Genomic DNA, 57,671 nt, shown 5'->3' with positions numbered 1-57,671 from the left:
TTCGTTCATCTCCATTATAGGACTTGCCTCATCATATTTTGTAGTGTCATTTATAGTATCAAACAGATTCTCTAAATTATAAAATGCTACAGTGTGAATTTTAAATTTCTTTTTCTCTTGGGCATTTAAACTAATAGCTGCGAGAACAAATATTATTAAAAATCCTAATTTTATACTTTTCATTTTAGTCATGTTATTTTAACATTAATTCCATTACAAATCTTAGGCCAAAAGTATATATTTATTATAAATAATGTAAGTTTGCAAGCCCTAAATAACTATTATTTAATCTACAAAGATTATTAACTTTAAATTTAAGTATGAAAAAAAGTTTATTTATTCTATTATTTGGAATTTTTTCTTCCTTCACAATGATGGCTCAGAATACCATTATTAAGGGTAGTGTAAAAGACGCGGTTTCATTAGAGCCCATTCCAGATGTTACAATAACTATTGAAGAAACTCAGCAATCTACTTTAACTGATGGTTTAGGAGAATTTATATTCTCTAGCAATGTACCATTAGGAGAGCAGGTTTTAAGAATTTCTAAATTGGGCTATGAAACAAAACGTTACCCAATTGTTGTAAATGAAGGCGGTACTGTAAACATTACAGATATGACTTTAGATATTGATGTAACCACTGATGCAGATTTGTTTACTATTACTTTATCTGATGATGAACTTAATGACGACACTAGTGGTGCAGATAATATTTCTGGATTACTATCTTCATCTTTAGACATATTTCAAAGAACAGCTGCTTTTGAGTTTAGCTCCTCGTTCTTTAAAGTAAGAGGTTTAGACTCTGAAAACGGTTCTGTTTTAATTAACGGAATTGAAATGAACAAGCTCTACAACGGAAGACCACAATGGAATAATTGGGGCGGACTAAACGATATGATGCGTAACCAAGAATTAACAAGTGGATTAACACCATCTGCTTATAATTTTGGTGGAATTTTAGGAACCTCTAATATTAATACTAGAGCATCTAGTTACAGAAAAGGCGGCCGTGTTACCTTTTCATCATCTAACAGAAGTTACACAAATAGAGCCATGGCTAGTTATGCTTCTGGTTTAACTGAAGATGGATGGTCTTTTGCTTTTATGATTGGTAGACGTTGGGGAGACGAAGGTTTTCAAGATGCTACTTTATACGATTCTAATTCGTTCTTTGCCTCTATAGAAAAGAAAATTAACGATAAGCACAGCATAAACTTTACATCTATTTACGCACCTAATAGAAGAGGAAAATCATCTCCAAACACACAAGAGGTCTACGATTTAAAAGGGATTAAATACAATGAATATTGGGGAAATCTAGATGGAGAACAACGAAACTCTCGTATAAAAGAGGTTGAAGAACCAATCTTTATGTTAAACCACTATTGGGATATTTCTAGCAAAACTAGAATAAATACTAATGTAGGCTATCAATTTGGTAAACAAGGAAACAGTAGATTAGATAACTCTGGCGGTGCAAACCCTAGTCCTGCATATTACCAAAAACTACCAAGCTACTTTTTATCAGATACTGATGGACCAGACTATTCAGGAGCTTACCAAGCTGAACAAGAATTCATTAATGATGGACAAATTGATTGGGAACGTATTATAGATGCTAATGTTACTAACAACATTAACGATATTAATGCAGCATACGCGTTGTATGAAGATAGAGTAGATGACACACAATTAACTGTAAATTCTATACTAACTACCGAAATCAATGAAAACATTATTATAAATGGATCTGTAAATTATAAAAACCTGAAATCTGAAAATTTTGGAGAGGTTATAGATATACTTGGATCCTCAGTAGGATTATTAAATGTAGATGCATTTGATGGTTTTCAATACGATAATCAAAACCCAGACAGATTAGTTAGTGAAGGTGACAAATACAGATACAATTATAATCTTTACGCAGATGTAATTTCTGGCTATGCTCAAGGACAATTTAAATATAATAAAGTAGATTTTTATCTTTCTGCTAATATTACAAATACAACATACCAAAGAGAAGGTTTATGGGAACATAGTAGATTTGATGGAACTCAAGGGCCAGAATCTTACGGTAAAGGTGAAGAGCTTTCATTTACTGGTGTAGGAACAAAAGCAGGGTTTACATATAAAATTTCTGGTAAGCATTTAATAGACGTTAATGGAGGTTACGTTACAAGAGCTCCGAACATTAGAAACACCTACTCTAATTCTAGAGAAAACCATAATATTGTAAGAAACATTACTGAAGAAAAAGCGACTTCTTTTGACGCTAGCTACATATTTAGATCACCAATTGTAAAAGGAAAAATCACAGGTTTTTACACTAAAATTGAAGATGCAAACGAAGTAGGTTTTTACTTTGCTGATGGTTTAAGTGGTGGTGATGATATTGAAGACAATGAAACCTCTGCCTTTGTACAAGAAGTTTTACAAGGTATAGACAAAAAACATATTGGTGTTGAATTAGGGATTGAAGCACAGGTTACACCAACAATTAAATTGAAAGGTGCAGCATCTATAGGACAGTACACTTATGACAACAACCCTAATTTATATTTAACATCAGCTAGTTTTGAATCTGAAGATGGTTCTATAGATTTTGGACAAGCTAATTTAAAAGATTACAAACTAGCAGGAGGACCTCAACGCGCTGCTTCAGTTGGTTTTGAATATAGAGACCCTGATTATTGGTGGTTTGGCGCAACTGCAAACTTCTTTTCTAATGCTTATATTGATGTAAATGCTTTAACTAGAACTGAAAACTTCTATTTAGATTCAGATGGTTTACCCATTAATGACTATGATGAAGAATTAGCTACTGAGTTATTAAAGCAAGAAAAAATTAGCGATTATATGGTTGTAAATTTAGTTGGTGGTAAATCTTGGAAAGTAGGTGATTACTACATTAGTTTATTTGCAAGCGTAGGTAACCTTTTAGATGAAGTCTATAAAACTGGCGGTTTTGAGCAAGGCAGAAATGCTAATTACAGAGAACTAAGAGATGACAATGCAAACGGAACACCTAAATTTGGACCTAAATATTGGTACGGTAGAGGAACAAATTATTTTGTAAACTTGAACTTAAGATTCTAGAAAAAGAAAAATTAAAATAAAAACATTACAATTATGAGATGTGAAACATTCATAAATTCAATAATTATAAAAAAAAATGTTATGAATAAAACAAGTAAATTCTTAAACTTAATAATGGTTTTAATAGCTTCTATAGCTATTACATCTTGTGTGCAAGATGATGACTACACAATACCTAGTAGCTTAGGTGATGAAGAGAATAGTGGATTAGAAGAAATTCTAACAGATTTAAGCTCTGGTGATTTAATAGAAATTTCTATTTCTGATTTAAAAGCACTTTACGAAGCATATGAATCTGGACAATCTGGTTTTGATTACGACCATTTTATTGAAATTAGCGATAATCTAGTTGTAAAAGGCTATGTTACTTCTTCGGACGCAACAGGAAATTTTTATAAAGAATTCTACATGCAAGATGCACCAGAAAATCCAACTGCAGCTTTAGGTGTTGTTTTAAACCAAGTTGATTCATATAACCAATTCAATTTTGGTCGTGAAGTTTACATTAAACTTTCTGGTATGTATGTTGGTTATAACGCTAACGAAATAATTACAGTTGGCGGAAAAACTGATGATGATGAAGTTGGTCAGTTTACAGCAAACCAAATTCCTACTCAGATTTTTAGATCTTCAACAACTGAAACTATTGTTCCTTTAGAAGTTAACTTGTCTTCTATAAGCGAATCTCATGTTGGTATGTTTGTAACATCTAACAATGTTCAATTTCCAGAAGATTTAGAGGGAAGTACATTTGGTGACCCAACAGAAGATTTTGATACACAAAGAACGCTTCAATCTTGTGAAGGTTTTGGTTATTCTTCTTTTCTATTAGAAACTAGTTCTTTTGCTAACTTTTACAACACACCTTTACCTACAGGAGGTGGCAGTATATCTGCAGTAGTATTAAAAACTTATGGTGGTGATAATCTTGTTTACTTATTAAATGATTTAAATGACATACAGCTTAATGACACCCGTTGTACTCCAGATAATATTGATGATTTCAATGTTGTTTTTAGCGAAGATTTCTCTGCTGGCCAAGGCGATTGGGAAGTTACAAATACTGTAGGAACAAGAGATTGGTATTCTGCTAGTTTTGATGGCGAAAACTACATGAGAGCTACCGCTTATTCATCTGGTGGAAATGACGATATGATTAGTTGGTTAATTTCTCCTACTATAGATTTTGATGCTCAAGATGACGAACAATTATTACTTCAAATTGCAGATGCATACAGTAATGGTCAACCATTAAAAGCATATTATTCTAATGATTACACAACAGGTGGGAATCCAAGCACTGCAACTTGGACAGAAATAGGAGCAACAGAAATTGAAGCTTTAGGAGAGAACACTGGATTCTACGATAACAACTATGAATCTACAGGTTTAATAGATTTATCAATGGTGACAGGAGATGCCGTTATAGCATTTGTTTATGATAGTGAAGGAGGTGATATTTCTACTACTATTGATTTAAGTGATGTTAAAATTTTAGCACAATAAATAAAATTTAGAAGAAATTAAAAAAGGCTATCTATTAAAATAGATAGCCTTTTTTTAGCTATTTAAATACAGATTAGTTGATATTACAAATATGAAATTATATTACTTTAAAATTAATTTATAATGCTAGACACATTCTACATCACCATATTTAATCTCTATAAGAAGCGCTTAGGCAAAAAAAGTATTAAAGTAGCATTGCTATATATTAACTTTCTATCACTATCTATAGTCTTTGCATTAGCGACCTTCTTATTAGCTTTTGCTAAACAAATGAAAATATTAATAATGTCTAACACTAAGTTTTATGTGTTAATGTTATTAGTTTCTCTATTTATAATATTTATGAATTGGATGCGCTATAACGGTAAAAAAAGAACTATTCTAAATGCGAAATCTAACCGAATCAATCTTTCTATTTATTTGTTGTGGTTATTGCCTTTAGGGTGTTTAGCAATTGCTGTAATATTATTTCAAGTTTAAAATATGTCGTTGATATAAAAGAAAAAAGCTACCCTTTTAGGTAGCTTTTTTTCTGATTTTCTTTACAAACTTTCTTTTTTACCTTAAGTTTAATATGATAATATTACTCTGTATCAAAGCTTTCTACTGCATGCATATCTTTCACTTTGTATGCATCTCCTACTTTACCAACGGCTTCTTCTAAAGATTTCGGCGTTACTTTAGCTTCATCATATTCTACCATTGCTAAACGTTTTTCAAAATCTACTTTTGCAGATTTTACACCTTCCATTTTAGCCATTTTCTTCTCAATGGTTTTTGCACAACCCATTGCACAAGTCATACCTTCAATACCAAATTCCACTTTAGCATAGGTAGCATTTGGATCTAAAGTTGTAGCAACGTCTTTAGACGTCACCTCAACATCTACAGTTTTAACTTCTGGCTGAGATTCGTTTTTACAAGATGTAAAAACTAAAGCCATTATTGCTATTAAACTTATTGATTTTAATGTATTCATTGATTTTAACTATTAATATTTTGGCTAAATCTAGTAAATATTGACGAATCTTGCAGAATAATTAACGAATTTTGTGATTAATAGAACGTTGACAACCATGCAGAACCCAAACATTAAGTGGATATATTTAATTGTGCTTTCTATTATTTGGGGAAGTTCATTTATACTCATTAAAAAGTCACTTCTAGGTTTAACGCCATATCAACTAGGAGCACTTAGAACCCTTATAACAGGGATTTTATTACTAACTTTTGGTTTCAACAAATTAAAAGCTATCCCAAAATCGAGATGGAAATGGTTATTACTATCTGCTCTTTTGGGTTCCTTTATACCTGCTTTTTTCTTTGCCATAGCAGAAACAGAAATAGATAGTGCTGTAACTTCTGTACTAAATTCTCTTGTACCTTTAAATACTATATTAATTGGTTTTGCGGTATTTAAAATAGCTTCTAATAGTAGACAGGTAATAGGTGTAATTATTGGTTTCATTGGTACTGTTATACTAATATTAAAAGGAGCCGAACTTAACCCAACCCAGAATTACTTTTATGCAGGCTACATAATAGCATCCACTTTTATGTACGCAGCTAATGTGAATATTATTAAACGTTACTTACAAGACGTGAAACCTTTAGCTATTGCCACAGGTAATTATATTTTTATTGTAATACCTACGCTAATTGTACTTTTATTTAGTGGTTTTTTTACGGTTGAGACTTTTGAAAATCCTGCGCTACCAGAAGCTATGATATACATTACTATTCTTGCTGTTTTTGGTACAGCATTGGCTAAAATATTATTCTTTAGATTAGTGCAAATATCAACACCAGTATTTGCTTCTTCTGTTACTTATATAATGCCTATTGTTGCTTTAATATGGGGCATTTTAGATGGAGAGTCTTTTAACATTATACAATTATTTGCCTCCTTACTTATACTTTTTGGTGTGTATTTAGCCAATAGAAAAAAAGCATAAAAAAACCGAAGCTTTCACTTCGGTTTTAATTCTAATATTATAGAGATAAATTAATTGAAATCTGCATCAGATACACCTTCATTAATTTTAGCTTCTAATAATTTAAAAACTACAAGTTGTCCCATTTGAGAACCTTCTCTTACACCAGGAAACTTAACACCACCAAACTCTTTATAATCTTTTAAGAATGTTTCTTGAGTTTGTGTTTGCCCTTGCATTGAAGTCGTTTGAACTTCTTTTACTTTTAAACCAGTTTCTACATCATAGAAATAAGTTAAAGATACAGCCTCACCAGGAAATTGAACCTTATACGCGTCTTTATCATCTACTTTTTCTATACCAGTAATTTTTGCTGTTTCAGAATTTAATAAATTCAATTCTGTAAATAATCCTCCTAATGGCTTCATATCGTTTGCCATATTTGGTGGTAATGGATTCTTATTCATTGTAACGGTTTCTTGTGTCGTTAAAACAGTCATCATTGGGTTTCCGTTCATTGAGATAGTTTGTACCAATTTACCTTTCATTCTTTTCTCTTCACTAATAACAGCATTACCTTGTACACTCGCTTCATATTGTAATAAAATTGAAGTTAAAGCTTCTATCTTATCTTTTCCACCTACAGCATCAAGATATTTATTGAGTACAGAATTTACGTTTATACCTTCTGGTAACTTTACTTCAAATTTAGGTTTTTCAGCTTTATTAGCGTATTTATCAAAATACATAATAGGAATCCCTGTTTTCTCTAAATTCTCTAATACTTCAGCGCCATTACCTACTACAATAATTCTTAAATTATCTGCTTTAAAATATTTGTTTGCAACACGCTTAATATCTTCTACTGTAACATCTTTTATTTTTTGCAAATACGTAGAATAGAAATCTTCTGGTAAATTGTTTAACTCAATGTTTAAAGCATAATTAGCGATAGTTTGCGGACGCTCTAAAGCCATAACAAAATTACCTATATACTTCTGCTTAGCGTCTTCTAATAACTGGGCATCTACAGGTTCTGTTCTAATTCTTTTAATTTCTTTTAATGTTTCTACAATAGCACTATCGGTTACTTCATTTCTAACCTTTGCTGTTGCATTAAATCTAGAAGCTCCATATCTATCTGTACCTAATCTAGAATAGGCTCCATAGGTGTAGGCTTTATCTTCTCTTAAGTTTTTAAATAAGTAACCTTCACCACCACCACCTAAGATGTTATTTGTTATTAAAGCAGCGTGATAATCTGGATCATTCATCTTTAAATTAACATTGTTGGTAACAGAAAGGTTAGATTGAGTTGCGTCTGGCACATCAATAAAATTAATCTGTGTGTATTGCACATTTGGGTTTGGTTGAGGTACAGATGAATTTATATCTACAGACTTGGTCCAATCATTAAAGTATTTTTTAACTTGCTTTTTTACATCTTTAAACTCAACATCACCAATTACTACTAAATACGCATTATTAGGATTAAAATATTTTTCATAAAAAGCAACTGCATCTCCAAAAGAAACATTGTTTATTGTTTCTTCGGTTACAAATTCTCCATAAGGGTGTTTTGTTCCATAAGATAAAGCTGAGCCAACTCTACTAGCAATTGCATCTGCACTTTTTGCATCTGCTTTTAAGCCTTCTAACAATTTTTCTTTTTCTTTTTTAAATTCTTCTTCAACTAATAAAGGGTTTATAGCTGCATCAGATAACAATTCTAAAATTCTATCAGAATACTTTGTTAATGAACTTGCAAAACCTCCAGTAAATCCAAAGTTTAAGTTGGCACCTAAAAAATCTACTTCTTCATTAAATTTATCTTTAGAAATTGAAGTTGTTCCGTTTCCTAGCATACTTCCTAATAAGCTTTCTACACCAGCCTTATCACCAGTTGCTATTGGTTTATTGTCTATTCTTAGAGAATAAGAAACCCTTGGTAATTTATGGTTTTCTACAACTAAAACTTTTAAACCATTTTTTAATTCGAATTCCTGAGGTTTTTCAATTGAAATCTCTGGTTCAGGACCAGCCTTTGGTGGTTGAGACCTGTCTATTTGTGCAGTTGCACTTATAGTTATAACAAATAATGCGAAAAACGCTACTATTTTATTTTTCATGTTAAATACTGTTTTTATGTGTTTGTATCTATTATCTTATATGAACACATGCTGTACACTATTATACCTACAGTTAGGTAATAATGCTTTAAACATGCTCGTTTCATATTATTGATCTTCTGTTTTTGGTAAGTATTGAATTTCTACTCTTTGATTAGGGCTTAAATACTTTTTAGCCACTGATTGTATTTCTTCTCTTGTTATTGATCTATAAATATCTAACTGATTATTTATAATGTTTACATCACCATACAATAAATAATATGTTGCTAAAGAACCTGCTATACCAGCTACACTAGAATTAGAATTAACAAAATCATTTTCAAATTGATTTAATAGCTTTTCGTAATCACGCTCGCTTATTAAATTATTTTGCATTTTAAGGATTTCTTCATCCATATCTGCCAACAAGGTTTCTAAGCTAACATCTCCTAATGGTAAGGCAAATAATGCAAATATGTTATAATCTACTTGGCCTAAGTTTACAGCCTGTACTGTTAATGCTTCCTTTTTCTCGTCAATTAATTTTTTATACAACACAGAACTTTTTCCTCCGCTTAAATAACTTGAAATCATATCTAATACGTATGCTTCTCTAGTAGATTGACCTGGTAATCTGTACGCAGCAATAATGGCCGGAATTTGTATATTTTTATCGTAAGCAATTGCTTTTTTAGTTTCTGTTATTGGTGTTTCTGAAGGGAAATCACGCACAACCTCAGGACCTTTTTTTACAGCACTAAAATAATCAGTAACCATAGTCTTAGTCTTAGAATAATCAATATCACCTGCTACAACTAAAACCGCGTTATTTGGTACATAATACTTATCAAAAAAGGCATTAAACTCTTCTAAGGTTGCAGCATCTAAATGCTCCATTAAACCAATATTTTCGTCTTTATATGGATGTACATCAAACAGGTTTTCGCCAATAGTCTTTAAAAGTCCTCCGTAAGGTCTATTATCATAAGACTGACGTTTTTCCTCTTTTACAACTTCATTTTGCGTATCTACACCTACTTGATCAATCACTGGGTGTAACATACGTTCTGACTCTAACCACAACCCTAATTCTAATTTGTTAGATGGAAAAATTTCGTAATAATATGTTCTATCTTGAGAGGTATTAGCATTAAATGTACCTCCATTAGCAGGAATAATTTTCATAAATTCACCACGAGCAATGTTTTCAGACCCTTCAAATAAAAGGTGTTCAAAAAAGTGAGCAAAACCTGTACGCTCTCTACTACCATCTTTTCCTCCTACATCATACATAACAGATGTTATTACAACTGGAGCTGTATTATCTTTGTGCATAATAACATGCAAGCCATTGTCTAAATCAAATTCTTCAAATTCAACTTTTTGTGCTATTGCCTGATGGCTAATAAACAACAAAGAAGCCAAAGCCATAAAATAGTTTTTCATTGTAGTTTTGTTTAAATTATATTGTTTTAAGTGTTTGTCTTTGCTAGAAGATATTTGTTACACCTAGCCCTACAAAAATAAACAATGATTATCTGTTTTAAGAGATTTTGAAAGGAAAACACTCTAAATTAAGATTGTAGTGCTACTTAATATTTTAAAAGATTACATAATTTGAAGTAAAAAGTACTGTAAAACCCTTAAAACGTTTGTATATTAAGAATATAGGAGTATATTTGCATCCGCTTTCTGAGAAGAAAGTATTTTTTGATATAAACAAATTAATAAAAACGTTACGCTATGTACGCAATTGTAGAGATAGCAGGGCAGCAATTTAAAGTTGCAAAAGACCAAAAAGTTTTTGTTCACCGTTTAGCAACAGAAGAAGGTAAGAAAGTAGATTTCGATAACGTTCTTTTAATTGGCGATGGTAACAATGTAACTGTTGGCGCCCCAGCTATAGACGGAGCACAAGTAAGTGCTAAAGTCTTAAAGCACCTTAAAGGTGATAAAGTAATAGTCTTTAAAAAGAAAAGACGTAAAGGTTACCGTGTAAAAAACGGACACAGACAATCTTTAACTGAAATCGTAATTGAAAGTATTACTACTTCTGGAGCTAAAAAAGCGGCTCCTAAAAAAGAAACTAAGAAAGCTGAACCTAAAGTAGAAGCGAAAGCTGCTGCTCCAAAAGCTAAAAAAGCAACAGGTAAAGCAGATGATTTAAAGAAAGTTGAAGGTATTGGACCTAAAATTGCATCTACGTTAGTAGAAGCTGGCATCACTACTTTTGCTGATTTAGCTAAAGCTACACCAGAAGCAATTTCTGAAATCATTGCAGGAGTTCGTGGTAATCACGTAACAGATACATGGCCAGCACAAGCTCAATTAGCTGCTGATGGTAAGTGGGACGAGCTTAAAAAATGGCAAGACGAATTAGATGGTGGTAAAGCATAATTGCTAAATCGCTTAAGTATAACAATATAAAACCTTAAGATCATGGCTCATAAAAAAGGAGTTGGTAGTTCTAAAAATGGTAGAGAATCAGAATCGAAACGTTTAGGCGTTAAGATATTTGGTGGACAAGCTGCTATTGCTGGAAACATTATCATAAGACAACGTGGTAACACACACCATCCTGGTGAAAACGTTTACCAAGGAAAAGATCACACTTTACATGCTAAAGTTGACGGTCTAGTAAAATTTACTAAGAAAAAAGACAACAAGTCTTACGTTTCTATAGAGCCTTTTGAGGCTTAAGAAATATAATTTCTTAACAAATATAAAAGCACCTATTTTTTAGGTGCTTTTTTGTGTTTAATAACAATATGATTATAAAAAAAGTATATTAGATTAACATACGCTCGCTTAATTTGTTAATTCACCCAATTAAGCACCACATTTGTTAAGAATAAAATCCTTTCTATTTGTTTTCTTCACTTTTATAGCACTGAGTTATGCCCAAGATTCTCTTCCTATAAATGATAAACTTTATCAATTAAAGAGTCAATTAGAAATAGCTAAAAAATCTAAAGACTCCACTAAAATTGCAATCACTTATATTAAGCTTGGTAATTTTTTTCAACAATTAGGCTTATATAGCGAAGCCATTAAAAACTATCAATCCTTCCAGAAATCTTATATTAAAAAAGATACATGCATTATTTATGTTAAAAATGCATTAGCAAATATTCATTTAGATTTAAAAAAGTATGAAGAAGCTAAAAGACATACTTTAGAAAGTCTAGAAATTTCAAATGAGCTTAACTATAGCAAAGGTAAAGCAAATGTTTATGCACTTTTAGGGAGTATAGCCGAAAAACAGAAGGATTATAAATTAGCCCTAATGCATCAAAACAAGAGTTTATCTATTTTTAAAGCTTTAAAAGATAGTACAGGCCTTGCCATTTCTAATGAAAACATTGGCAGCATTTATGAAGATTTAGAACATTACGAAAAAGCGAAATCTTATTTTAAAAAAGCACAACATTTTTCTCATTATTGTAGTTCTGATATTCGTATTAATATCATCAACAATTTAGGAGACGTCCACAGAAAAACAGGGAATTTTGAAAAGGCGATTAGTTATACAAATAAAGCATTAAAACTTTCAAAAACCACCAAAAATGAATCACAACTAGAAAGTGCTCTTAAAGATTTGTCTAGAACTTATGCAGAATTAAAAGATTATAAACGTGCCTATGAATATCTCAACAATCAAAGCATTGTTAATGAACAAGAACTAAAAAGAAAAAATATTGAAGTAGTAAGTACAATGGAAGTACTTTATGAAGTTAATAAGAAAGAAGCTCAACTACAATTATTACATAAACAAAATCAAATAAATAAGGTACGGCAATACATCTTCTTAGTTTGTACACTATTTATAATTTTAGCGTTAACGCTAGCCTTTATGTATTGGAAAAAGAGAAGAAAACACGAAAACCGAATTTTACAATATAAACAACAACTGCTTCAGGTTGATTTAGATAAAAAGACTGCTGAGGAAAGTGCCTTAAAAAAAGAAATAGAAACTAAAGTTTCATCACTAACCAATTACAGTTTAAATATTGCCCATAAAAACAAATTATTATCTGATGTTTCTAAAACCCTTTATAAACTTAAAGATAGAAATGTGGCCCTCATTAAATCAAAATTAAAGGAAATCATTAAAGAGATTGATAATGATTTAGAAAACCATAATGAATGGACTGAACTTATGGGTTATTTTGATCAAATTCATCCAGAATTCTTTTACAACATCAAGCAAATTACCTCAGCAAAGTTGTCATCATCAGAAATACGATTAGCAATGCTACTTCGGCTAAATTTATCTTCAAAAGAAATCGCAAACATACTACATATTACACCAGACAGCGTGAGAATAGCTAGATATCGACTCAGAAAAAAATTACCTATTGATTCTAAAGAGGATCTACAGGCCTTTCTTCAAAATTTATAATACATATTTCCTATTTGTGTTTTACATGTTATGAAAACGTAAATGTTGCTCTCTTATATAGCCATTTTAAAGGGTTTTATTACTTTTTGTTAACATATTCTTTAGCTACAAAAAGTGGTATAAACCTAGTTTTGTAACAAACAAAAACCAACTAATAATGAAACATTACTTTACCCTTTTATTATTAATAACAGTAACTTTTTTTAGTTATTCCCAAACCGGAAACGTACAAGGTGTTATTACGGACAATAATGGACTTACCGTTCCTGGAGCCACACTTGTCGTTAATTCTACTAATAAAGGTGTCGTATCTGACTTTAACGGAAAATATACCATTGTAGATATACCAGAAGGTGTGCAAACCATAACCGTAAAATATCTAGGTTATGCAGATATCACTAATGAAGTTACGGTTGTAGCTAATACAACAACTATTTTAAATTTTACCTTAAACTCTGAAGACACGGAATTAGATGAAGTACTAATTTCTGGATTTGGATTAAGTGGACAAGTAAAAGCCCTAAATACTCAAAAAAACAAGCTAAATATTACTAATATAGTTTCAACAGATCAAATAGGAAAATTCCCAGATGCTAATATTGGTGATGCAGTTAAGCGTATTCCTGGAATTACTATGAAGGTAGATCAAGGTGAAGCTAGAAATATTATTGTACGTGGTTTAGCACCACAGTTAAATTCTGTAACTTTAAACGGAAGTAGAATTCCATCTGCCGAAGGCGATAACAGAGAGATTCAAATGGATTTAATTCCATCGGACATGATTCAAACCATAGAAGTTAATAAAGCGGTAACGCCAGATATGGATGCCGATGCCCTTGGTGGTTCTGTAAATTTAATTACGCGTACCTCACCACAAGGCTTCCGTTTGTCTGCAACAGCGGGTTCTGGTGTAAATTCTATTACAGGAAAACGTATTTTAAACGGTCAGTTTTTACTGGGTGATAGAAGCGAAAACGGAAAATTTGGTTGGATGGTGTCTGCATCTATCAACGATAACGATTTTGGTAGTGATAACTTTGAAGCCGAATGGACTGACGAGTTCGAGTACAATAATGGCGACGAAGATAATTTAGAAGAAGTTGATGTTAATCCATACACTAACGTTTTCGAAATTAGACAATATTTAGTACAACGTATTCGTAGAAGTTTCTCGGCAAATGTAGATTATAAATTTAACGAAAATAACAGTGTTTATTTTAAGTCCATTTACAACTGGAGAGACGATCGCGAAAATCGTTTTGTGTTAGAGCACGAAATTCTTGATGGTGAAGATATTGAAGCTGGAGATTTTACAGTAGATGGCAACGGAAACTTAACTATGTTTCCTGTTGAAGCTAAACGCGAAACAAAAGCAGGTATCGATAACAACCGTAACAAAAACACACGTTTAGAAGACCAACGTATGTCTAACTTTAGCATAGGCGGAAATCATTTAGCTAATACTTTACAAATAGATTGGATGGCATCTTATGCAAAAGCTTCAGAAGAGCGTTTAAACGAACGTTATTTAGTACACGAAAGCGAATATGCTATTAACTACAATAACGATTCTGAATTTCCACTTTACACGCCAGTTGATGCTAGCGATGCTGCTTACAACAATTTTGAGTTTGGTGAGTTAACCGAAGAAAACCAATACACCGAAGAAACAGATATGAACGTATTTGTAAACTTTAAATTACCTGTAAACTTGTTTAATAGTGAAGACGGATTTTTAAAGTTTGGTGTTCGTGGGCGTTTTAAAAATAAAAACAGAGATAACGATTTCACCGAATACTCTCCAGAAGATTCTGCTTTCGATTTATTAGGAACTTTACCAACTAGAGATTATACAGATTCAGACTTTTTGGCTGGAAGCGAATACCAAATTGGTAGCTTTGCAACTCCAGAATTTGTTGGAGGTTTAAATTTAGCAGATGCTTCACAATTTGAAGGTGAAGATTTAGTTGATGAATACCAAAGCGGAAACTTTGATGTAAACGAAAATGTTTTTGCCGGTTACATCATGACAAATCAGCAATTAACAAACAAGTTAAGCATTTTAGCTGGTGTTAGAATTGAAAATACAAATTTAGATTCTGAAGGTTACAGATTAACATTTATTGAAGAAGATGAAGATGCTGGTATCGACGAAGAAATTATTGTTGAAGCAGTAAGCGAAACAAACTCTTATGTTAATATTTTACCGGGTTTACATTTAAAATACGATTTAAACGACAACACTGTTTTCCGTTTCGCATGGACAAACACTTTGGCGCGTCCTAATTATGCCGATTTAATTCCAAGAGCAGAAATTATTAACGAAGATAGCGAAGTAGTATTAGGTAACCCAGATTTAGACCCAACAACATCAATGAACTTCGATGTTATGGCAGAACATTATTTTAAATCTGTTGGTATTTTATCTGGTGGTGTTTTCTATAAAAAAATAAACGATTTTATTTATACATACCAAACCGAAACTACCGACGATACTTATGGCGACGACACTACAGGTTACGAAGTGTACCAACCATTAAACGGTGATGATGCTTCGGTTTTAGGTTTCGAATTTGCTTTCCAAAGAAAACTAGATTTCTTACCTGGTTTTGCTAAAGATTTAAGCCTATATTTAAACTACACACATTTAACTTCTAATGCAAACGGAATTAGAAACGAAGATGGTGACGAGCGCGACGATTTAGGTTTGCCAAACACAGCGCCAAATATGTTTAATGCTTCTTTAGGTTATGCAAATAAAAAGTTAAGCGTACGTTTATCAAGTAACTTCTCAGATTCTTACATCGATGAAATTGGAGGAAATGCATTTGAAGATCGTTACTACGACAAACAATTTTTCTTAGATTTTAACGCAACATACGCATTTGGTAACGGCTTAAGCGCATACACAAGCTTAAATAATATTACCAACCAACCATTACGTTTTTACCAAGGTGTTAGTAGCCGTACTATGCAACGCGAGTATTACGGACAACGTTTTACAATTGGTTTAAAATACGATTTATTTAAAAAGTAAAACGATGAAAAAAGTTATATTATTTGGTGTTTTTGCAATTACATTAGTGTCTTGCGCAAACAAACTACCTGAAATTGCACCAACACTTATAACAGAAAAATTACCACACGATAGTGACGATCCTGCAATATGGATTAACAGCAAAAACATAGAGGAAAGTATTGTTTTTGGTACTGATAAAGATGTTGTTAACGGCGGTGTGTATGCCTTAGATTTAGACGGAAAAATCATAAAAGAGAAAAGCTTAACAGGTCTTAGCTATCCTAATAATGTGGATGTAGAATACGGTTTTAAACTCAACGACTCTACAAAAACCGACATTATAGTATTTTCTGAACGTGAGAAAAACCAAATAAGAGTTTACTCAGTTCCAGATATGAAACCATTGGATAATGGTGGTTTTAAAGTGTTTGAAGATGAAACTGCTGTAGAAATGAAACGACCAATGGGAGCTTCTATTTATAAGAATCCATCAACTGAAGACGTTTCTGTATTTGTGAGCAGAAAAGCTGGTCCAACGGAAGGTTATTTATACCAATACGCATTAGTTAGTGATTCTTTAGGAGTACATACAAATCTTTTAAGAAAAGTAGGAAATTTTAGTGGCACCAAAGAAATTGAGGCTATTGCTGTAGATGATGAGTTAGGTTTTCTTTATTATTCAGATGAAGGCGTCGGTGTTAGAAAATATTACGCAGACCCTGAAATGGGAAATGAAGAAATAACATTATTTGGTGGCGAATACTTTAAAGAAGATATTGAAGGTATTGCGATTGCAACCTACCCAAATGGAGAAGGTTTCCTTATCGTATCTAACCAACAAAACCACAGTTTTAACATCTTTAAAAGAAGCGATAATAGCTTTGTAAAGGAAATAAACTTAGGAACAATTGAAACTGACGGTTGTGATATTGTCACAACGAGTTTAGGAAAAAAATTCCCTAATGGTTTATTTGTATCTATGAACGATGAAAAAGACTTCTTCTTTCATGCCGTAGATTCTTTAAAGTTGAAATAATTTTTTTCAAGTTAATTTTTATCATTGGTTAAAAACCCTTTCCGTTTTTGGAAAGGGTTTTTTATTGTCATTCTAAAACACTAATAGATTTTTATTTTCGTTATTATATTGAAAACCAACCAATCTTTATGAAACGCTTAGTACTCTTTTTAAGTCTCCTTTTTCTTCTACAAAGTTGCAAATCTTCATACAGTAGAACTGAATTACTCAAAGAAAACAAAGCCTTAAAAGAACGTATTAAAAAACTTGAAACTGCTGATACTGTAAATAAAGAAGCTGCTCTTGAACTTAAAAAGATGAATGTAGTTTTCAGAGGTGTTTCTAATCCTATTTATATATCAAAACCTAATGCTGTCTCTTTTGAAGCTACTGCTTTTGGCTTGAGAAAATTAGATAGTTTGGGAAATTATATTCTGAGTCCTGGAACTGGTAAAACAGTAGACATTACAATTAAATCTAAGCTTAAAAATGGGGATTCTTTAATCGAAACAAAAACATTGAGAATTAAAGATATTTCTGCACCTATTGGCACTATAAATGGCATAGGTTGTGGAAGTAAATGTGAATTAAAATTAAAAAAAGAAGATTTAACTAATTCTGTAATAAACGCTGAAATGAAAAACTTTTTACACGATTTAGGCATGAAAGTGATTTCTTTCAAGGTTAAAATGCCTCATTTTAAAACTCTTGAAATAAATGGTAATAAAATGAATGTTAGAGCTAATGATTTATTCACTTTACTTCAGCCCAATGATTCCGTAATAATATTCGATATAAAAATTAGGCTTTCAGGTAGTTCTAGGTACCGATTAAAAGGTGTTGCACCTATAGTAATTAAAATAATAGAATAATTCTAAACAATCTCCATCTTTTTCAACAGAAAACTCGCATTCATATTTTGGCAAACCCCTTGCTTTAATTTGTAATCAAAGAACAATTCATCACTTATAATTTCGGCATCAAAATAATAGTTATTTACAGCATCTAATTCAGTTTCAATTTCTGTGAGACTTAAATCGTGTGTAGCAATAATACCTGTGGCATTTTGTTTTACTAGCTTTTCAACAAATTTTCTTGAGCCTATGGCTTTATCTGTACTATTGGTTCCTTTTAAAATTTCATCTAAAATAACAAAGTAGTTTTTATCATTTGCAATAGTATCTACCACAAATTTTAATCGCGTAAGTTCACTAAAGAAGTACGAACTATCATCGGTTAACGAATCTGTTGTTCGCATACTAGTAATAAGTTTTATAGGCTTGTATTTGCTTTGTTTGGCACAAATAGGTAAGCCAACATTAGCCATTACAATATGAAGCGCTACAGTTCTTAAAAATGTACTTTTCCCAGCCATGTTTGCTCCTGTAACTATAAAGAATTGTTCTTCTTCAAGTTTTAAGTCGCTATCTACTCGTTTTTCAGAATTTAATAGTGGATGACCCAAACCTTCTGCTAAAATAGTCACTGGTTCTTCAGTTAAAACCGGAAAGGTAAACTCTTGATGATTAAACGCATAGTTTCCAAAACTATTAAAAGCATCAAAAAAGGTAACGACTTCAAACCAATCTTCTACCTTATCGCCATATTGTTGAATCCAGTTTTCAACATGATAGCTGTTTCTAATATCTACTAAAAAATAACCATTACCAAAAATTGCTGATATTAGGTTATTTCTATTATCTAAAGCATCGAGTTTTTTTGAAAATTTTGAAAATATTTCGGAAGCTTTTAAACCTTCAGATTGTATACGTTTTTGTTTTGCTTGTAATAATTCAGATTTAAATTCAGTAGTTTCAATAGCATTAAGCAGTAATGCGTATTGTCTAAATGTGTCTTTTGCTCTTCCTGTGTATTGTGCTAATATGTTTATTTTTTTTAAATATACACCTGTAATTCCCAAACCTAATAGCAACCAATAACCAGCAATTGAAACAGGTATTATTTCAGCAATTCCCAAACCAATAAGAAGCAAAGAAGCAAAACTAAAACCTATAGTTAACCAATACTGTAGTTTTCCTAAAAAGGGTTTATAATCCTTTAACCAAGTGATAATAGAATTAGCAGAATGCTCTATGTCTACACCTTTAGCAACAGCTGTATAATTCTGCCGCCATAGAGGTAATGAGGCCAATTCTTTTATGGCTTGTTGTCTGGCTTCAATATTTGAAATATCATTAGAAAGTAAATGATCTGTTAACTTTTTAGTCCCTTCTTGTATAGCAGTTCTGTTTATAAATTGAAAGAAAGATCCTTTCCCAAATAAATCGATATCTAGGCTAAAAAAATGTTTTGGGTCTTGAAATTCTTCACCGTCTGGTCTATCATAAAAATCGCCATTTGCAATTTTTAGTTCATCTTCGTTAATTGTAATAAGGCGTTTATGAAGGTTTCTTTTAGCTTTTAAATCTGTATATCTCGATAGTAAAAACAGAAAACTTACCATACCTACAACACCAATTGCCAAGGCTAATTGCCAATTCTTAAACGTATAATAAATACCAATTGCTGTAAGAACAAAAATTGAAAGGCGTAAAATACTATACAAACTGAGTTGCTTAAAAATACGTTTAGATTCCGTTTGATTGGTTTCTAATTGTTCTTTATAAAATGTATTTGGGTTTTGCATAATACTAATTTATAGGGGAAATATAGTAAAAGTAAAAATCCCAAACATAATTATGTTTGGGATTTATATATCATTTAACGTCTTTAAATAAACAAAGACTAATTTATTATTATCCTTTTAATGTAGCGGCTAAATACTCTCTATTCATACGTGCAATATTTTCTAAAGAAATACCTTTTGGGCACTCTACTTCACAAGCACCTGTATTAGTACAGTTACCAAAGCCTTCTAAATCCATTTGAGCAACCATGTTTTTTACACGATCAGCAGCCTCTACTTGTCCTTGCGGCAATAAAGCATACTGTGATACTTTTGCACCTACAAATAACATTGCCGAAGAGTTTTTACACGTTGCTACACATGCACCACAACCAATACATGTTGCTGCATCCATAGCTTCATCTGCTGCATGTTTAGAAATAGGAATAGCGTTAGCGTCTTGAGTATTACCAGATGTGTTTACAGAAATATAGCCACCTGCTTGCTGAATACGATCAAAAGAAGATCTATCTACAACTAAATCTTTTATTACCGGAAATGCCGCTGCTCTAAATGGCTCTATTGTAATAGTATCTCCATCGTTAAACATACGCATGTGTAACTGACATGTTGTAATACCTCTATCTGGTCCGTGTGCCTCACCATTAATATACATAGAACACATACCACAGATACCTTCACGACAATCATGATCAAAAGCAACAGGCTCTTCACCTGAGTTTACTAACTGTTCATTTAAAACATCCATCATCTCTAAGAAAGACATGTGTTCTGAAATATCAGTCACTTTATAATCGACCATTTTGCCTTTATCATTAGCATCTTTTTGACGCCAAATCTTTAATGTAAGATTCATTCCTTTTCCTGACATAACTCTCTTATTTGTATGAACGTTGTTTTAATTCTATATCTTTAAATTCTAATTGTTCTTTATGAAGAACAGCATCTGCAGGTTCGCCTTTATATTCCCAAGCAGAAACAAATGCAAATTCTTCATCATTACGTTTTGCTTCTCCTTTTTGCGGTCCATCTAATTCTGCAGATTCTTCTCTAAAGTGTCCACCACAAGATTCTGATCTTGTTAATGCATCTTTAGCAAATAACTCTCCTAATTCTAAGAAATCTGCCACTCTACCTGCTTTTTCTAATTCCGGATTCATTTCATTAGCACCACCTGGTACAGAGACTTCTTTCCAAAACTCTTCTCTTATGGCTTTTATTTCTGCCATAGCTTCTGTAAGACCTTGTGCATTTCTAGACATTCCTGCTTTGTCCCACATTACTTTTCCTAACTTCTTATGGAAGTAGTCTACAGATTTTGTTCCTTTATTATTAACAAAGAAGTTAATTCTATCTGTAACTTCTTTTTCTGCTTCATCAAATTCTTTTGTGTCCGTTGGTATTTTACCAGTACGAATATCATCTGCTAAATAATCACCAATTGTATATGGTAATACAAAATAACCATCAGCTAAACCTTGCATTAAAGCAGAGGCACCAAGTCTATTAGCACCATGATCAGAGAAATTGGCTTCGCCAATACAATAACATCCAGGAATTGTAGTCATTAAATTATAATCTACCCAAATTCCTCCCATTGTATAGTGAACCGCAGGATAAATCATCATTGGTGTTTTGTATGGGTCTTGATCTACAATTTTCTCATACATTTGAAATAAGTTTCCGTATTTAGCTTCAACTATTTTCTGTCCTAATTCGTATATTTTTTCAGCAGAAGGATTAGCTATATTTTGAATTTTAGCTTGTTCTTTTCCGTAACGTTCAATGGCAGAAGCAAAATCTAAATATACAGCTTCACCTGTTTGGTTAACACCATAACCAGCATCACAACGTTCTTTTGCTGCTCTAGATGCTACATCTCGAGGTACTAAGTTACCAAATGCAGGATAACGTCTTTCTAAATAATAATCGCGTTCTTCCTCTGACAAATCGGTTGGTTTTTTACGACCTTCTCTAATTGCCAATACATCTTCCATGTTTTTTGGTACCCAAATACGCCCATCATTACGTAAGGACTCTGACATTAATGTCAGTTTAGATTGGTAATCACCAGAACGTGGAATACATGTTGGGTGAATTTGTGTATAACAAGGATTTGCGAAATACGCTCCTTTTTTATGTATTTTCCAAGCTGCAGTGGCATTAGATCCCATGGCATTTGTAGACAAGAAATATACATTTCCGTATCCACCAGAACCAATAACAACAGCATGTGCTGAGTGACGTTCTATTTCTCCTGTAACCAAGTTACGCGCAATAATTCCTCTTGCCTTACCATCTACAATAACTACATCTAGCATTTCGTGACGGTTAAACATTTCAATCTTACCACGAGCAATTTGTCTATTCATAGCAGAATAGGCGCCTAATAATAATTGCTGACCCGTTTGACCTTTAGCATAGAAAGTTCTAGAAACTAATACACCACCAAAAGAACGGTTATCTAACAATCCGCCATAATCTCGAGCAAAAGGTACACCTTGTGCCACACACTGGTCTATAATATTTGCAGAAACCTCCGCTAAACGATAAACGTTAGCTTCACGAGAACGGTAATCACCACCTTTTACAGTATCGTAAAATAATCTATAAGTAGAATCACCATCACCTTGGTAATTTTTTGCTGCATTAATACCACCTTGAGCCGCAATTGAGTGCGCTCTACGCGGAGAATCTTGATAAGCAAATGCTTTTACATTATACCCTAATTCTGCTAAAGTTGCAGCAGCAGAACCACCAGCAAGACCCGTACCAACAACAATAACATCGATATGACGCTTGTTAGCCGGATTTACTAAATCAATTTTATTTTTATATTCAGTCCATTTATCTTTTATTGGACCCTTTGGTACTTTTGAATCTAAAGCCATATTAGATATTTTTTAGTGAGTAAAGTGATGGAATAACGCTATGAAAATAAATCCTAATGGAATTAAAATCGCATAAGCTTTTCCGAATCCTTGCAACCCTTTAGTGTATTTGTTATTTGCTCCTGTAGATTGAAATGCAGAATCAAAACCGTGTAATAAGTGAAGTGCTAAAAACACAAAACCTACTATATAAAGTGCAACTCTCCAAATAGGAACAAATTTCTCTTGTAACTCATGGAAGTATCTAAACTCACCATTGTGCATTCCAGACATATCACCTAAGATATATTTCGTATTCATCTCAGGTATCCAGAAATCAATAAAGTGAATAATTAAAAATGCTAGTATAAAGCCACCACTCCAAATCATGTTTCTGCTCATCCATGTAGAATTGGCAGCACCATTATTTTTAGCGTACTTAACACCATTTGCTTTCTTGTTTTTGATTTCTAACACAAAACCCATTACAAAGTGAAAAATCACTCCGATTATTAAAATAGGTTGAATTACATATTGAATTACCCAAAATGTTCCCATAAAATGAGATATCTCGTTAAAGGTATCTGGACTAATTACAGAAAATAGGTTAATTACAAAATGTTGTAGTACAAAAATCATAAGGAAGAGTGCCGAAAGTGCCATGGCAAACTTTCTTCCTATCGACGAATTTAGAATTCCGCTCATTGTAGTTCTAATTTATTTTAGTCTAACAAAGATACAGCGCAATTAACATTTTGCCAACAAGGCTGAGTGATAATTAATTTATTTAGAATCGTTTTAATCTACAGTAATAATTACTTAATTTCAAGGCTAGTAACAATATTATCAATTTCAATTTTATAATCACCTTTTGGTAAATAATCTTTTTTATTAGCTGTTTCTTTAAAATTCAAAGTTGAATCTTCTTTAATTAAAGCCTTTTTCCCTTTCCCGTTAATCTCTAAATTATAGCCTACATAATTAAATCCTTTTACAACATTTACTGATGTATTGTACAATTCAGTACCTTTTTCTGATAGAATTCTCAAGGTTTTCACTCCTGAAACATTACTGTAAAACTTAATTGTAATTTCTGGCTCATAAGCATCAAACCATGAGCTCCAAGAACTTCCCCAACGTCGCGAATGTTTCACTGACTCTAAATCTATAAACGTAATGTCCTTAGAGGAGTCTGCCGTGTTTATAGTTTGAAGCGCCTCAATATTAGCTTTATATATACTTCTACCATGTGTGCCTACCAACAAATCTTTAGCTTCAGGTTGAATAACCATATCATGTACAGCAACATTTGGAATTCCTTTTGAAAAGGCTTCCCAAGTTTCTCCTTTATTAAATGAAACATAAGCACCATTATCGGTTCCTAGATACAATAAGTTTTCTTTTGAAGAATCCTCTCTTATTACATTCACAGGCGACGATGGAATGTTACTGCTAATATCTTTCCAAGTTTGTCCATAGTTATCACTTACATAAACATAAACTTTAAAATCGTCCCAACGATATCCATTTAAAGTGACGTAAACACGTTCTTTTTTATGCTGAGACGCAACGACTCTACTTACCCATAAATCTTTTGGTAAAGTGTTAGAAATTGTTGTCCAGCTTCCTCCAGCATTTTTGGTTACACTTACCACACCATCATCGCTTCCTGTGTAAATTAAGCCAAACTGAAATGGACTTTCACTAATCGTTGTTAAAGTTCCGTAGGCTACATTCCCTTTTTTTCCACCATTGGTTAAATCGTTACTTATAGCTTCAAAATCATCGCCTTTATTCATAGAACGCATTAGCTTATTTCCGCCTAAGTATAAAATATCTTGATTATGTGGTGACAACAATATTGGTGTTTGCCAATTAAAACGGTATGGTGTTTCACCTAAAGTGTGTTTGGGTTGAATATATTTACGCTCACCTGTTTCACGATTAATTCTGTAATAATTTCCAAACTGATAACCTGTATAAACAATGTTTGCGTCTCTGCTATCTATTTGAATTTGCATACCATCGCCACCCATTATACTTTTCCATGGATATTGACCACTTTGATGCCAGCTTTTATCCTCTTTAGAATTATTGGCACCAACCCAAACACCATTATCTTGTAGTCCACCATAAACATTATACGGTTTTTCATTATCTACATTAATAGCGTAAAATTGACCAACTGAAGCTGAGTTTAATTTAATCCAACTTTCGCCATCATCATAACTCATATTTAATCCACCATCGTTACCATTTATTAAATGGCCTTGTTTTTTAGGGTTTACCCAAAGTGCTTGGTGGTCTGCATGCACATTCTCGGCACTAATAGAAGTGAATGTTGTACCTGCATCTTTAGATTTTAAAATAGGAACTCCCATAATGTAAATCCCATTTTTATCTTGAGGGTCTACTCTTATTTCACCAAAATAATAGCCATAACTGTAGTATAAGCCATCTATATAATCATCGTGTGTTTTTTTCCAAGATTTTCCTCCGTCAGAACTTTTGTAAACCTCAGCACCTATAACTGGTGTATCAAAAAGTAATGCGTTAGCGTCTTCTAAATAATTGGCCAAATCTATTGGTTTTACGGTTCCGCTACTTACGAGTTGTTTAACGTTTGATGCTCTATATTTTTCTTGAAATCCATTTGTTTTTAAATAGGCATTTAGTTTTTTGTCTTCAAGCTTCATAAATGATTCAACACTCATGGTTTTAAAATCTTCTTTTGTTAATCCTGAAGCTTTACTTTTTTTAGATTTTGCTTTTCTATGAAATTGACTATCGTGTATTGCATAAATTGTGTTTTCATCGTACATCGCTATTCCTATTCTTCCAACGCCTTCTCCTGTTGGGAATCCGCTCTTTTTAGTTGATACTTTTGTCCAAGTATCGCCTGCATCTGTACTTTTATAAATTGCTGAATTATTTCCATTTCCTGTAAAATTCCAAGCCTTTCTATCTCTTGTCCAAGAAGTCGCAAACATGATTTTAAAATTATTAGGTGCATGTTGCACATCTATAATGCCACTCATATTGTCTACAAACAAGGTTTTAGTCCATGTTTCGCCACCATCTTTGGTTTTGTAAATTCCACGTTCTTCATTTGGCGAGTACAAATGACCTGTAACGCCTACAATAACTTCGTCAGGATTTTTTGGATTAATAAGAATGCGACCAATATGATGCGAGTCTTCTAAACCAACATTTTCCCAAGTTTTACCATTATCATTTGATTTTAAAATTCCGATACCAGCATAACTCGACCGCGAACTATTGTTTTCGCCTGTACCAACCCAAATGGTTCTGTTTTTCCAATCGACTGCAATATCGCCAACATTTTGAGTATCTGAACTATCTAAAATAGGTGTAAACGTTGTGCCATTATTTGTAGTATGCCAAACACCACCTGAAGCATAACCAACGTAAAACTCTGAAGGTTCATCCGGATTTACATCCACATCTACTACACGACCACTCATAACTGTTGGCCCAATATTTTTAAAAGGTACATTTTTAACCAATGAAGTTGCCTTCATTTTCTGTTTCTTAATCAATGCATCTTTAATGGTTTCAGCTGACGTAGCTGGCTGTTGAGCAAAGCACAAAAACGAACTTAAAATAAATGTAAACGAGAGGAATTTTGACTTAATCATTGTGGTTGGATTTTTAATGCTATGAAATTAAACATTTCAAAACGAACCGTCATAAAAGTCTCATAATTTTTAACAGATTCTAAGCTTTGTTTTTTTGCTTGCGGTTTTGTTTGTTTATTTTTGGAATAATTGATAATTACTTAATCAGGTTCCCACTTTCGTGGGAAATAAAAATTATAAATTTTTCTATGAAATACGATTTAATAGATTCTCAACTCTTTATAAAAAACCGTAAAAACTTTGCTTCTCAAATGAAGCCTAATAGTTTAGCTGTTTTTAATTCTAACGATATTTATCCCATTAGTGCAGACAGCACCATGCCTTTTGAGCAGCACAGAGATATTTTTTACCTCAGTGGTGTTGACCAAGAGGAAAGTGTTTTGGTGTTGTTTCCAGATTGTCCAAACGAAGATTTTAAAGAAGTTTTATTTGTTAGAGAAACCAATGCACATATCGCAGTTTGGGAAGGCGAAAAATTAACTAAAGAAGCTGCATTTAAAACTAGTGGAATTAAAACGGTTTTATGGCTTCAAGATTTAGAAAAAACAATCGCTGAACTTTCTACCTATTGCGATACATTCTACATCAACACTAACGAACATTATAGAGCTAATGTAGAAACTGAAACTAGAGAAGACCGTTTTACTAAGTGGTTGTTAGCTAAATATCCTGCGCACAGCGTAGCAAAAAGCAATCCTATTTTGCAACGTTTACGTTCTGTAAAAGACCAGATTGAAATAGATTTAATGCAACATGCGTGTAATATCACAGAAAAAGGCTTTAGAAGAATATTACCTTTCGTAAAACCTGGTGTTTGGGAATATGAAATTGAAGCTGAATTATTACATGAATTTGTAAGAAACCGCTCAAAAGGTTTTGCTTACACACCAATTATTGCAAGTGGAAACAATGCTAACGTTTTACATTACATTGAAAATAACCAAGAATGTAAAGCTGGCGATTTAATCTTATTTGATATTGCTGCAGAATATGCAAATTATAAAAGTGATTTATCGCGAACGATTCCGGTTTCAGGAAAATTTACAGACCGACAAAAAGCGGTTTATAATGCTGTAAATCATGTAAAAAAAGAGGCTACAAAATTATTAGTTCCTGGTACATTGTGGAAAGCATATCACGTAGAGGTTGGAAAGATTATGACCGACCAATTATTAAACCTTGGTCTATTAGACAAAGCAGACGTGCAAAACGAAGACCCAAAATGGCCAGCTTATAAAAAATATTTTATGCATGGTACAAGTCATCATATTGGTTTAGATACACACGATTATGGTTTACTACACGAACCTATTAAAGCCAATATGGTATTTACTGTAGAACCTGGTATTTATATTCCGGATGAAGGTTTTGGTATTCGTTTAGAAGATGATGTAGTTGTGCAAGAACAAGGCGAGCCATTTAATTTAATGGGAAATATTCCTATTGAAGCTGAAGAGATTGAGGATTTGATGAATGCTTAATTCGAATAAATAAAAAAAGGCGCTTTTTAAAAAGCGCCTTTTTTATTGTTTAAATCTCTATTGTGGTAGACTCAAAAACATAACGTTGTAATTTCTGTAAGGTTTCTAACTTATCACTAGTATTTACTAATAATGAAATGTTGTTATTGCTTCCACCATACGCAATCATACGCACATTAACATCTTGCAATACTTGAAAAAGTTCTGGTGTATCTGGATGGTAAATAATATGATTACCAACCAAACAAACAATACTCATATAATCATCAACTTCAACTGTTGCAAATTTCTCTAGTTCTTCCGTTATAGATTCTAAATACGTAGTATTATCGATTGTTAACGAAACTGCAATTTCAGACGTTGTAATCATATCAATAGACGTTTCGTATTTCTCAAAAATTTCGAAAACTTTCTTTAAGAATCCGTGTGCCAATAACATACGTACTGACTTGATTTTTATAGCTGTTATTCCGTCTTTTGCTGCAATCGCTTTTATGCCTTCGCCATGAATTTGGTTGGTGATTAATGTACCATGCGCATTTGGTGCCATTGTATTTTTTAAACGCAATGGAATATCTAAATTACAAACAGGCATTACGGTTTGTGGATGCAGAATCTTTGCGCCAAAATAAGCTAGCTCAGCAGCTTCGTCATAAGATAAATGCGATAATGCTTTGGTATCATTTACAAAACGAGGGTCATTATTATGAAAACCATCAATATCTGTCCAAATTTGAACTTCTTCGGCTTCAATTGCAGCACCAATAATGGTTGCTGTATAATCACTTCCGCCACGTTGTAAATTTGCGATGTTACCATCAACATCTAAACAAATAAAACCTTGTGTTATATACACATCAGCTTCATATTGGTCTTCCATTAAACGTTCTAAATTCTGCTTTATGTAGAAATTATCAGGTTCATTTGCTCTATCAATTCTCATAAATTCTAAAGCAGGTAAAAGCGCAGCACTCACGCCATGTTGTTGCAATAACTTGCTGAACATATAGGTTGAAAGTAATTCTCCATTGGCTACGATTGAATTATGAAGTAATTCTGAATGCGCCTCAGCTACATTATCTAATAATGACGCAAAAATAGAATTAACATAATCAATAACATCTTTTTGCAAACTGTTATCTTGAATTAAGTTAGAAACGGTTTGTTTATAGGTTTCGTTTAAATCTATAATCTGTTTTTGGGCTAACTCAGTATTTCCTTCTTTTATTAAATCGGAAATTCCGACCAAAGCATTAGTCGTACCAGACATGGCAGACAGCACTACAATTTTTTTGCCATTAGTACCAATGATATCTTTAACATGATTCATGTTTTCTACAGAACCAACAGAAGTACCTCCAAACTTATATACTAACATAACTTTTTAAATTTTTAGAGGACAAATGTAGAGTTGACATTTGTAATAAACATAAAAATTAAAAAAATAGTTGCTTTTTACACAAATTGTTAATTATATAACAAATACTGCAAAATTATTTTTTGAAAGATTTATTATTCTGAATAAAAGAGATTGCGAAAAACGAAATTACAGCCGGTAAAACCCAACCCAAACTATAGTTTGCAAAAGGAATATAACTGGTTATTGACTTTAATGCTTCTGAAGGACTAATAAAACCAACTACATCTGGAATACTAAATAGAAATGTAATGATAACTACAACTCTAAAGACTAAAGAAGATGCTAATTTTTGAGGTAAAACATTCAATAAAATTAAGACTATAGTGATAGGATAGATTAATAAAAGGACTGGCACAGCGACCACTATAATCGAATTAAAATCTAATTGACCAACACCAACACCCAAAACGCATGCTAATATCGCAGTGATAACGTACACCATCTTTGAGTCATTAAGTAAACCTTTAAAATAATCTGCTGTACCAGCAACAATGCCAATAGCAGTTGTAAAACACGCCAAAGAAATAAGAATGCTTAAAACCGTATTCCCAAATTTACCTAAAGACGAAATACTAATAGCGCGTAATAAGTTGGCGCGTTGCATATCATTACTCAATTCTCCGTTAACCGTAATTTCTGAACTATAATAGGCGCCAACGGCAATTAAACCAGCATAAATAATAAAGAGCCCTAAACCTGCAATTAGTCCAGATTTTCTAATTAATTTACGTTTAGATTCATACGCTTCAATAGCCATATTATCAAAATTTAAAGACACAATGATAACAGCACCAACCACGACTGCACCAATAGCATCAAAGGTTTGGTAACCTTCTAATATTCCTGTAACAATTGGTGTTTCAAACTGTGAAATTCCTGTATTAAATTCCGAAGAAAACATAGCTATGCTAATAACAACCAATAACATGATGACGATAAATGGTGTTAGAAATTTACCGATAAGATTCAATATTTTAGAACGGTTAAGAACAAAAACTAATACTAGCGAAAAGTAAATTGCACTAGTTAATAATGGGCTTGTATCAAAAGCCGGAAAAACCGCAATTTCATGAGTGGCAGCCGCTGTTCTTGGCGACGGAATTGCCACAGCAATCACATAAATTATAATACAATAGATTAAACTAAATGTTGGCGATACTTTTTTTCCGAAATCAAATAATGTGCCCTGTAATCTGGCATGTGCAAGTATTCCTAAAATAGGAATAATTACAGCTGTAATTATAAAACCAAGAGCAATCAAAAACCAATCATTACCAGCTTTATAACCCAGTAATGGTGGAATCAATAAATTACCTGCTCCAAAAAACAAGGAAAACAATCCAAAACTAGTGACTAAAAGTTCTTTGCGTTTTATATTCACTACTTGGTCTTCTTGAGTTTTAAATCTTCAAAATCGAAACTAAAATCTGTGATTGGCGCAATGTACTTCATAGTTGCAGAAACAGCTTCTTCGTTTTCATTGAATGTAAAGTTTACATACACGTCTGCATCGTAACTTCTATCATTCCATTTCGCAACAAACGTTGTCGCATTTAATGGCAACAACTCTCCAAACAATCTTGATGAACGCTTACTCTTTATAGTATACCCTTTTTTTGCTTCGTGAGAAATTATCACATCTCCAAACCAATCATCAGTATAAGTACCAACTATATGTTCTGGCTTTGGTAAGGATTTAAGTTTTTGGGCTTTATCTATTTTAGTATAAACCTCAGCTTTTAAGCTATCATTATATTTTATGTAATCTGCATTTCGTTTTCCGTATTTCTCTAACCAATTTCGGTTTTTATAACCCAAATAAGCATCCTTAATAGTATTTGTTATGGTATTAAACGCAGAACCATTCATTTGATTGGTTAATACTACAATGCCTAAATCTAAATCTGGAATCATGGTAAACTGAGTTACTGTACCTAACAAACCACCTGTATGATACACTTGTTTGTGTCCGCCTTTTACATCAGTTAAAAACCAACCAAGTCCATACCCTTTAAAATTAGAGTTATAAGAATCATTAGGATACACATTTAATGGTGTTTGTAATTGCCAAAGCTGATGGAATTGTTGCTCACTTAGCAAACGTTCTCCAGTTTTGGTTACGGCATCATTCATTAAAAAAGCGGCCCAAGTTAACATATCTGGCACGTTACTTACAATGCCACCTGCAGGATTCGCCGTTTCACTCCAATCATGCGGAATTTGCACCACCTTACCTTCTGCCATAGTGTGTGCATCAATAATATTAGATTTATCTGTAACACGATTATAAGAAGCTTTACTGTTAACCATCCCAACCGGTTTCATAATTTTTGCCTCTATAAATTCTTCCCAAGACAAACCACTTACACGTTTTAAAACTTCGCCAGCAATAATGAACATATTATTATTGTAAGCAAATTTGCTTCTAAAGGATGTTTCAGGTTCTAAATATTTTACGTTGTTAATAATGTCTTCAACAGTAAAGTCGCTACCTTCAGGAAAAAACATTAAATCGCCAGCGCCTAAACCCATACCACTTCTGTGTGTTACCAAATCTCTAACCGTAAAATTTTCTGTAACCCAAGCGTCGTGTAATTGAAATTCTGGTATATGCTTACGTACTTTATCATCCCAATTTAATTTACCAGCATCGACCATCATTGCTAAAGCAAAGCATGTAAATCCTTTACTGTTAGATGCAACACCAACCAAGGTTTCGTCATTCATTTCTTTTTTATTAGTTAATGAACGCACACCATGGCCTTTAGAATAAACGACCTTGCCGTCTTTATAGATACCAACAGAAATTCCAGGCACATCAAATGTTGTTAGTGTTTCGGCTACAAGTTTATCTAAATCGTTCTCTTTAATTTGAGCAGTTAATACTAATGTCGAAATAAAAAATAATGAGGTCAGTAGTCTTTTTAAAAACATGGAATATTTAATTAATGTGGATTATTTTCAAAGATAGTAAAATGTTATATGGATTTTAGACTAAAAACCATTGCTTAAATTATCTTTGCCTTTATGATTTTAAACTACAAGAACAGCAATATTCATTATACCACAACAGGAACAGGCGAAGCTATAGTTTTGCTTCATGGTTTTTTAGAAACATTAGATATGTGGTATGATTTTATTCCTGAATTATCTAAAAGCCATCAAGTTATATGTGTAGATTTATTAGGTCATGGCAAAACGGATTGCATAGGTTATGTGCATACCATGGAAGAAATGGCAGAAGCAGTCTTTGAGGTTTTAAATTACCTTAATATTAAAAATGCCTATTTTGTAGGACATTCAATGGGTGGTTATGTATCTTTAGCTTTAGCCGAAAAACATCCAAAACTTATAAAAGGACTTTGCTTAATGAATTCTTCTTATAATGAAGACGATGAAGAGCGTATACAAATAAGAAATAGAGCTTGTAAAATGGCGAAGTTGAACTACAAAGTACTTATTAACATGTCTTTTGCTAATTTATTTACCGAAGAAAGCAAAATAAAGTTTGAAGTGGAATACAATAACGCATTAGAATTAGCACTAAAAACACCGTTGCAAGGTTACATTGCAGCACAAGAAGGCATGAAACTTAGGCCTAACCGTTTTGAAATTTTTAAAAATCTAAATGCCAAAAAATTAATTATTATTGGTAAAAAAGATGGGTTGATAAATCGTAAAAAAATAATGAATCAAATTGAAGAGACTGATATAAATTATGTAGAATTTTCAGAAGGACATATGAGTTCTATAGAAAATAAACCAGATTTATCTTACAATTTATTACATTTTGTCGAAAAATAAGTCGTTTAAACGTTTGATTTAGTCTTTTTTTCTAAATTCATACTCTAAAGTAGAAAATAAATTGTAAAGAAGCAGTATGAAACCAACAAAATTATATTGTAATTTATTTGGTCATAACTACGTAGAGACCAAAAAAGTAACTAACCACGTAAAAGAATATACATGTAAATGTTGCAAAAAACAGGTAACAACCAGTAGTACAGGACATTTAATTGAACTTACAGAAAAGCGACAAGAAATTAACTCAGCATTAGAGCGTATTTACAATAATAGATTGATGCGTTTACAGCAAAAAATGATCAGTTCGTCGATCTATTAATTGTTAATAACTTTTCAGATATTTATTTTATTATATTTCAATCCCTATAACTTTTAGCGAATCCCTCAAGAAATATAATTAATGAAAAATGTTTATTGCGCATTATTTGGACATGACTATAAAGTCTCCAAAAATGTGACTTACCACGTAAAAGAATACAAGTGCAAAAATTGTAAATCTGAAATGACTATTGATGGCAACGGAAACTTTATTCCATTAACGCCTAAATTTAAAGAAATTAACACCGTCTTACATACAGTACATAACAAGCGTTTAGAAAAAAGTCAACGTTTTGTTATGTTTGATTTTTAAGCGCATTCCATCCTTTTGCTATAATAGGTATTTTTTCTTCTGCTCTTGTAACTAAGTGCATACCTCTGTCTTCTTCGGTTATATAACCAATAACTGTTAAATTTGGATTGCCTTTTATTTTAGGATAATCTTCTTGAGAAACCGTCATTAATAATTCGTAATCCTCACCTCCATTTAACGCTATTGTTGTACTATCAATATTAAATTCTTCGCAAGTAGAAATTAATTGAGGGTCTAATGGTATTTTATTTTCATATAAATCTACACCAACTTTACTTTGTCTACATAAGTGTATAATTTCCGAAGATATACCATCACTCACGTCAATCATACTTGTTGGTTTTACCTTTAATTCTTTTAACAATTCTACTATATCCTTACGCGCTTCTGGTTTTAATTGACGCTCAATAATATATGTATACATTGATAAATCTGGCTGATTATTAGGGTTTACCTTAAATACTTCTTTTTCGCGCTCTAAAACCTGTAATCCCATATAAGCACTACCAACATCTCCTGTTACAACTACCAAATCGTTTACTTTTGCACCAGAGCGTAATACTTCATTTCCCTTTTCCACTTCTCCAATCGCTGTTACTGAAATAATAAGTCCAGATGTAGATGATGTTGTATCTCCACCAACAACATCAACATTATAAATTTTAGCTGCAGTAGAAATTCCTTCATATAACTCTTCTAAAGCTTCTAAAGGAAAACGGTTAGATACTGCAATAGAAACTGTTACCTGAGTAGCCATGGCATTCATGGCATATATATCAGATAGGTTTACAATTATTGCTTTATATCCTAAATGCTTTAAAGGTGCATAACTTAAATCGAAATGAACGCCCTCTATTAACAAATCTGTAGACACAACAACTTGTTTCTTGCCAAAATTTAAAACGGCAGCATCATCACCAATAGCTTTAATGGTGGATTTTTGCGTCACCTTAAAGTGTTCCGTTAGATGTTCTATTAACTTAAACTCACCTAATTCACTTAACGGTGTACGTTGTGGATTTTTATCTTCAATCATAACGCAAAAATATTATGCTTTTTCTAAATTATGCATTATTCTAGCAATATTTATGATTTTATTAGTAGACAAGCTTCACTAATCACCTGTTTTATTTTTAATTTATAATACCATCAAAAAAATTGACTGAGTAAACAATTTTACTTTTTAAAATATTCAGAATTACTTCCTATTTCTAAAAATTTTGTGCATTTCATCGAAAAATATAGTATTTTAACTTGTTTTATGATTGATTTTTTAAATTGCCTTCCCCTAAATCTACTAAATATGAATCCCAAAACGAACACTACTTTACCATGTGCCATTTTTGGCCATAATTTTGAAAGATCAAAAACCTATTTAGATCATTCTGTAGAATTAACATGTACCCATTGCGATACCGTAGTAGTAACGGACTCTAAAGGAAACTTTGAGAATTACACAGTAAAAAACAAGCAATTAAAAGACACACTACAAGAGCTTTACAGACTTACAAAACGTGTTACAAAACCTAAAGTAACAACTTAATAAAATTCAGGTTAACTGAAACTCCATAGCTAAACCTTATTAAATCATATACTAATATAATGTTAGTACTTATGGTTTAACCTTTGTTATATCGTATATTTGCAATCTATTTAGAACAATCTAGTTTAACGATATGATTAAAGTCTCAGATAACGCAAAAAAGAAAGTCATAGAACTTATGACTGACGACGGGTTCAACCCTAGTACTGACTTCATTAGAGTTGGTGTAAAAAGTGGTGGATGCTCTGGATTATCTTACGATTTAAAATTTGACAAATCACAAAACGAAGACGACAAGGTCTTTGAGGATAATGATGTAAAAATCATTGTAGATAAAAAGAGTTTTTTATATCTCATAGGTACAACTCTAGAATATTCTGGTGGATTAAACGGAACAGGTTTCGTATTTAACAACCCTAATGCCAACCGAACCTGCGGTTGTGGTGAATCATTTTCATTGTAAGTTGAATGTTTAAATGTTTTTAAAGTAGAAAAGTAAAGAGAGTAAATGGCAAAAATTAGTTCTTTTGAAGATATAAATGCTTGGCAAAAAGCCAGAGAACTAAATACCGAAATTTATAATCTAACAAATAAGAATAATTCTTTTTCTAAAGATTTTGGATTAAGGGATCAAATAAGAAGGTGTTCTATTTCAATAAGTTCTAATATTGCAGAAGGGTTTGAAAGAGAAACAAATAAAGAATTTAGACGTTTTTTATATATCGCAAAAGCTTCAGCAGGAGAGTTTAGATCTCAATTGTATTTAGCATCAGATTTAGATTATATTTCAACGGAAGAATTCAATAAATTAAATTTAAAAGTAAACGATATATCGAAAATGAAAGGTGGTTTAATAAAGTACCTCAACACAACTTTATAAACATTTAACTTTTCAACATTATAACTATTATGTCAAAATATACAGAAGACGATTTAAGAGAAGAATTAAAAACCAAAGAATACGAATATGGTTTTTATACAGATATTGAATCTGAAACCTTTCCTGTTGGACTAAATGAAGAAATTGTAATCGCCATTTCTAAAAAGAAAGAAGAGCCAGAATGGATGACCCAGTGGAGACTAGAAGCTTTTAAAGTTTGGAAAGAAATGGAAGAACCAGAATGGCCAAATGTCAGCTACCAAAAACCAGATTTTCAAGCAATTTCTTATTATTCTGCACCAAACAGTAAACCAAAATACGATAGTATTGACGAAGTAGACCCAGAATTATTGGCCACTTTTGAAAAACTAGGAATTTCGTTAGAAGAGCAGAAAAAATTAGCTGGTGTTGCCATGGATGTGGTTGTAGATTCAGTTTCAGTAGCTACCACATTTAAAGAAACCTTGGCAGAAAAGGGTATTATTTTTATGAGTATTTCTGAAGCTATTAAAGAACACCCAGAACTTGTAAAAAAATATATTGGTACAGTGGTACCGCAGAAAGACAATTTTTATGCCGCTTTAAATTCTGCAGTTTTTAGTGATGGTTCTTTTTGTTATATTCCTAAAGGTGTAAAATGTCCAATGGAATTGTCTACTTACTTTAGAATAAACCAAGCAGGAACGGGGCAATTTGAAAGAACACTTGTAATTGCTGACGAAGGGAGTTATGTCTCTTATTTAGAAGGTTGTACAGCACCTAGTAGAGACGAGAATCAATTACATGCAGCAGTTGTAGAACTTATTGCTTTAGATGATGCTGAAATTAAATACTCTACCGTACAAAATTGGTTTCCAGGAAATGCTGAAGGAAAAGGTGGTGTTTTTAACTTTGTAACTAAAAGAGGTCTTTGCGAAAACAATGCTAAAATTTCATGGACCCAAGTTGAAACAGGCTCTGCTGTAACATGGAAATATCCAAGCTGTGTTTTAAAAGGTGATAACTCAGTTGGTGAATTCTATTCTATCGCTGTAACTAATAATTACCAGCAAGCAGATACTGGTACTAAAATGATTCATTTAGGCAAAAACACAAAATCTACAATAATATCTAAAGGAATTTCTGCTGGTAAATCACAAAACTCTTATCGTGGATTGGTTCAAATTAGTCCTCGCGCAGAAAATGCACGTAATTTTTCGCAATGTGATAGTTTATTAATGGGTAATGAATGTGGTGCACACACGTTTCCATACATAGAAGCTAAAAATAAAAGTGCTATGATTGAGCACGAAGCAACTACAAGTAAAATCGGTGAAGACCAAATATTCTATTGTAACCAGCGAGGCATTGATACCGAAAAAGCAATTGCCTTAATTGTCAATGGTTTTAGTAAAGAAGTTCTTAATAAATTACCAATGGAGTTTGCTGTAGAGGCACAAAAATTATTAGAAATTAGTTTAGAAGGTTCCGTAGGTTAACCACTTGAAAAGATTTTTAAAATGAAAAAAATCAGCCTTATTTTATGTATTACATTAGCATTGTTTTCATGTAAAAACGAAAACAATAATACCTCTGTAGATTTAGAAGAAAATCGTGCAAAATCTTACGACCAAAACGATGGATTTATAACAGTAAAAGGGTTGTATGTATACTATAGAGATGCTGCTGTTTTAGAAACTAAACAAGAAATTTACGGTGTGGTTATAGATGATAACTTGCAACTTTTAGAAAAAGAAGTTAAGCCCTTTAAAAAAGAAGCCACAGACATGGTACCTGTGACGGTTAGAGTAAGAAAATTTAAAAAACCAGAAGGCGAAGAAGGCTGGCCGTATAGAGTAGAAATTAAAGAAATATTAAAGGTGGAAGCACCAAACCCAGAATCAAACGACGTTATAAAATTAGCAAAATAAGACTATGTTAAAGATTAATAATTTACACGCAAGTGTAGAGGATAAAGCCATATTAAAAGGAATTAATTTAGAAGTAAAACCAGGAGAAGTTCATGCTATTATGGGACCAAACGGTTCAGGTAAAAGTACATTAGCTTCGGTTATTGCTGGTAAAGAAGATTATGAAGTTACCGATGGCTCAATTGAATTAGAAGGTGAAGACATTGAAGAATTAGCCGCTGAAGAACGTGCTCACAAAGGCATTTTCTTATCCTTTCAATATCCTGTAGAAATTCCTGGAGTTAGCGTTACTAACTTTATGAAAACGGCTATTAACGAAACACGTAAAGCTAAAGGTTTAGAAGATATGCCTGCAAAGGATATGTTGAAAATGATTAGAGATAAATCTGAACTTCTAGAAATAGACCGTAAATTCTTATCGCGTTCTCTCAATGAAGGTTTTTCTGGTGGAGAAAAGAAACGTAACGAGATTTTTCAAATGGCTATGTTAGAACCAAAATTAGCCATCTTAGATGAAACGGATTCTGGTTTAGATATCGATGCCCTTCGTATTGTAGCAAATGGTGTCAACAAATTAAAATCTAAAGATAACGCTGTTGTTGTAATAACACACTACCAGCGTTTATTAGACCATATTGTACCAGATTTTGTTCATGTTTTATACAACGGAAAAATTGTAAAATCAGGAGGAAAAGAATTAGCACACGAGTTAGAGGCTAAAGGTTACGATTGGATAAAAGAAGAAGTAGGAGCGTAAATTAATATAGTTTGTCATTCCTGCGAAAGCAGGAATCCAAAATAAACTATAAGTTAATATTAAAAAGATTCTTGCTTTCGCAGGAATGACAGAAATATGGAATTAAAAGAAAAATTAGTATCGTCATTTATGGCCTTTGAAGACACAGTAGATGTGCACTCTTCCATACATGATATTCGTACTGAAGCTATAAAAACGTTTGAAACAGAAGGGTTTCCTACTAAGAAATTAGAAAATTGGAAATACACCTCTTTAAGTTCTGTTTTAAAACACGATTATAGTGTGTTTCCAAAAAATGAAAATGCACTAGAATTTAAAGACATCAAGAAATATTTTATTCATGAAATTGATGCTTACAAAATCATTTTTATCGATGGTAAATATTCTTCGCATTTGTCGCAAACCACACATGATGGTTTAGATGTTTGCCTTATGTCTGCAGCCTTAACCAAGCCAAAATACAAAGTAATAATTGATAATTATTTCAATAAAATTGCTTCAAAAGATGGTTTGTCTTCATTGAATACTGCATTTTCTTATGAAGGTGCTTACATCAATATACCAAAGAATAAGGTTGTTGATAAACCGATACAAATTATTCATTTCTCAACAGGGAACGAAGCTGCTCTAATGTTACAACCACGTAACTTAATTGTGGTGAATGAAAATGCACATGTTCAGATTATAGAGCGTCATCAGAGTTTAACAGACAATCCTGTTTTAACCAATTCGGTGACTGAAATTTTCGCCAACAAACGTGCTATTGTAGATTATTACAAAATTCAAAACGATAGACAAAGTGCATCATTAATTGACAACACCTACGTTAACCAAAAACAAGAAAGTTTAGCCAAAGTGCATACCTTTTCTTTTGGTGGTAAATTAACTAGAAACAACCTTAATTTCTATCAAAACGGAGAACGTATTGATTCTACCATGAAAGGCATTACCATTATTGGAGATAAGCAACATGTAGACCACAATACGTTAGTACATCACATTGAGCCAAATTGCGAAAGCCACCAAGATTACAAAGGTATTTTTGATGATAACGCAACCGGAGTTTTTAACGGAAAAGTGGTCGTTGAAAAATTAGCACAAAAGACTAATGCATTTCAGGCGAACAACAATGTATTACTCAGCGACAAAGCCACAATTAATACCAAACCTCAACTTGAAATTTTTGCAGATGATGTAAAATGTTCTCATGGTTGTACTATTGGTCAGTTAGATGAAAGTGCTATGTTTTACTTACGTTCTAGAGGTATTCCTGAAAAAGAAGCCAAAGCCTTATTAATGTTTGCGTTTAGCAATACCGTTTTAGATTCGGTTAAAATTCCTGAACTTAAAAATAGAGTTACTAAGATTATTGCTAAAAAATTAGGTGTTAATCTTGGATTTGACTTATAAGTCTCGAAAAAAATAAACTAGAAAAAGGATTGCGATTTAGCGGTCCTTTTCTTTTTTAAATACAATGTCTTTTACAGTGCCATCACAAGACAAGAGCATGCCTGTTACTTCATTATTAGCATCCTTTACAAAGTGATACAAGGTTCTATCGTTGTTTCCAAATTCATGTAACTGAACCGGATGTAAGTTTATATCTTCATGACCAACAAAAGATAGTTTAAGCTTATTATCTTCTTCAAAAAAATGGTATGTTACATTTAATTCTTCAGAATAAAAATTACCTTCATAATCTGAAACTTCAACGGTTTTAGCATCTATAAATGTAGCCCGTTTAAAATAAAAAGGTGTACCACCAAATGAGATAACCATATCGTGAGATGCTGATGATGTAAAATCATATTTCACATTCTGACTTTGGGTTCTATGAAACTTCTTCTGGTCATATTGCACAAGAGCAGCCGCAGTTCTTCCCATAGAACCTACGGATTTTAGCGTGTCGTTTTCAACAAATATTTTCATAGTCATATCACTATTGATTTCTTTGTATTCGCCAATAAATTTATCAAGGTTTTGAAGTTGAAATGACATTTCCTTCCGGCTTTCATTTTTAATAGTGTCAACTTCTTTCATCAAAACATCTAAAATTTGATACGCTATTCTTGGCGCATCAATCTCTTGTGCATTGGTTAAAACAATGATTCCTATTTCTTTTTCAGGAACCGTAATAAGTTGAGACCGTCCACCAAAACCAAATCCGCTGTGATTTAAAGTTTCATACCCTTTATAATTATCTACCATTAATCCGCGTGCGTAATTCGCCTTATTACCTGAAATTAGAGTTTCAGTTGTTTTTAAAAATTCCGCTAAAGATTTAAAATTTAGAATTTGTCCATTGAGCATTTGCATCCAAATGGCCATGTCATTAACGGAAGAACCCATGCTTCCTGCGCCATAACTCAACTGATTATTGGTATTAAACCTATAACCATATTGATTTTTTTTATAACCAACAGCTTTATTTTTTATAGGTTTACCGTGTTCAACCCTTACAAACGTTGAATTCATATTTAAGGGATTCAATATTTTGAGTTTTAAATATGCGTTAAGATTTTGCCCAGAAATGCGCTCAATAATTATTGCTAGTAAGTTATAATTGGTATTAGAATAGCTGACTTTTTCGCCAACTAAATGGTTTAAATTTTTCTGTTTAATGGCTAATTCTAAAACCGTATGGTTATCATAATATTTAGCATCATAATCAAAACCAGATAAATACATTAACGTATGGTAATTCCTAATGCCACTGGTGTGATTGAGCAAATGTTTAATTCTTATGGTGTCTTTGTACTTTGGAAATTCTGGCAAATACTTTCTAATATCATCCTCTAAACTAATTTTACTGTCTTGTACCAAAGCCCAAATTGCTGAGGCTGTGAATTGTTTGGCGATGGATGCTAAACTGAAAACGGTAGAATCGGAATTTTTAATATTGTAATCTAAATGTGAAAGTCCAAAACCTTTAGAGTAGACACTTTGGTTTTTATTAATCACTTTTACACTCAAACCTGGCGCATCTTTAGAGACATAAGATGCTAATAATTCATCAATTTTTTGCTGGATATTTTTTTGAGCTGAAGCGCTTAAAAAGCCAAATACAAAAACCAATAAACCAACGCTTCTAAGGTTTAACATTGCTTATATTTTTGATAAAAATAGGTAGGAATCAATCCGAAGTTTAGAAACAGAAATCCAACAAAAACGATGATTCCTCTATATGGCCAAGTTAAAAACTCAAACATTGCACCAATACCGAGAATAAAAAATGTAATAAATCCGAGGATGTAAAATGATTTTTTCATGATAAATGATTTATGAATATTTATGAATCGATTTTTTATAGGCTGCATAAAAATGAGCAGGCAGTATCACTAATACAGAAACTGCAATTGCAGCAAGCAAATAAGCATTTGCATAAGGCCATTGCATCATTTGAAAAACCAAACTCACAACTAATAAAAGGATGATTAAAAAGCCTGCAGCGAATTTTACTCTGTTTACAATAATGATTTCTTTGGCTAATTTTTGATGATTGGTTTCTAATTGTAAATTCTTAAAACTAGCATAACCACCAAATTTTTGCAAGGCTTGCTGATAGAGCTGATTAAAATCTTCAGAATCTTGATTTTCAATATAAGTGCAAATATGGTCTAGCAAATCTTCTCTTAAATCAATATTTTCTACACCATATAAGGACAAACTGTTCTCAATAAACGTAATATGTTTTTCTGTTAGTTGCATACTTAAATAGGTTTTGGGTTAAATATGAGGTGCAGAGTTTCTATAAAATCATTAATTTCTTCGGTTACGGTGTCTACCATTTTTTTACCTTCATTGGTAACCTTATAATATTTCCTTACGCGCTTGCCAATAAATACTTTTTCTGTTTCTAAAACTTTTTTTGCTTCGAGTTTGTGTAAAATAGGATATAAAGCACCTTCAGAGATATCTATTTTACCTGAGGTCATCTTTTTTACTTCTTGTGTAATCTCGTAACCATACATTTTTCCCTTATTATTTATCACAGTTAAAATGATAGGTTGCAACGTTCCTTTTGTTAATTCTTTGCTATACATAATTCAAATATACATTTTATTTAAATGTATTGAAATAAAATGCTTAATAAATGTAATGCTTAGCAATTCGTTTTTCTTTGAACACATTGCGTTGTATCTTTGTATTTAGCAATTTTAGACAATGTTAGACGTACAAAACATAAGAAAAGATTTCCCAATCCTTAACCGTACGGTTAATGGGAAACCACTCATATATTTCGATAATGCAGCCACATCGCAAACACCACAACAGGTTATTGATGTTATTGTAGATTATTATACAAATTACAATGCCAATATTCACAGAGGTGTACACAGTTTAAGCCAAGAAGCTACGGACGCTTACGAGCAGGCACGTGTAAAAATTCAGAAACATTTTAATGCTAAGCATTCTCACGAAATTATTTATACTTCTGGTACAACACACGGAATTAATTTAGTTGCTAATGGGTTTTCTTCTTTATTGAAAAAAGGGGATGAAATTATTGTTTCAGCACTAGAACATCACAGTAATATTGTGCCTTGGCAAATGCTTTGTGAACGCACAGGAGCAAGCTTAAAGGTAATTCCTATGAATGAAAATGGCGAATTAATCCTTTCAGAATTCGATGCGCTATTAAACGACAACACCAAATTGGTTTTTGTTAACCATATTTCTAATGCGTTAGGCACTATAAATCCTATTGAATATATTATAGAAAAAGCACACCAGTTTGGTGCAGCTGTTTTAGTAGATGGTGCACAATCTTGTCCGCATATAAAACCAGATGTTCAAGCCTTAGATGTAGATTTTTACGTTTGTTCTGCTCATAAATTATGTGGACCAACTGGTGTTGGAACGCTTTACGGAAAAGAAGCATGGCTCAACAAATTACCACCTTACCAAGGCGGAGGCGAAATGATTGCAGAAGTGTCATTTGAAAAAACAACCTACGCAGCTTTACCTCATAAATTTGAAGCAGGAACACCCAACATTTGTGGTGGCATTGCCTTTGGTGCTGCTATTGATTACATGAATAATATTGGTTTTGATAACATTGCCCAATACGAACACGACCTTTTAGAATACGGAACTGAACAGTTACTCAAAATTGAAGGCGTAAAAATTTACGGCACCGCAAAAGAGAAAACTTCTGTCATTTCCTTTAATGTAGGTAATATTCATCCTTATGATATAGGAACCATTTTAGACAAAATGGGCATTGCTGTGCGTACAGGTCATCATTGTGCACAACCAATAATGGATTTTTATAACATTCCAGGAACTGTAAGAGCATCCTTTATGTTTTACAATACCAAAGCAGAAATAGACAGCTTTATTTCGGCTTTAAAAAAAGCAATAATGATGCTCTCTTAAACTTTGGCATTAAATATGTAACTTACCATAATAAACACACTATAGATGAAAATTTTACTAAGTTTATTTATGCTTTTAACCACAATGAGTTCTTGTGATTCATCAAAAAAAGCAATGGAAAACAGCAAAAAAATGGAAGACTCGCTTTCTGGAACTTACTATATTACAGAAGTTGAAGATATGGATGTATCTTCAAATAAAATTACAATTACTTTTGATATTGCAACTAATAAAGTTACGGGTTTTGCTGGTTGTAATAGCTTTTTTGGGAATTACACTTTAGAAAAAAGTACGTTAACATTTCAAAATATTGGAGCATCTAAAAAATTCTGCGCAGGCACGGCTTCTAAAACAGAACGTCAATTTTTAAAGGCTTTAAATTCGATTGATTCGTTTTCAATTAGCGATAATTTAATTTCATTTTCAGCAGAGAACTCTGTAGTGTTAAAAGGAACTAGCGAAATGATTCTTAATTCTAAAAAAAGTGAGCTAACAACCTATAAAGACAATACAACAATAAAGTATCAAGCTACATCTAGAGCTTCTTTTGAATATATCACCATTTCAAAATCTGAGATTATAATTTCAGAAGACAAAACCCTTTTAAAAACAGATAAATTTAAGACTAACCTTAAAGATTGGGAGGAATTAAATAAGTTAATTTCAACTATAGACCCAGAAACAATTCATAACCTTACACCTCCATCAACAGCGCATAAATTTGATGGAGCACCACATGCCACACTAGCAATTATATTAGGTGATGTACAATACATGACACCAACTTTTGACCATGGCAACCCACCGGAAACAATAAAGACTTTAGTTAATAAAGTGTTATCCATTAAAGAAAACACGGTTAGAAAGTAACGATTTTGTAATTTTGCCCTAAACAATGAGACTATGACTATTGAAGAAGTACAAAATGAAATTATTGACGAGTTTTCTATGTTTGAAGATTGGGAGGAACGCTACCAATATATGATTGACCTTGGAAAAGATTTACCTCTAATTGACGAAAAATATAAGACCGAAGACAATATTATTAAAGGTTGCCAAAGTAAAGTTTGGGTACATGCTAATATGAATGATGATAAGGTGAATTTTACAGCAGATAGTGATGCCATAATTACAAAAGGAATCATTGCTATATTAATTAGAGTATTCTCTGACCAACACCCAAAAGATATTATTGAGGCAAACACCGATTTTATAGATAAAATTGGCTTAAAAGAACATTTATCACCTACTAGAGCAAATGGTTTAGTTAGTATGATAAAACAATTAAAAATGTATGCTATTGCATACCAAACACAACTTAATTAAGTTTATTTTTAAATAGAAATTTAATAATTCTTTCCTGTTTTATAGGACCAAAAATATAATATGCCATGAGCGACTCAACCATAGACACAGCAGTATTAGGAGAAAAAATTCTTAGAGTACTCAAAACAATATACGATCCAGAAATCCCAGTAGATATTTACGAACTTGGATTAATCTATGATGTTTTTGTTAACGAAGATTTTGAAGTAAAAATCTTAATGACATTAACAACACCTAACTGCCCTGTTGCAGAAACATTACCCCTTGAAGTTGAAGAAAAAGTAAAATCTCTAAATGAAGTTAAAGATGCCGAAGTAGAAATTACTTTTGATCCACCTTGGTCTCAAGACTTAATGAGTGAAGAAGCCAAGTTAGAACTTGGAATGCTTTAATTAACACCAATAAATGCCAAGACATAAACCAAATTCATTAAAGGACGGAAAGAAAACAAATCTAAAATCGTCCTTTAATGCTTTAATATATATTCCTAGGTTTTTTAAAGAAATCTGGAACGTCAATAAAAGTCTCTTCTTATTATCAGCTTTATGTAGACTTGTTGGCGCATTGCTTCCTGTAGTAATTTTATGGGTAGGAAAACTTATTATAGATGAAATTATTTTACAAATTTCATTAGATAATCCAGATTATTACCAACTATGGACCTACGTTGCTGCAGAATTTGGATTAATCATTCTATCAGATTTAGTAAGCAGAGCCATTTCTTTAACAGACGGTTTACTTGGTGATGAATACAATATTGCATCTTCTGTTGCCATTATTAAAAAAACCAATCAAATTAATATAAGCTTACTAGAAGATTCAGAGTTTTACGACAAGTTAGAACGTGCCAGAACACAAACAACAAACAGAGTAGGACTCATGTCTAACGTGCTTGGGCAAGCCCAAAGTGCCATCTCTATTACAACGTTAATTGCAGGTTTAATTTATTTTGAACCTTACTTAATTATTTTACTTATACTAAGTATCATTCCATCATTTATAAACGAAATACGCTTTAGCCAACAACAATATTCACTTGCCAGAAGTTGGACCTCTGAGCGCAGAGAGTTAGACTACTTAAGATTTATTGGTGCCAATGATAAAACAGCCAAAGAGATTAAACTTTTTGGGCTAACAGACTTTGTTGTAGACCGTTTTAAAAATTTATCTCAAGACTATTATCAACTCAATAAAACATTAGCAGTAAAACGTTCTGCTTTAGGATTTTTATTTAATGTTTTAGGCTCTATTAGTTATTATGGCGCTTATGTTTTTATCATTTACAGAGTACTTTCAGGCGCAATAACACTAGGTGAATTAACTTTTTTATCAGGTTCTTTTAATCGCCTAATGAAAAATTTACAAGACTTCTTTTCAAAATTTACACGTATTTCAGAAAGTGCCTTATATCTTAAGGATTATTTCGATTTTATCGATATTTCAATCGTTTCGAAAGCAAAAGAGAACATTAAGTTACCAAAACAAATCAAAAAAGGATTTGAATTTAAAGATGTTAGGTTTGCTTATCCTAATTCTGAAGTCGAAATTTTAAAAGGAATTAGCTTCTCATTAAAAGCAGGAGAAAAATTAGCATTTGTTGGCCAAAATGGTGCAGGAAAAACTACACTCATTAAATTACTGCTTCGTTTTTACGAACCAACATCGGGCACAATATTATTAGACGGCACCAATATTAACCGTTTCAACATTGCAGAATATCAAGAATATTTTGGTGTTATTTTTCAAGATTTCTTTAGGTATGAATTTACCGTAAAAGAAAACATTGCTATTGGAGATATTAACGAATTAGAGAATCAACCTAAAATTGAAAACGCCGCAGAATTAAGTTTGGCCAACGAAGTGGTTACCGAATTAAAACAAGGTTATAACCAGCGTTTAGGCAAACGATTTGCTAAAGGACAAGAGTTATCTGGCGGACAATGGCAAAAAATTGCTTTAGCAAGAGCTTATATGAAAAGTGCTGAAGTAATGGTTTTAGACGAACCAACTTCAGCTTTAGATGCAAGAGCAGAAAGTGAAGTGTTTGGCAGGTTTATTGGGTTGACGGAAGGAAAAACAAGTATTATCATTTCGCATAGATTTAGCACAGTGCGCCAAGCCAATAGAATTTTAGTATTAGAAGAAGGAAAAGTGAAGGAAATTGGCACCCATGAAGAACTTATGGCAAACAATGATTTGTATTCTGAATTATTTACACTACAAGCAGAAGGCTATCAGTAAAACATTTAATTTTGTATTATGGCAGATGAGATAATTAATAGAGTTGCAAATAGTAAACTTAGAGTTATAGATTTAGAAGATTACTATCCACAAGGAAAGCGCGTACTTTTTGATATAACAGATTGGCTCTTAGAAGGTTTAGTGTTGCGTGAAAAAGAATTTAGAGTTTTTGTAGCAGAACACAATTGGTCGCAGTACCAAGATTGTTATGTTGCTTTGCATTGCTCAACAGATGCTATTGTACCAGATTGGGCTTATATGTTAATTGCTATCGAACTTCAGACTTATTCTAAATTAACTACTATTGGCAATTTAAATGAATTAGAATCTTTGCTATATGCAGATATAATTTCAAATTTAGACCTTTCAGAATTTAAAGATTCACCGGTTATAATAAAAGGTTGTTCTAACAAACCTGTGCCTTCAAGTGCTTTAATTTTATTGTCTCAAAAATTAAAACCAATTGCTAAATCTATAATGTTTGGTGAAGCTTGCTCTGCAGTTCCATTATTTAAGAAAAAATAATAAAAATAATTGTGACCGTTTAAAAGTTCGGGTGTCTTAATAATTAGTGATTTTAACGAAAAAAACATGTTTAAAATCAATTAACGCTTAAATTTGCAAATTAATAACAATTTAATTTATTAAAAATTAATCCATTATGAACAAAAAATTAATATTATCAGTATTCCTCCTATTGGTAGTAACTTTAAGTTTTGCACAAACTAAAGAAGAACTTGAAGCTCAAAAAGCTGAAAAACAAGCTGAAGCTGACAAATTTCAAGGTGAAGCAAATGCTTTACAAGCACAAATAGATGCTTTACCAGGTTGGAGAACAGGTGCTTTTGGTACTATTGGTGGTAACTTATCTGATTTTAGCAACTGGTACGGACAAGGAACACCTAACCTATCTTCTGGTAGCTTTGGTATAACTTTAAATGCTTTTGCTAATAAAATAGAAGACAAATATTTTTGGAGAAACTCTTTATTAACTAACCTAAATTGGGTAAAGTTTAATGATAAAGATGATGATACAGATGATGATAGCTTTCAAAACGGTACTGACGTATTTAACATCTCTTCACTTTACGGTAGAAACTTAAGTAAAACATGGGCTATTTCTGGTTTAGCAGAATACAGAACAACCTTATTAGACAACTTTAATGACCCTGGTTATTTAGATGTTGGTGTTGGTGCTACATGGACACCTATTGAAAACTTAATTGTGGTTATACACCCATTAAACTACAACTTTGTATTTGCTGATGGTGATTCTGTTTTTGAATCTTCTATGGGTGCAAAAATTGTAGCAGATTATACAAGACAAATTGGTGCTATTAACTTTAAAACTAACTTCTCTACTTTCCAAAGTTACGAATCTAGTGATTTATCTAACTGGACATGGACTAACTCTTTTAGTTATACACTATGGAAAATGATTGGTGTTGGGTTTGATTTTGGCTTAAGAAGCAACAAACAAGAAGCGGCTAATTACCAAGAAGTTGATTTATCTGATGTAGACAACAAATTACAATCTTATTACACATTTGGTTTAAGCTACAAGTTTTAAGCTAAACACAATATTTATAAAAAAAGAGGTCTTATAAATTATAAGACCTCTTTTTTATGGTTAAAAATTCTTTAAGATATTATTCTATATCTTCAACATCTGGGTATAAAAAATGATTATACGGAAAGCGTGTTACGTGTATTTCTCTAACTTCTTTATAAACACGTTTTCTAAACTCGTCCATGTTTTCTTTATTAATTGCAGAAATAAATAAAGCATTGTCACCTACTCTATGCATCCAAGTTCGTTTCCATTCTTCAATAGAATAATTAGCTTCAGTACGTTCTGCAATTAAATCGTCTTCATCAAAAGGCTCAGCTTCATAAGCATCAATTTTATTAAAAACCATTATAGTAGGTTTATCTTTACTTTTAATATCATCTAAAATTTGGTTCACAGATTCTATATGTTCTTCAAAATTAGAATGAGAAATATCCACTACATGCAATAATAAATCTGCCTCTCTTACTTCGTCTAATGTACTTTTAAAAGATTCAACCAATTGTGTTGGTAATTTTCTAATAAAACCTACCGTATCACTCACTAAAAAAGGAAGATTTCCAATAACTACTTTTCTTACAGTTGTATCTAGAGTCGCAAAAAGTTTATTCTCTGCAAAAACATCGCTTTTACTAATCACATTCATTAACGTTGACTTACCAACATTGGTGTAACCAACTAAAGCTACACGTACCATTTTTCCACGATTACCGCGTTGCACAGCCATCTGCTTATCTATAGTCTTAATCTTAGATTTTAGTAACGCTATTTTATCTCGTACAATACGCCTATCGGTCTCAATCTCTGTTTCACCTGGGCCACGCATTCCTATACCACCTTTTTGCCTTTCAAGGTGCGTCCACATTCCTTTTAATCTGGGTAGTAAATATTCGCATTGCGCTAATTCTACTTGTGTCCTTGCATAGCTTGTTTGTGCACGTTGCGCAAAAATATCTAAGATAAGATTTGTTCTATCTAATATTTTACAATTAAGAATTTTGCTAATATTTCGTTCTTGAGCAGGTGTTAATTCATCATCAAAAATAACAGTTCCAATATCATTTTCTTTTACAAAACTAGCCACATCATCCATTTTACCAGTACCAATAAAAGTTTTAGGATTTGGCATAGCCATTTTTTGCGTGTAACGCTTTACAACCTCACCGCCTGCTGTATAAGTTAAAAACTCTAACTCATCAAGGTATTCTTTTAATGTTTCCTCATCTTGATCTTGGGTAATTACACCTATTAAAACAACCTTCTCTAAAGCAATATCTTTTTTCTCTATCATAAACTAATTAAAGTACAAAGTTAATCAATTGAATTATTCTTTATATAATGTTTTAAAAACCTATATTTAGAGCCATGAATGAAAAAATTACCATAGCCTTTTATAATCTCGAAAACTTGTTCGATACTAAAGATGATCCTGTTGTTTATGATAACGACTTTTTACCAACTGCTCAAAAACGATGGACACCAAAGCGTTACCAAAAAAAACTTTTAAAATTAGGCACTGCAATATCTAAAATTGGAGAAGAAGATGCCAAAGCAGGACCATCACTTGTTGGATTAGCTGAAGTAGAAAACAAAAAAGTATTATCAGATTTAGTAAGAAGTGAAAACCTAATAAGAGAGAATTACAGTTATATTCATTATGATTCGCCAGACGAACGTGGTATAGATGTAGCGCTATTATACAAAAGTGATGTATTTACAGTATTCTCTTCCGAAAGTTTTCCCGTTTATTTAGAAAATGAATTTGGAGACCAAGATTATACCAGAGATATATTATTAGTAAAAGGTAATTTAATTAACGAAGAAGTTAATATAATCATTAACCATTGGTCTTCTAGACGCGAAGGCGTAAAAGAAACAGAATTCAAAAGAATTGCAGCAGCAAATAAAGTTAATGAGATTATTAAAACAATAAAAACCGAACAAGATTCTCCAAAAATCATTGTTATGGGAGATTTTAACGATAATCCTAATAGTAAAAGTCTATTACAAATTGAGCAGCAAAGCCAATTATACAATCCATTTAAAACTGTATGGTCTCGAGACAAAGGAAGCTTAAATCATCAATTTCAATGGAATCTATTTGATCAAATTTTATTTTCTACAAACTTTTTAGACAGCACAAATTCAAGGTTAATATTTAATAAAGCTAATGTTTTTAACAGCAAGTTTCTTACACAATACAAAGGAAAGTATAAAGGACAACCTTTTAGAACCTATGTTGGTAAAAAATATCATGGCGGATACAGCGATCATTTCCCCGTTTTTATAGAATTTAAGTTAACTTAAAATGTGCTAAAACCCATTTAACGATAATAACAGTAGTTAGTCTATTATAACATTGTTAACCTACTGTTAATGGTCATTTTTTATATATTCGAGTTCGCATTGTTTTAGACGTCTAACCAACGAGAATCGGTGCAATTTACATCACACTTTTACAAAATATTAATGCAATCCCTCATAATCAATTGGTTATAAGGGTATATATAATTCTTAACAAACCGATTAATAATGAAAAAGATTACTCTATTTTTAATCATGCTTTCATTTGTTAGCTTAACAAATCTCGAAGCACAAATTAGTACATTTCCATACACGGAAGACTTTGAGTCTGGTGATGGTGGTTGGGTAGCAGATAATACAACAAATGGTACATGGGAACTAGGTACGCCTGCTGGAGCTATTATTAATAGTGCTGCTTCTGGAGCAAACGCCTGGGTAACTAATCTTACTGGTACTTATAACACTAATGAAAACTCATGGGTTACAAGTCCGGTGTTCGATTTTTCAGCATTAAGTGCACCTGCTATTCAAATGAGTATTTGGTACGATGCCGAATTTAGTTGGGATGGAGCCGTTCTTCAGTCTTCAATAGATAATGGAACTACTTGGGTTAATGTAGGAGCTGTTGGCGATCAAAATAACTGGTATACAGACAATACAATTTCTGGAAGCCCTGGAGGTCAACAAGAAGGTTGGTCTGGCACAGGTACAGCAGGTACAAATGCTTGGGTTATGGCATCTAATAGTTTAGCTAGTTTAGCAGGCCAAGCTAATGTTATTCTTAGAGTTGCATTTGGTTCAGACGGTTCAATAGTCGATGAAGGATTCGGTTTTGATGATGTAACAATTTATGAAGTATTGTGTCCAGAACCATCTGATTTAACAGTTTCTGTAACCACTGCTACCGGAGCTACAATTACTTGGACAGACAATGGTACCGCTACAATTGCAAATCTAGAAGTCGTTGAAACAGGTGTTACTCCAACTGGTACTCCTAATCATGTTGGCGTTAGTAGTCCATATTCAATAACGGGCTTAACCTCGTCAACTACTTACGATGTATATATTCAAGCAGATTGTGGTAGTGATCAAAGTGTATTTGTTGGGCCAATATCTTTCTCAACGGAATGTACAACATTTGTAGCACCATACACTGAAGGCTTTGAAAATGGAGGCGTTATACCATTGTGTTGGTCTATGGATGGCGGTGAAGATTGGGAGTTTGCTGATGACCCTGGTTTTGATCATATTGGAAACGATGGTGTAATGGACGGAAACACCACAACAAACGGTTACTTTGCCTTTGTTGATTCTTCGGGAACACAAGACCCAAGCACCTTAACATCACCTTTAATAGATGTTAGTGCATTAACAACTCCTGCACTATATTTCTACGAAATTAGCCATAACGAAGGTAATGCTAATAGTACACTAGAAGTTGAAGTATGGGATGGAGCGGCTTGGAATATGATGGCTACTTATAACACTAACACATCTGGTTGGGAATTAAAGGTCATAGATTTAAGTTCTTTAACAATTACAGGTGATATTCAAGCTAGATTTATTTTTTCAGAAACAGTACCTGGAGATTTTTATGATGACATTGCAATAGACGACGTTACATTCGATGAAGCACCAACCTGTTTTAACCCAACGTCATTAGCAGCAGACTTTATTACTGCGAGTGGTGCAGAATTAAGCTGGACTCAAGATGGGTCCGTAGCCGCATGGAATATTGAAATAGTAACAGCTGGTAGTACTCCAACAGGTACTCCAACTGATGCAAGTGTTACTAATCCATTTACTGCTACTTCTTTAATGGCTGCTACGGATTACGAATATTATGTGCAAGCAATATGTGGGACAGAACTAAGTGGATGGGCTGGTCCTTTTGCTTTCACCACAGAATGTACAACATTTACAGCACCATATATAGAAAGTTTTGAAAACAATGGTACTATACCATTATGTTGGTCTATGGATGGTGGTGAAGATTGGTTTTTTGATGATGATCCAACTGGTAGCCATGTTGGTGATAATGGTACTATTACAGGTAGCACAATATCTAACAACTATTATGCGTACGCTGATGCATCTGGAAATGATGGTATTAGAACATTAACAAGTCCTTTTATTGATGTCTCCGCATTAACAGCACCTACCCTTACGTTTTACGAAATCAGTAATAATGAAGGTAATGATAATAGTACATTAGAAGTAGAGGTATGGGATGGAGCTGCATGGAATTTAATGGCAACATATAATACAAATACTGCAGGCTGGGAGCTTAAAACCATAGATTTAACAACGCTAACCATTACTGGAGATGTACAAGTACGTTTTATATTTTCAGAAACTACAACAGGTGATTTTTACGATGACATCGCAATTGACGATGTAGTAATTGACGATCCTGCATCATGTCCAAACCCATCAGACTTAATTGCTGAGAATTTAAGTTTAACTTCAACCCAAATTAGTTGGACAGAAAATGGAACTGCAACAACATGGAATATCGAATATGGTGTAGCTGGTTTTACTCAAGGTTCTGGTACTTTAGAGAGTAATGTCACTGCTAATCCATATGTATTAAATAGTTTAACACCAGATACTAGCTATGACGTTTATATACAAGCAGTTTGTGGTGTAGGCGATGAAAGCTTTTGGATTGGACCTATAGAATTTTACACAGGTTATTGTGAATCAGTGCCAAGTAGTAATGATGGCGACGGTGTTAACTACGTTAACTTAGGGATAACAACTTTTACAAGTTTAGGAGATGTAACCTATGAAAATCAAACATCACCAACAGTAAATGTATTCCAAGGAATAAATACTAACTTAGAAATAGAATTTGGTCATGGCTTTACATATGACACTAATGTTTGGATTGATTTTAACGATAATTTAGTTTTCGAAGATACTGAACTTGTATATCAAGGTGAATCTTCAGGAGCTAGTTCTCCTCATTTATTAGATGCTTCATTTGTTATGCCTTTAACAGCGCCTATCGGTGTTCATAGAATGCGTATTGGAACTGCCGATTTTGGACAGTCTACACCAGATCCTTGTTACGATGGATCTTGGGGTGTTACCTTAGACTTTACTGTTAACATACAAGAGTTGTTATGTACACTAGCCGAAGCTGATTATACAGTTATCCCAGATTGTGATAACAATCAATTTTTTATAGATGTTAATATTACGAGTATGGGAGATGCAACATCTTTAGAATTATCTAACGATTTTGATACTTCAACAGTACAAGCTACTGCTACAGGTATTCACCAAGTTGGTCCTTTCCCTTTTGGCAGTACTGTAAAAGTATTTGTAACCAATGAGCAAGATAACAATTGTGTTATTAGTAGTGAAAACTTCGAAGTGTTAGCTTGTCCTCCAGTTAACGATGACTGTTCAACCGCTACACCTGCCGTTGTTAATTCAAGCAGTACTTGTGATGCGGTAACAGCTGGTACTATTTTAGCAGCAACACCATCTGGAGTACCAGACGGAAGCTGTACTGGTACGCCAAATGACGATGTATGGTTTACTTTTGAAGCGTTAGACGAGATTGAAATAATATCTATAATTAATGTTGTTGGAGGAACAACTAACATTGATCATGCTCTATATGAAGGTTCTTGTGGAGCATTAACAGAATTATATTGTACAGATGATGACGCAGCCGTTACACCATCTTTAGTTATAGGTAATACTTATTATGTAAGAGTATTTTCTGGAGGTACATCATCAGAAACATCAACTTTTGATTTATGTATTAGACCTGCTCCTACAAATATAATTTGTGAAAATGCAGAAAATTTCTGTTCAGTAGGTGGTGCATTAACTACACCAAATATTATTGGAATACCTAGTACTGGTCAAGTAGCATGTTTAGGGTCTATTCCAAACCCAACATGGAATATTATCCAAATTGGTGAAAGTGGACCAATTGAAATTCAAATTGAACAAACTGACGCAAGTGGAAACGGATTAGATGTAGATTTTGTCATTTGGGGTCCTTTCACATCTGTAGATCAAGCTTGTACAGATATCGTTCTTGCCGACTGCCCTACATGTCCTAATAACACATCAAATTCTAGTTTTTATCCATTCGGAAATATTGTAGATTGTAGTTATTCTGCTTCATCAGTAGAGAATCTAACAATTGATAATGCTGTGAGCGGTGAAATATACATGTTATTAGTTACCAACTTTAACGGTGGGGCTGGAGATATAACAATTACACAAACCAACTCTGGTGCAACAGACAATGGTACTATTGAAGCAGATATAGAAGCAGAAATAACCAGTATTGAAGTGCCAATTGATCAAACTAACGATCCGTCTGATCCAGACGAAGTGTCTGTATGTGGTTTTGACTCTGTTACTATAACAACAGACTCTCCTTTCGCAGATGAATATATCTGGTATAGAGACGGCTTTGTTATAACAGGTGAAACATCCTCTTCGTTAACCGTTACAGAGTCAGACAATTACCAAGTACAAGCTTTTGATAATCAATGTGGATCTGATGCTTTTTCTCAAATAGTAACTATTAATTTATACCAAGAATCACCAACAGTTGCACCTCAAAACATCACAGTTTGTGACGGTCCTGAAGCAAATGGTATTGAAGAATTTGATTTAGATGCACTAACTACAGATTTAGCTTTAGGAGATGACTTTACTGTAACTTACTACACTAATACATCTGATGCTAACCAAGCTATAAATGCAGTAAGTACGCCATACAGTAGTTCTGGAGAAACCTTAATTATAAGAATTGAAGATGCAGATGCTGCTACAAATGGATATTTAGGATGTAGACAATTATCTCAAGTAGAATTAGAAGTTAACGCAACACCTATGATTAATCAACCAAATGATTTTATCGTATGTGATGACTTAGATGGTACAGTAGATGGTGAAACAAGTTTTGATTTAACTTCAATTAATTCAGAAGTTAGTACGGATACAAACCATGACATTACGTATCATACATCTCAAGCAGACGCAGATTCAGATACTGGCGCACTTTCAAGTCCTTATATTAGTGCTGGTCAAACCATTTATGTTAGAGCAGAAGATATAACTACTGGTTGCTACAGTACAACTTCTTTTAACTTAGGAGTAAATATTGTTCCTTTAGCATCTTTTGAAGACTCTGACAACTATTTTGTTTGTCCAAATGCAACAGTTCCTATTACTATTGGAATAACACCAGATAACTTTACAGCTGCGGATGTCACAGTAACGTGGTCGTTAGATGGAAATTCTATTAGTGGAAGTGGATTAACACTAGATACTGTTTTAGAAGAAGGTGATTATACTGCAACAATAGAATTTAATGATACAGGTTGTACTAACACCATAACTATTTATGTAGAAGAATTAGATTCTTGTATTTTCCCACAAGGTATTTCACCAGGAGTATCACCAGGTCAGAATGACACGTTTGATTTATCAAGTTTCAATGTTACAAAACTTGAGATATTCAACAGAAACGGAACACTTGTGTACTCTAAAAACAATTATGTAGACGAATGGCATGGTCAGACTAATGATGGTAAAGAATTACCAGTAGGTACTTATTTCTATACTGTTATTTATGAAGGTGGTGCTAAATCAAAAAGTGCTTGGGTATATATTAACAGATAATCAACTAACAGAATCAACTTAAATTATAATGAAAAAACTCTCAATTATAGCGTTTTTGCTTTTAGCATTTCAAATGCATGGGCAACAAGACCCTCAGTACACGCAGTATATGTATAATATGAATGTGATAAATCCTGCTTATGCTGGATCAAAAGAAAATCTTTCTTTTGGATTATTATACAGAAACCAATGGTCTAAAATAGATGGTGGGCCAGAAACAGGAACTTTCTTTGGTCATTCACCAATAGGTAATAATCTAGGTATAGGTTTATCTGTTATTGCCGATCAAATAGGACCAGTAAAAGAAACTAATACCTATGTAGATGTATCGTATACCTTACAATTAGGTGGAGAGCATAGATTAGCGTTTGGTGTTAAAGCAGGTGCTACGTTTCACGATATTGGTTTAGCAGGTATTGATGTAGTAGATCCTACAGACCCTTTTTTAAGTCAAGATATAAATGAGGTAACCCCAAATATTGGAGCAGGTTTCTTCT

At 32.7% G+C, this 57,671-nt stretch carries 48 protein-coding genes (1 of these 48 running past the window's edge); 31 read left to right on the top strand and 17 right to left on the bottom strand.

Features of this window, described 5'->3' with window-relative positions; translation table 11 throughout:
- Nucleotides 1–183, bottom strand: partial view of an endonuclease/exonuclease/phosphatase family protein gene (locus GN138_RS15555; RefSeq protein ID WP_157364919.1) — the beginning only. Its footprint begins 918 nt before the window's first position; only the first 183 of its 1,101 coding nucleotides appear in the window; the start codon lies at nucleotides 181–183; its stop codon lies beyond the left edge, outside the window.
- 137 nt (nucleotides 184–320) lie between these two features.
- On the opposite strand from GN138_RS15555, the gene GN138_RS15550 reads away from it, so the two are divergent.
- The 3 genes from GN138_RS15550 (at nucleotide 321) to GN138_RS15540 (ending at nucleotide 5,090) form a co-directional block, all read left to right on the top strand.
- On the top strand, nucleotides 321–3,101 hold the full coding sequence (locus tag GN138_RS15550; RefSeq protein WP_157364918.1) for a TonB-dependent receptor: 2,781 nt from the start codon (nucleotides 321–323) through the stop codon (nucleotides 3,099–3,101).
- Between the two features lie 81 nt (nucleotides 3,102–3,182).
- Complete coding sequence (locus GN138_RS15545; RefSeq protein ID WP_157364917.1) at nucleotides 3,183–4,607, top strand: DUF5689 domain-containing protein; 1,425 nt, start codon at nucleotides 3,183–3,185, stop codon at nucleotides 4,605–4,607.
- A gap of 123 nt (nucleotides 4,608–4,730) precedes the next feature.
- Nucleotides 4,731–5,090 (top strand): hypothetical protein, encoded by a 360-nt coding sequence (locus tag GN138_RS15540; RefSeq protein WP_157364916.1) that lies wholly within the window; start codon nucleotides 4,731–4,733, stop codon nucleotides 5,088–5,090.
- Between the two features lie 103 nt (nucleotides 5,091–5,193).
- Here GN138_RS15540 and GN138_RS15535 read toward each other — a convergent pair whose 3' ends face one another.
- Nucleotides 5,194–5,589 (bottom strand): heavy-metal-associated domain-containing protein, encoded by a 396-nt coding sequence (locus GN138_RS15535; protein ID WP_157364915.1) that lies wholly within the window; start codon nucleotides 5,587–5,589, stop codon nucleotides 5,194–5,196.
- A 97-nt stretch (nucleotides 5,590–5,686) separates the two neighbouring features.
- Here GN138_RS15535 and GN138_RS15530 point away from each other — a divergent pair, with 97 nt between their 5' ends.
- Nucleotides 5,687–6,565 (top strand): DMT family transporter, encoded by an 879-nt coding sequence (locus GN138_RS15530; RefSeq protein WP_157364914.1) that lies wholly within the window; start codon nucleotides 5,687–5,689, stop codon nucleotides 6,563–6,565.
- 50 nt (nucleotides 6,566–6,615) lie between these two features.
- Here GN138_RS15530 and GN138_RS15525 read toward each other — a convergent pair whose 3' ends face one another.
- On the bottom strand, nucleotides 6,616–8,673 hold the full coding sequence (locus GN138_RS15525) for a M16 family metallopeptidase (protein WP_157364913.1): 2,058 nt from the start codon (nucleotides 8,671–8,673) through the stop codon (nucleotides 6,616–6,618).
- A 108-nt stretch (nucleotides 8,674–8,781) separates the two neighbouring features.
- Nucleotides 8,782–10,101, bottom strand: coding sequence for a M16 family metallopeptidase (locus GN138_RS15520; protein ID WP_157364912.1), 1,320 nt, complete (start codon nucleotides 10,099–10,101; stop codon nucleotides 8,782–8,784).
- 297 nt (nucleotides 10,102–10,398) lie between these two features.
- Here GN138_RS15520 and rplU point away from each other — a divergent pair, with 297 nt between their 5' ends.
- From rplU to GN138_RS15490, 6 genes are all read left to right on the top strand, one after another.
- Nucleotides 10,399–11,052: a 50S ribosomal protein L21 gene (gene rplU, locus GN138_RS15515; protein WP_157364911.1), complete on the top strand. Its 654-nt coding sequence runs from the start codon at nucleotides 10,399–10,401 to the stop codon at nucleotides 11,050–11,052.
- A gap of 42 nt (nucleotides 11,053–11,094) precedes the next feature.
- Nucleotides 11,095–11,355: a 50S ribosomal protein L27 gene (gene rpmA, locus GN138_RS15510; protein WP_013869859.1), complete on the top strand. Its 261-nt coding sequence runs from the start codon at nucleotides 11,095–11,097 to the stop codon at nucleotides 11,353–11,355.
- Nucleotides 11,356–11,497: 142 nt separating this feature from the next.
- On the top strand, nucleotides 11,498–13,057 hold the full coding sequence (locus tag GN138_RS15505; RefSeq protein ID WP_157364910.1) for a tetratricopeptide repeat protein: 1,560 nt from the start codon (nucleotides 11,498–11,500) through the stop codon (nucleotides 13,055–13,057).
- A gap of 157 nt (nucleotides 13,058–13,214) precedes the next feature.
- Nucleotides 13,215–16,094, top strand: a complete 2,880-nt coding sequence (locus tag GN138_RS15500; RefSeq protein WP_157364909.1) for a TonB-dependent receptor — start codon at nucleotides 13,215–13,217, stop codon at nucleotides 16,092–16,094.
- A 4-nt stretch (nucleotides 16,095–16,098) separates the two neighbouring features.
- The gene (locus GN138_RS15495; protein WP_157364908.1) at nucleotides 16,099–17,112 is read left to right on the top strand and encodes a phytase; all 1,014 of its coding nucleotides are present in this window, start codon (nucleotides 16,099–16,101) and stop codon (nucleotides 17,110–17,112) included.
- Between the two features lie 128 nt (nucleotides 17,113–17,240).
- A complete protein-coding gene (locus tag GN138_RS15490; protein ID WP_157364907.1) occupies nucleotides 17,241–17,963 on the top strand; it encodes a GldM family protein in 723 nt (240 codons plus the stop codon).
- Nucleotides 17,964–17,965: 2 nt separating this feature from the next.
- On the opposite strand, the gene GN138_RS15485 is transcribed toward GN138_RS15490, so the two are convergent.
- The 5 genes from GN138_RS15485 to GN138_RS15465 all read right to left on the bottom strand — a co-directional run bounded on the left by GN138_RS15485 (nucleotide 17,966) and on the right by GN138_RS15465 (nucleotide 26,267).
- The gene (locus tag GN138_RS15485) at nucleotides 17,966–19,738 is read right to left on the bottom strand and encodes a MutS-related protein (RefSeq protein WP_157364906.1); all 1,773 of its coding nucleotides are present in this window, start codon (nucleotides 19,736–19,738) and stop codon (nucleotides 17,966–17,968) included.
- 109 nt (nucleotides 19,739–19,847) lie between these two features.
- Nucleotides 19,848–20,594, bottom strand: coding sequence for a succinate dehydrogenase/fumarate reductase iron-sulfur subunit (locus GN138_RS15480; RefSeq protein WP_157364923.1), 747 nt, complete (start codon nucleotides 20,592–20,594; stop codon nucleotides 19,848–19,850).
- Between the two features lie 22 nt (nucleotides 20,595–20,616).
- Nucleotides 20,617–22,629: a fumarate reductase/succinate dehydrogenase flavoprotein subunit gene (locus GN138_RS15475; RefSeq protein ID WP_157364905.1), complete on the bottom strand. Its 2,013-nt coding sequence runs from the start codon at nucleotides 22,627–22,629 to the stop codon at nucleotides 20,617–20,619.
- Nucleotides 22,630–22,641: 12 nt separating this feature from the next.
- Nucleotides 22,642–23,313, bottom strand: coding sequence for a succinate dehydrogenase cytochrome b subunit (locus tag GN138_RS15470; protein ID WP_157364904.1), 672 nt, complete (start codon nucleotides 23,311–23,313; stop codon nucleotides 22,642–22,644).
- Between the two features lie 110 nt (nucleotides 23,314–23,423).
- Nucleotides 23,424–26,267, bottom strand: coding sequence for a WD40/YVTN/BNR-like repeat-containing protein (locus GN138_RS15465; protein ID WP_157364903.1), 2,844 nt, complete (start codon nucleotides 26,265–26,267; stop codon nucleotides 23,424–23,426).
- A gap of 188 nt (nucleotides 26,268–26,455) precedes the next feature.
- Here GN138_RS15465 and GN138_RS15460 point away from each other — a divergent pair, with 188 nt between their 5' ends.
- Nucleotides 26,456–27,748 carry an aminopeptidase P family protein gene (locus GN138_RS15460; RefSeq protein WP_157364902.1) on the top strand — a complete coding sequence of 431 codons (1,293 nt, stop codon included), beginning with the start codon at nucleotides 26,456–26,458 and terminating at the stop codon, nucleotides 27,746–27,748.
- Between the two features lie 49 nt (nucleotides 27,749–27,797).
- Here the strand turns inward: GN138_RS15460 and GN138_RS15455 are convergent, their stop codons facing one another.
- The 3 genes from GN138_RS15455 to GN138_RS15445 form a co-directional block, all read right to left on the bottom strand.
- Complete coding sequence (locus tag GN138_RS15455) at nucleotides 27,798–29,126, bottom strand: aspartate kinase (RefSeq protein ID WP_157364901.1); 1,329 nt, start codon at nucleotides 29,124–29,126, stop codon at nucleotides 27,798–27,800.
- Nucleotides 29,127–29,241: 115 nt separating this feature from the next.
- Entirely contained in the window at nucleotides 29,242–30,549 is a 1,308-nt protein-coding gene (gene brnQ, locus GN138_RS15450) for a branched-chain amino acid transport system II carrier protein (protein WP_317162766.1), read from the bottom strand.
- Nucleotides 30,549–32,102 carry a serine hydrolase gene (locus tag GN138_RS15445; RefSeq protein ID WP_157364900.1) on the bottom strand — a complete coding sequence of 518 codons (1,554 nt, stop codon included), beginning with the start codon at nucleotides 32,100–32,102 and terminating at the stop codon, nucleotides 30,549–30,551. Before GN138_RS15445 ends, brnQ begins: the two co-directional genes overlap by 1 nt.
- A gap of 93 nt (nucleotides 32,103–32,195) precedes the next feature.
- On the opposite strand from GN138_RS15445, the gene GN138_RS15440 reads away from it, so the two are divergent.
- From GN138_RS15440 to GN138_RS15430, 3 genes are all read left to right on the top strand, one after another.
- Nucleotides 32,196–32,972 (top strand): alpha/beta hydrolase, encoded by a 777-nt coding sequence (locus tag GN138_RS15440; RefSeq protein ID WP_157364899.1) that lies wholly within the window; start codon nucleotides 32,196–32,198, stop codon nucleotides 32,970–32,972.
- A 76-nt stretch (nucleotides 32,973–33,048) separates the two neighbouring features.
- Nucleotides 33,049–33,291 carry a hypothetical protein gene (locus GN138_RS15435; protein WP_157364898.1) on the top strand — a complete coding sequence of 81 codons (243 nt, stop codon included), beginning with the start codon at nucleotides 33,049–33,051 and terminating at the stop codon, nucleotides 33,289–33,291.
- Between the two features lie 81 nt (nucleotides 33,292–33,372).
- Nucleotides 33,373–33,603: a hypothetical protein gene (locus tag GN138_RS15430; RefSeq protein ID WP_157364897.1), complete on the top strand. Its 231-nt coding sequence runs from the start codon at nucleotides 33,373–33,375 to the stop codon at nucleotides 33,601–33,603.
- On the opposite strand, the gene thiL is transcribed toward GN138_RS15430, so the two are convergent.
- Complete coding sequence (gene thiL, locus GN138_RS15425; RefSeq protein ID WP_157364896.1) at nucleotides 33,587–34,639, bottom strand: thiamine-phosphate kinase; 1,053 nt, start codon at nucleotides 34,637–34,639, stop codon at nucleotides 33,587–33,589. The genes GN138_RS15430 and thiL overlap by 17 nt on opposite strands.
- Before the next feature lie 267 nt (nucleotides 34,640–34,906).
- On the opposite strand from thiL, the gene GN138_RS15420 reads away from it, so the two are divergent.
- From GN138_RS15420 to sufD, 7 genes are all read left to right on the top strand, one after another.
- Nucleotides 34,907–35,146: a hypothetical protein gene (locus GN138_RS15420; RefSeq protein WP_157364895.1), complete on the top strand. Its 240-nt coding sequence runs from the start codon at nucleotides 34,907–34,909 to the stop codon at nucleotides 35,144–35,146.
- A gap of 133 nt (nucleotides 35,147–35,279) precedes the next feature.
- Nucleotides 35,280–35,609, top strand: coding sequence for a HesB/IscA family protein (locus GN138_RS15415; RefSeq protein ID WP_157364894.1), 330 nt, complete (start codon nucleotides 35,280–35,282; stop codon nucleotides 35,607–35,609).
- A 45-nt stretch (nucleotides 35,610–35,654) separates the two neighbouring features.
- On the top strand, nucleotides 35,655–36,026 hold the full coding sequence (locus tag GN138_RS15410; RefSeq protein WP_157364893.1) for a four helix bundle protein: 372 nt from the start codon (nucleotides 35,655–35,657) through the stop codon (nucleotides 36,024–36,026).
- Between the two features lie 29 nt (nucleotides 36,027–36,055).
- Nucleotides 36,056–37,504 carry a Fe-S cluster assembly protein SufB gene (gene sufB, locus GN138_RS15405; protein ID WP_157364892.1) on the top strand — a complete coding sequence of 483 codons (1,449 nt, stop codon included), beginning with the start codon at nucleotides 36,056–36,058 and terminating at the stop codon, nucleotides 37,502–37,504.
- A gap of 21 nt (nucleotides 37,505–37,525) precedes the next feature.
- A complete protein-coding gene (locus GN138_RS15400; RefSeq protein ID WP_157364891.1) occupies nucleotides 37,526–37,936 on the top strand; it encodes a hypothetical protein in 411 nt (136 codons plus the stop codon).
- Between the two features lie 4 nt (nucleotides 37,937–37,940).
- The gene (sufC, locus tag GN138_RS15395) at nucleotides 37,941–38,693 is read left to right on the top strand and encodes a Fe-S cluster assembly ATPase SufC (protein ID WP_157364890.1); all 753 of its coding nucleotides are present in this window, start codon (nucleotides 37,941–37,943) and stop codon (nucleotides 38,691–38,693) included.
- Between the two features lie 96 nt (nucleotides 38,694–38,789).
- A complete protein-coding gene (gene sufD / locus GN138_RS15390) occupies nucleotides 38,790–40,103 on the top strand; it encodes a Fe-S cluster assembly protein SufD (RefSeq protein ID WP_157364889.1) in 1,314 nt (437 codons plus the stop codon).
- 36 nt (nucleotides 40,104–40,139) lie between these two features.
- Here the strand turns inward: sufD and GN138_RS15385 are convergent, their stop codons facing one another.
- The 3 genes from GN138_RS15385 to GN138_RS15375 form a co-directional block, all read right to left on the bottom strand.
- Nucleotides 40,140–41,795, bottom strand: coding sequence for a serine hydrolase domain-containing protein (locus tag GN138_RS15385; RefSeq protein WP_157364888.1), 1,656 nt, complete (start codon nucleotides 41,793–41,795; stop codon nucleotides 40,140–40,142).
- A gap of 177 nt (nucleotides 41,796–41,972) precedes the next feature.
- Nucleotides 41,973–42,401, bottom strand: coding sequence for a thioredoxin domain-containing protein (locus tag GN138_RS15380; protein ID WP_157364887.1), 429 nt, complete (start codon nucleotides 42,399–42,401; stop codon nucleotides 41,973–41,975).
- Nucleotides 42,402–42,403: 2 nt separating this feature from the next.
- The gene (locus GN138_RS15375) at nucleotides 42,404–42,736 is read right to left on the bottom strand and encodes a PadR family transcriptional regulator (protein ID WP_157364886.1); all 333 of its coding nucleotides are present in this window, start codon (nucleotides 42,734–42,736) and stop codon (nucleotides 42,404–42,406) included.
- Nucleotides 42,737–42,857: 121 nt separating this feature from the next.
- Here GN138_RS15375 and GN138_RS15370 point away from each other — a divergent pair, with 121 nt between their 5' ends.
- The 7 genes from GN138_RS15370 to GN138_RS15340 all read left to right on the top strand — a co-directional run bounded on the left by GN138_RS15370 (nucleotide 42,858) and on the right by GN138_RS15340 (nucleotide 49,209).
- Complete coding sequence (locus GN138_RS15370) at nucleotides 42,858–44,072, top strand: aminotransferase class V-fold PLP-dependent enzyme (RefSeq protein WP_157364885.1); 1,215 nt, start codon at nucleotides 42,858–42,860, stop codon at nucleotides 44,070–44,072.
- Between the two features lie 45 nt (nucleotides 44,073–44,117).
- The gene (locus GN138_RS15365; RefSeq protein WP_157364884.1) at nucleotides 44,118–44,942 is read left to right on the top strand and encodes an META domain-containing protein; all 825 of its coding nucleotides are present in this window, start codon (nucleotides 44,118–44,120) and stop codon (nucleotides 44,940–44,942) included.
- 33 nt (nucleotides 44,943–44,975) lie between these two features.
- Nucleotides 44,976–45,398 (top strand): SufE family protein, encoded by a 423-nt coding sequence (locus tag GN138_RS15360; protein ID WP_157364883.1) that lies wholly within the window; start codon nucleotides 44,976–44,978, stop codon nucleotides 45,396–45,398.
- 65 nt (nucleotides 45,399–45,463) lie between these two features.
- Nucleotides 45,464–45,790, top strand: coding sequence for a DUF59 domain-containing protein (locus GN138_RS15355; RefSeq protein WP_157364882.1), 327 nt, complete (start codon nucleotides 45,464–45,466; stop codon nucleotides 45,788–45,790).
- Nucleotides 45,791–45,803: 13 nt separating this feature from the next.
- Nucleotides 45,804–47,639 (top strand): ABC transporter ATP-binding protein, encoded by a 1,836-nt coding sequence (locus GN138_RS15350; protein WP_157364881.1) that lies wholly within the window; start codon nucleotides 45,804–45,806, stop codon nucleotides 47,637–47,639.
- 18 nt (nucleotides 47,640–47,657) lie between these two features.
- Entirely contained in the window at nucleotides 47,658–48,164 is a 507-nt protein-coding gene (locus GN138_RS15345) for a DUF2480 family protein (protein WP_157364880.1), read from the top strand.
- Between the two features lie 136 nt (nucleotides 48,165–48,300).
- Complete coding sequence (locus GN138_RS15340; protein WP_157364879.1) at nucleotides 48,301–49,209, top strand: DUF3078 domain-containing protein; 909 nt, start codon at nucleotides 48,301–48,303, stop codon at nucleotides 49,207–49,209.
- A 79-nt stretch (nucleotides 49,210–49,288) separates the two neighbouring features.
- Here the strand turns inward: GN138_RS15340 and hflX are convergent, their stop codons facing one another.
- Nucleotides 49,289–50,500 carry a GTPase HflX gene (gene hflX / locus GN138_RS15335; RefSeq protein WP_157364878.1) on the bottom strand — a complete coding sequence of 404 codons (1,212 nt, stop codon included), beginning with the start codon at nucleotides 50,498–50,500 and terminating at the stop codon, nucleotides 49,289–49,291.
- Between the two features lie 74 nt (nucleotides 50,501–50,574).
- Between hflX and GN138_RS15330 the strand changes: the two genes are divergently transcribed.
- The 3 genes from GN138_RS15330 to GN138_RS15320 form a co-directional block, all read left to right on the top strand.
- Nucleotides 50,575–51,516 (top strand): endonuclease/exonuclease/phosphatase family protein, encoded by a 942-nt coding sequence (locus tag GN138_RS15330; protein WP_157364877.1) that lies wholly within the window; start codon nucleotides 50,575–50,577, stop codon nucleotides 51,514–51,516.
- Nucleotides 51,517–51,741: 225 nt separating this feature from the next.
- Nucleotides 51,742–57,174, top strand: coding sequence for a fibronectin type III domain-containing protein (locus tag GN138_RS15325; RefSeq protein ID WP_157364876.1), 5,433 nt, complete (start codon nucleotides 51,742–51,744; stop codon nucleotides 57,172–57,174).
- A 28-nt stretch (nucleotides 57,175–57,202) separates the two neighbouring features.
- Nucleotides 57,203–57,671, top strand: a 469-nt coding sequence (locus GN138_RS15320) for a PorP/SprF family type IX secretion system membrane protein (protein ID WP_157364875.1), incomplete at its 3' end; no start/stop codon positions are given.

Origin of the sequence: Winogradskyella endarachnes, from assembly GCF_009741275.1 — a bacterium.
GTDB lineage: Bacteria > Bacteroidota > Bacteroidia > Flavobacteriales > Flavobacteriaceae > Winogradskyella > Winogradskyella endarachnes.
Note: the sequence above shows the minus strand (reverse complement) of the source record. Positions and strands in the feature narration are given on the sequence as shown.

Excerpts from the sequence above, each read along its gene's own strand:
- GN138_RS15375 (WP_157364886.1), bottom strand. The coding sequence starts at position 42,736 with ATGTATAGCAAAGAATTAACAAAAGGAACGTTGCAACCTATCATTTTA.
- GN138_RS15330 (WP_157364877.1), top strand. The coding sequence starts at position 50,575 with ATGAATGAAAAAATTACCATAGCCTTTTATAATCTCGAAAACTTGTTC.
- GN138_RS15370 (WP_157364885.1), top strand. The coding sequence starts at position 42,858 with ATGTTAGACGTACAAAACATAAGAAAAGATTTCCCAATCCTTAACCGT.
- GN138_RS15430 (WP_157364897.1), top strand. The coding sequence starts at position 33,373 with ATGAAAAATGTTTATTGCGCATTATTTGGACATGACTATAAAGTCTCC.
- GN138_RS15385 (WP_157364888.1), bottom strand. The coding sequence starts at position 41,795 with ATGTTAAACCTTAGAAGCGTTGGTTTATTGGTTTTTGTATTTGGCTTT.
- GN138_RS15495 (WP_157364908.1), top strand. The coding sequence starts at position 16,099 with ATGAAAAAAGTTATATTATTTGGTGTTTTTGCAATTACATTAGTGTCT.
- sufD (WP_157364889.1), top strand. The coding sequence starts at position 38,790 with ATGGAATTAAAAGAAAAATTAGTATCGTCATTTATGGCCTTTGAAGAC.
- GN138_RS15490 (WP_157364907.1), top strand. The coding sequence starts at position 17,241 with ATGAAACGCTTAGTACTCTTTTTAAGTCTCCTTTTTCTTCTACAAAGT.
- GN138_RS15485 (WP_157364906.1), bottom strand. The coding sequence starts at position 19,738 with ATGCAAAACCCAAATACATTTTATAAAGAACAATTAGAAACCAATCAA.
- GN138_RS15465 (WP_157364903.1), bottom strand. The coding sequence starts at position 26,267 with ATGATTAAGTCAAAATTCCTCTCGTTTACATTTATTTTAAGTTCGTTT.
- GN138_RS15400 (WP_157364891.1), top strand. The coding sequence starts at position 37,526 with ATGAAAAAAATCAGCCTTATTTTATGTATTACATTAGCATTGTTTTCA.
- GN138_RS15500 (WP_157364909.1), top strand. The coding sequence starts at position 13,215 with ATGAAACATTACTTTACCCTTTTATTATTAATAACAGTAACTTTTTTT.
- GN138_RS15525 (WP_157364913.1), bottom strand. The coding sequence starts at position 8,673 with ATGAAAAATAAAATAGTAGCGTTTTTCGCATTATTTGTTATAACTATA.
- sufB (WP_157364892.1), top strand. The coding sequence starts at position 36,056 with ATGTCAAAATATACAGAAGACGATTTAAGAGAAGAATTAAAAACCAAA.
- GN138_RS15445 (WP_157364900.1), bottom strand. The coding sequence starts at position 32,102 with ATGTTTTTAAAAAGACTACTGACCTCATTATTTTTTATTTCGACATTA.
- GN138_RS15350 (WP_157364881.1), top strand. The coding sequence starts at position 45,804 with ATGCCAAGACATAAACCAAATTCATTAAAGGACGGAAAGAAAACAAAT.
- GN138_RS15460 (WP_157364902.1), top strand. The coding sequence starts at position 26,456 with ATGAAATACGATTTAATAGATTCTCAACTCTTTATAAAAAACCGTAAA.
- GN138_RS15545 (WP_157364917.1), top strand. The coding sequence starts at position 3,183 with ATGAATAAAACAAGTAAATTCTTAAACTTAATAATGGTTTTAATAGCT.
- sufC (WP_157364890.1), top strand. The coding sequence starts at position 37,941 with ATGTTAAAGATTAATAATTTACACGCAAGTGTAGAGGATAAAGCCATA.
- GN138_RS15365 (WP_157364884.1), top strand. The coding sequence starts at position 44,118 with ATGAAAATTTTACTAAGTTTATTTATGCTTTTAACCACAATGAGTTCT.
- GN138_RS15550 (WP_157364918.1), top strand. The coding sequence starts at position 321 with ATGAAAAAAAGTTTATTTATTCTATTATTTGGAATTTTTTCTTCCTTC.
- GN138_RS15410 (WP_157364893.1), top strand. The coding sequence starts at position 35,655 with ATGGCAAAAATTAGTTCTTTTGAAGATATAAATGCTTGGCAAAAAGCC.
- GN138_RS15440 (WP_157364899.1), top strand. The coding sequence starts at position 32,196 with ATGATTTTAAACTACAAGAACAGCAATATTCATTATACCACAACAGGA.
- GN138_RS15325 (WP_157364876.1), top strand. The coding sequence starts at position 51,742 with ATGAAAAAGATTACTCTATTTTTAATCATGCTTTCATTTGTTAGCTTA.
- rplU (WP_157364911.1), top strand. The coding sequence starts at position 10,399 with ATGTACGCAATTGTAGAGATAGCAGGGCAGCAATTTAAAGTTGCAAAA.
- GN138_RS15420 (WP_157364895.1), top strand. The coding sequence starts at position 34,907 with ATGAATCCCAAAACGAACACTACTTTACCATGTGCCATTTTTGGCCAT.
- GN138_RS15540 (WP_157364916.1), top strand. The coding sequence starts at position 4,731 with ATGCTAGACACATTCTACATCACCATATTTAATCTCTATAAGAAGCGC.
- GN138_RS15535 (WP_157364915.1), bottom strand. The coding sequence starts at position 5,589 with ATGAATACATTAAAATCAATAAGTTTAATAGCAATAATGGCTTTAGTT.
- GN138_RS15475 (WP_157364905.1), bottom strand. The coding sequence starts at position 22,629 with ATGGCTTTAGATTCAAAAGTACCAAAGGGTCCAATAAAAGATAAATGG.
- GN138_RS15345 (WP_157364880.1), top strand. The coding sequence starts at position 47,658 with ATGGCAGATGAGATAATTAATAGAGTTGCAAATAGTAAACTTAGAGTT.
- GN138_RS15415 (WP_157364894.1), top strand. The coding sequence starts at position 35,280 with ATGATTAAAGTCTCAGATAACGCAAAAAAGAAAGTCATAGAACTTATG.
- GN138_RS15480 (WP_157364923.1), bottom strand. The coding sequence starts at position 20,594 with ATGAATCTTACATTAAAGATTTGGCGTCAAAAAGATGCTAATGATAAA.
- hflX (WP_157364878.1), bottom strand. The coding sequence starts at position 50,500 with ATGATAGAGAAAAAAGATATTGCTTTAGAGAAGGTTGTTTTAATAGGT.
- rpmA (WP_013869859.1), top strand. The coding sequence starts at position 11,095 with ATGGCTCATAAAAAAGGAGTTGGTAGTTCTAAAAATGGTAGAGAATCA.
- GN138_RS15470 (WP_157364904.1), bottom strand. The coding sequence starts at position 23,313 with ATGAGCGGAATTCTAAATTCGTCGATAGGAAGAAAGTTTGCCATGGCA.
- GN138_RS15340 (WP_157364879.1), top strand. The coding sequence starts at position 48,301 with ATGAACAAAAAATTAATATTATCAGTATTCCTCCTATTGGTAGTAACT.
- thiL (WP_157364896.1), bottom strand. The coding sequence starts at position 34,639 with ATGATTGAAGATAAAAATCCACAACGTACACCGTTAAGTGAATTAGGT.
- GN138_RS15380 (WP_157364887.1), bottom strand. The coding sequence starts at position 42,401 with ATGCAACTAACAGAAAAACATATTACGTTTATTGAGAACAGTTTGTCC.
- GN138_RS15530 (WP_157364914.1), top strand. The coding sequence starts at position 5,687 with ATGCAGAACCCAAACATTAAGTGGATATATTTAATTGTGCTTTCTATT.
- GN138_RS15360 (WP_157364883.1), top strand. The coding sequence starts at position 44,976 with ATGACTATTGAAGAAGTACAAAATGAAATTATTGACGAGTTTTCTATG.
- GN138_RS15355 (WP_157364882.1), top strand. The coding sequence starts at position 45,464 with ATGAGCGACTCAACCATAGACACAGCAGTATTAGGAGAAAAAATTCTT.
- GN138_RS15520 (WP_157364912.1), bottom strand. The coding sequence starts at position 10,101 with ATGAAAAACTATTTTATGGCTTTGGCTTCTTTGTTGTTTATTAGCCAT.
- GN138_RS15455 (WP_157364901.1), bottom strand. The coding sequence starts at position 29,126 with ATGTTAGTATATAAGTTTGGAGGTACTTCTGTTGGTTCTGTAGAAAAC.
- GN138_RS15435 (WP_157364898.1), top strand. The coding sequence starts at position 33,049 with ATGAAACCAACAAAATTATATTGTAATTTATTTGGTCATAACTACGTA.